This is a genomic window from Xenorhabdus mauleonii, assembly GCF_900113945.1.
GTDB lineage: Bacteria > Pseudomonadota > Gammaproteobacteria > Enterobacterales > Enterobacteriaceae > Xenorhabdus > Xenorhabdus mauleonii.
This window is the reverse complement of record NZ_FORG01000023.1, coordinates 1-57,671: the sequence shown is the minus strand read 5'-3', so window position 1 is coordinate 57,671 and position 57,671 is coordinate 1. Positions and strand designations below refer to the sequence as shown.

Genomic DNA, 57,671 nt, shown 5'->3' with positions numbered 1-57,671 from the left:
TTACTTTGATAAAAACAATCCACCTACGATTGAATAGAATAAGCATGATAAACAGAGAAACAAATTGACATATACCCGTCGTACTTCAAGATGCATTTATGTTCTCCCCGCGACGCGAGGGAGAACATAGGCTGCTTCCTGCAATTTGAAGTTGATTGCGTATATAATAAAAACAAAAGTTCTATTTAAAATGATTGTCAACATTTTTCTATACCTTGAAATATAGTATAAAATGTGAATTTTTCAATAATAAATAATTCAAAATATAACATAAGATTAATTTATATCTAGCCAGATATTTATTTATTAAATATCCTTATCGATAAGCTTATTTAATAAATGGATGTCTTATTTGATAAAATAAATACTTAATTAAATGGCTAAGTAATACTGAATTATATTTATGTATAGTTATTCATTAGATTTTAAGGCACAGAGCAGCACCAAAGGAACAGCAAACTCGTCAGGAATGACTTGTCCACCCCAAGGTAGGTTTCCAGTGAAAGGCAAAAGCCTTTCAATTATCCCAGGGAATATAAATAACCGTATATTTATAAATACGGTTATTTAATGGCCGAGCAAAATCAGCAAAACTGTAGCTCGGCAGGCGGCAGGTATGATTTTATCCCTCAGTACGTAGGTGCATCCCTGTCCATTGTATGGACATATTGTATTGAAATGCCTTTTTCATCAGCCAAACATTGCCCTTCTTTTGTCACGAAAACCCCCAGTGCCGCAATCAGTTGGTCGTTATAGTAAAGTAATGGCGTTCTTTCCCTTAACCAGGGAGCCACGCCCAATTCCTGCCATAACTTTTTACTGTGGCGCGAATGTTGCCGCCCGACAATGCTGATATGACCTTGTATACCAAAGCGAATGGTCACACGTTCATGTTTAACTGGCGCCCTGATTTTAAACGTATTTCCTTCCGCCAGTATTAATTCGCCCAAACTATCCGGCAAGGTCAATTTCTGTTCTGCACCCCAATCCCATTCAATCGTTCTCCCTGCTACACGTTGATATAGAGGGGTCAACCAGAGTTGCTGCCGGTAACGGCGAATATCATGTTGGCCTAATCTGAAACAAGGCTCTGCGTCCTGACGGGCAAGTGCCACTTCTGACCAGATACGCTGTAATTGCTCCCGTGATGGCATTTTCATACCCAGCCAAGCCAACCAACGGCGCAGCAATGCATTACGTTTAGCTTCAGAATAGGTTATCAAAGGTGGGATAAATATTGCCCCTTCTGATGAGGTTACCTCATTCAACGCTTCGCTTAACAATTCATCCAACAGTTGTTCTTGTTCCCCACACAGGTTGGCGCTACGGGAAACCGCTTGCGGAAAGTGCGGCCAGCGTTGATTCAGTAATGGAGTAATATGCAGGCGCAGGAAATTGCGATCATAGCGATCATCTTGATTGCTATCATCTTCAATCCATTTCAGCTCTTGTACCTGTGCATACTTTTCCAGCTCTGCCCGGCTTGCGTTCAACAATGGACGAAGCAATGTTGTTCCAGCAAAACGCATATTGGCAGGCATGGAAGATAGACCAGCGGGGCCACTGCCCCGCTTTAAAGCCAAGAGGAATGTTTCCGCCTGATCATCAAGGTGTTGCGCCGTTATTAAAATTTCATCTTGCTGTAATTCGCGCCTAAAAGATTGGTAACGAGCATCACGGGCTGCGGCCTCAATGCCATCCTGACGTGTATCCAGACTGACTTTTTCAGTCAGGAAATCGACCTGCCAATCAGCACAAACCTGACTGCAATGTTCAACCCATGAATCCGCTTTTGAGTTCAAGCCATGATGGATATGGATAGCCCTTAACGCCAGCGGTTCACGCTGTGATTGCCGGCATTGATTACGCAAGCGAACCAACAAATGCAGCAATACGGTGGAATCCAATCCACCGCTGAACCCAACCAATATTTTTCTATATGATCCAACTTGTTCTGCCAACATTGTCAGCAGAGGCTCATGAGTATTTGTCATTGCAGTGCTAAACCTTTCTTCATTTTAGCCAGATCAATCTTCAACAAAATCATCCCTCAGCTCTTTTTGTCCAGAAGCCTTATTCTTGGCTTTAATACAAAGCAGACCTGAGATAATAACAAGCACCAATCCAACAACATAAGCCGGGACAAAGGCGTCACCAAAAAACAGCACTATCCACATCATTGACAGAATGGGCGATAAAAATAATATCGGCGCAATCTTATGGGAATCTGGGCCATTCATGGCCTTGAACCAAATGATGTAGGAGACACCATTTAATATGATACCGTTGAGCAATGTTGGTACCAGTGAATCACCAACAGGCAAATTAATGCTGCTGAATGCAAACACAAATACAGCGGAAACTAATGTCGAGCACAGGAATACCCAAAATGTGCAGATATAAGAATCAATGGCGAAGTGCCTTGAGAGTACAGACATCAACGCAAAACAAAACGCCCCGCTGAATACCAGCAGCAATGCCAGAGGGTGCTCTACTGCAATTTCCGTAATATTGCCTTTTGTAAAGGTAATCACAACAGCAATAAAACCTATCGCAATCCCAATCATCTGCCTGATTGACAGTCTTTCTTTAAACAGGAAAAACGACAACCCGATAATCATCAGTGGCCAGCTATATTGAATCACCAAAACAGCCACACCATTCTCAATGGAATAGCCATAGTAGAGCAGTAGATAGAAGAAACAATCCAAAGCGCCCAAGATCAATACCTTAAGCATCACAGGAAAAGGGATGAGTAAAAGTTGCTTCCAGCTCCTTCCCATCATCAGTGCGACGACGAAGACAGCTAAAACAGACAGCACATTTGACCAGAACAGATATTGGAAATGATCCATATCTTTCTGCCCAAAACGGGCTATTGAAGGAACAAAACTCCAGATAAATACACAAGAAAACGCATAAATAATATATTTATATTTGGCCATAGAAAACTCAACTTATTTTTTTAATCCTAACCAATGAGATACCCTACCCCACCCTAATGTCATCAGGAATAATAATACCAGATGGTATAGAAAGTGATGTTTTCATCCCCTCTAAACAATAAAACAGGCGGAAATACTAAGGAGTTATCCTCCATTAGCTCATTCCACCTGTTATCAAGATATAAGAAAGATTGTTGCTTTATAAAAAGCTGCCATTAATTAAAGCAGCTTTTAAAATTTATTTCAGAACTGAATATTATCTAAAATCAGCAGTAACCGTATTGCATTAAACGTTCATAACGACGGTTAACTAATTCTTCATCACCCAATTCACTCAATTCACCTAATTCAGCAAGATCGGACAACAATTGATTTTTCAATGCCTCAGCCATTTTGTCGTAGTGACGATGTGCGCCACCCAATGGTTCAGGAATAACGGTATCAATCAATTTCAACTCTTTCAGGCGTGGAGCTGTAGTCCCCATCGCTTCCGCTGCCAGTGGCGCTTTTTCAGCACTCTTCCACAAGATGGAAGCACAGCCTTCCGGCGAAATCGTGGAAAACGTACTGTATTCCAGCATATTGATCTTATCACCAACGGCTAATGCCAATGCACCGCCTGATCCGCCTTCACCGATAACCGTACAGATGATTGGAACAGAAAGACGGGACATCTCACGTAAATTACGGGCAATCGCTTCTGACTGGCCACGCTCTTCAGCACCCACGCCAGGGTATGCACCGGGAGTATCAATGAAGGTAATGATTGGCAATTTGAAACGTTGGGCCATTTCCATCAGTCGCAACGCCTTGCGATAGCCTTCTGGCGATGGCATGCCAAAATTACGACGGATTTTCTCTTTCGTTTCGCGCCCTTTCTGATGACCAATAATCATCACCGGACGGCCTTCGATACGTGCCAGGCCACCAACGATCGCTTTATCATCAGCATAAGCACGGTCGCCTGCCAACTCTTCAAAATCTGTAAAAATACGCTTGATGTAATCCAATGTGTAAGGACGCAGAGGATGGCGTGCTAACTGGGATATTTGCCATGCTCCTAAATCAGAAAAAATCTTGCGAGTCAGCTCCAGGCTTTTTTCCCGCAAACGCTGGATTTCTTCATCCAGATTTATATCTAGCTTTTCATCTTGACGGCTAACTGCGGTGAGCGAATCGATTTTCGCTTCCAGCTCGGCAATCGGCTGTTCAAAATCCAGAAAGTTCAGACTCATAACGTTCCTATTTTAGTCAAATTCTAATTCTACCTGCTCGTTACCCAGCAGAGTTCGCAGATCTGTCAAAAGGGTATCCGTTGGTGTTACCCGCCATGTTGCACCGAATCTTAAACGGGCACGGGCATCTACCCGCTGGTAATAAAGATGAACCGGTATCGTCCCTGAACGATGTGGCTCCAAAGCGCCACGAAGACGGTTCAATAATTGTTCATCAATTTGCCTGTCTGACAACGAGATAGCAAGACCACGCGCAAACTTTTCACGGGCCTCACTGATATCCATTAATTCACGGACCGTCATTTTAAGCCCACCATTGAAGTCATCAAAGCTGACTTGTCCGGTAGCTATCAAAATTTTGTCTTGCTCCAATAAATGTTGATACCTTTCCAGCGCATCGGAAAACAGCATGATTTCCAGCCGCCCAGAACGATCATCCAGCGTGCTGATTCCAATCCGGTTTCCGCGCTTGGTTGTCAATACCTTGGAAGCCAGCACCAAACCTACCACAGTCGTCACTTGACCACGAGGTGTCGGGTTCACATCTTTTAGACGTAATCCATTCGTATAACGTTCAATTTCTTTTAGATAACCCGTGATAGGGTGGCCCGTTAGATACAGCCCCAGAGTTTCACGCTCTCCGTCCAGAACCACCTGATCCGGCCATTTGGGCGTGCTGGCATATGAACGCTCAACCTCTTCTGGTTCTTCAGCCAATACGCCAAACATATCCGTTTGACCAATAGCTTCTGCCTTGGCATGCTGCTCTGCTGCTTTTAAAGCATCTTCCAGAGATGACATCAATGCCGCACGATGTGGCCCCAATCTGTCGAAGGCACCGGACATGATCAGTTTTTCCATCACGCGGCGGTTTAGTTTTTTGGTATCAACTCGCGCGCACAGGTCGAACAGTTCCTTGAAGTGCCCGCCTGCCTGACGGGCTTCAATGATGGCCTCAATCGGGCCTTCACCCACACCCTTGATTGCACCAATGCCGTAAACAATTTCGCCTTCATCATTGACATGGAAATGGTACAGGCCACTGTTGATATCTGGCGGCAAGACCTTTAGCCCCATCCGCCAGCATTCATCGACCAATCCAACGACCTTTTCGGTGTTATCCATATCTGCGGTCATCACGGCCGCCATAAATTCGGCCGGATAGTGTGCTTTCAGCCATAAAGTCTGATAGGAAACTAATGCATAAGCAGCAGAGTGTGATTTGTTGAAGCCATAACCCGCGAATTTCTCCACCAAATCGAAGATTTTCATCGAGAGTTCGCCATTCACACCCTGATTTATCGCGCCTTCTTCAAACACAGAACGCTGCTTGGCCATCTCCTCAGGCTTTTTCTTACCCATTGCCCGGCGGAGCATATCCGCGCCGCCCAAGGTATAACCCGCCAATACCTGAGCAATCTGCATCACCTGTTCCTGATACAAAATGATGCCGTAAGTTGGCTCCAATACGGGTTTCAAGGATTCGTGCTGCCACTCAACATCCGGGTAAGAGATCTCTTCCCGGCCATGCTTACGGTCGATAAAGTTATCCACCATGCCGGATTGCAGCGGCCCCGGACGGAACAACGCCACCAATGCTATCATGTCTTCGAAGCAGTCAGGGCGCAGGCGCTTGATGAGATCTTTCATGCCGCGGGATTCAAGCTGGAACACGGCCGTTGTTTCCGACCGTTGCAACATATCGAAACTTTTCTTATCGTCCAGCGGGATAGCAGCAATATCGATAGGTTCCAAGCCCTTTTTGGCTCGGCGTACATTCACCATCTCAAGCGCCCAGTTGATGATGGTGAGTGTTCTCAATCCAAGGAAGTCAAACTTAACCAGCCCCGCATATTCCACATCGTTCTTGTCAAACTGGGTAACCGGGTTTAGTCCTTCCGGATCACAATAAATGGGGGCAAAATCAGTAATTTTGGTTGGCGCAATAACAACACCACCGGCATGTTTACCGGCGTTACGGGTGACACCTTCCAGCTTGCGCGCCATGTCGATAAGCGCTTTGACCTCTTCATCTGCTTCATAAATTTCAGGCAGTTGAGGCTCTGCTGCGAAGGCTTTTTCCAGCGTCATGCCCGGATCGGGCGGGACTAATTTTGATATACGATCAACAAACCCGTACGGATGACCCAGTACACGGCCAACGTCCCGGATAACCGCTTTTGCGGCCATTGTACCGAACGTGATTATCTGGGATACCGCATCTCTCCCGTACATATCGGCAACGTGATCAATCACCTGATCGCGTTTTTCCATGCAGAAATCGACGTCAAAGTCAGGCATCGAGACACGTTCAGGGTTAAGGAAACGTTCGAACAGCAGATCGAATTCCAATGGGTCAAGGTCGGTAATTTTTAAAGCATAAGCCACAAGTGAGCCTGCACCGGAACCACGGCCCGGCCCTACAGGAACACCATTATCCTTTGACCACTGGATAAACTCCATGACTATCAGGAAGTAGCCGGGAAAGCCCATCTGGTTGATAACTTTTAGTTCAATATCCAGACGTTCATCATATTCTGTTCGTTTTTGCGCTCTGATTTCCGGCTCGGGATAAAGAAACTCCAGACGCTCTTCCAGACCTTGTTTGGATTTTTCCACCAAGAAATCTTCGGTACTCATGTCTCCCGTCGGAAATTGCGGAAGAAAGTATTCACCGAGACGAATAGTGACATTACAGCGTTTCGCTATTTCTACGCTGTTTTGCAGCGCTTCAGGAATGTCGGAGAAAAGCTCACACATTTCCTGTTCGCTGCGCAAATATTGCTGAGGACTATAATTTTTTGGACGCTTCGGATCTACCAACGTATAGCCATCATGAATGGCAACCCGGATTTCGTGTGCGTCAAAATCTTCGCTTTCTAAGAAACAGACATCATTGGTTGCCACGACAGGCAGATTTTTTTCTGCCGCCAATTCAACAGCCGCATGAAGATACCTTTCTTCATCCTGACGCCCTGTACGGATCAATTCGAGGTAATAACTATCTGGGAAATGCTCACGATAAAAATCGAGGCACTGGTCTGCCATCGCACGGTTGCCGCGCAGCAGGAATTTCCCGACATCCCCCATGCGTCCGCCCGACAACAGGATCAAACCCGCGCTGTATTTTACCAACCATTCCCGTTTGATAGTTGGGCCAATCGCACCATAACCTTTTTGGTAAGCTTCAGAGATCAATAACGTCAGGTTTTGATAACCTTCGTTATTGCGGGCAAGGACTGTCAGGTGAGCGTATTCATCCCCCAGCAAATCACTTTCCATATAGAAGTCAGCGCCAATAATCGGCTTGATGCCTGCACCATGTGCACTGCCATAAAATTTCACCAACCCGCACAGGTTGGTAAAATCTGTAATCGCAAAAGCCGGCATCCCCAACTTGGCAACTGTTTTCACCAATGGGTTAGTCTTAGCCAGACCATCAATCATTGAATAGTCGCTGTGAACACGCAAGTGCACAAAACGTGGTTCTGTCATAGTTTGCCCAGATTTTTATCCAAGACCTAGCGCCCGTTTTACCGGCGCAAAACTTTTACGATGATGTTCCGTCGCACCAAGCAACGCTAATTTTTCCAGGTGCAAGGCGGTAGGATAACCTTTATGTTTCGCGAAACCGTACTCCGGGAACTGTTTATCCAGTTCTGCCATTTCTCTGTCACGCGTTACTTTAGCAAGGATAGACGCAGCACTTATTTCAGCCACCAAACTATCCCCTTTCACTACAGCTTGTGCCGGCATCGCCAATGCAGGGCAACGATTACCATCAATCAGGGCGAAATCAGGCACGATTGCCAAGCCTGCCACGGCACGCTGCATGGCAAGCATCGTTGCATGGAGGATATTGAGCTTATCTATCTCTTCTGGTTCGGCACGCCCAAGGCTCCAGCCCAAGGCTTTTTCTTTAATTTCCAGATACAGCGCTTCACGACGTTTTTCCGTGAGCTTTTTCGAATCCGTCAAGCCAATAATGGGGTTAGCAGGATCCAAAATTACTGCCGCAGTAACAACAGCCCCAACCAAGGGGCCGCGTCCGACTTCATCAACACCAGCAATTAAATTTGCCTGAGGATAAACAAAATCCATTATCTTCTCGCTAATTCCAGAACGGCCTGTGCAGCCTGTTCATCAGCATCACAGCGAATGCTTTCATGCAATTGCAGGAATGTTTTTTTCAACATTTCCACCTCTTCGCCACCTTGTAAAAGAGGCAACAAAGCCTCTGATAACGCTTGTGGAGTGCATTCATTCTGCAATAACTCTTTGACTAACTCTTTGCCTGCCAGCAAGTTAGGCAAGGAAACATACGGTGTCTTCACCAGGCGTTTTGCCAGCCAGAATGTAAAAGGCTTCATTCTATAGCCCACCACCATTGGGCATTTGGCTAGCATACACTCTAATGCAGCCGTACCGGATGCCAATAAAGCCGCATCACTGGCAATCATTGCATCACGAGCGTTTCCATCCAATAGATGAATGGGCAAGTCCGGGGCAATTTCATTTTTGATGCGCTGAAATTGCTCACGGCGCTTGGCATTCACCAAGGGAACCAATACCTGCAAATCAGGCAATTTCGTACGTAGTTGCTGTACTGTTTTTAAAAAGTCAGCACTCAACATCTCTACTTCAGCATGACGGCTACCAGGCAGCATCGCCAGACAGTGGGCATTAAATGGAACGCCCAATCTCTCTCTGGCGGCTGTTTTGTCTGCTTGCAGAGACATTGCATCAGCCATTGTGTGACCAATGAAGCGGCATGGAACATTAAACCGCTCGTAGAATGCTTTTTCAAACGGCAAAAAAGCCAGTACCAAATCCGTCGAGCGGCCAATTTTAAACACACGCTTCTGACGCCACGCCCATACTGATGGACTAACGTAATGGATAGTTTTGATCCCGCGCTGTTTAAGCTGACCTTCTAAAGTAATATTGAAATCAGGGGCATCAATGCCGATAAACACATCCGGTTTCAATTCAGCAAAACGGGCCGTTAAATCTTTGCGTATTTTCAGCAAACGAGGCAATCGTCCGAGAACTTCAACGATCCCCATTACCGCCAGTTCTTCCATCTCATACCAGACTTCACAACCTTCCGCCTGCATAAGAGGACCAGCAACACCCACGAAGCGGGCATCCGGAATTTTTGCTTTCAGTGCGCGAATCAGCCCTGCACCAAGAATGTCGCCAGATGTTTCTCCGGCAACCAAACCAATTGTCAGCGGCCGCTGATTGCTAACAGAAGAAATGGTAGTCAAAGGAGTATCCTTCATCTATACCCGCTGTATTTCATCTTGAAACCCATAGGGTATATCTAGCGAATAATGCCACGGTTGGATTTTGCTGAATTTGTCAGAAAATCACTGAATACTTTCACATGTGGGTTGTTTTCCGCCTGAGCTTCTATCTCTTGTCTGGCGTCTTCCAATGTCTTTCCACTGCGATAAAGCATTTTATAAGCATTGCGGATTGCGTGCAGGGATTCTTTATCAAATCCACGGCGCTTTAAGCCTTCAATGTTCAAGCCAAAAGGCGTGGCATGATTGCCCTGCGCAATAACATAAGGAGGTATGTCTTGAGCGACACCCGAACAACCGCCAACCATAACATGAGAGCCGATTTGGCAGAATTGATGAACCGCTGTCATGCCGCCGATAATCACGTAATCGCCCAAAATGACATGCCCACCCAATGTACCATTGTTTGCAATGATGCAACGATCACCAATAATGCAGTCATGGGCAATATGGGCGTTGATCATCAGCAGATTGTCACTGCCAACTTTGGTTACACCACCACCCTGCACAGTGCCACGATGAATGGAAACACTTTCGCGGATACGGTTACGGTCGCCAATTTCAACGCGGGTTGGTTCGCCTTGATATTTGAGATCTTGGTTCACTTCACCGATAGAAGCAAATTGGTAAATCTGGTTATCACGGCCAATCTTAGTGACCCCATTAACCACGATATGGGATTTCAGTTCAGTCCCTTCACCAATTTCAACCTGAGAACCAATAAAACAAAATGGGCCAATGCGGACATTGGCTCCAATAATAGCGCCTTCTTCCACAATGGAAGAAGGATGAATAATTGCACTCTGATCAATCATGGATTAAGCCCCGCGACGGCGTGCACACATCATTTCAGCTTCGCAAGCCACTTTTCCATCAACTTTAGCTACGCCTCTGAAACACGCAACACCGCGACGTTCTTTAAGGAATTCGACTTCCATTACCATCTGGTCACCAGGCAGAACAGGACGCTTAAAGCGAGCGCCATCAATACCTGCGAAGTAATATAATTCACCTGGTTCCAGTGTGCCGACGCTTTTGAATGCCAGTATTCCGGTAGCTTGAGCCATTGCTTCAAGGATTAACACACCTGGGAAAATCGGTTTCCCAGGGAAATGCCCCTGAAAGAATGGTTCATTGAAAGTTACATTCTTGACTGCGCGTAAAAATTTACCCTCTTCAAAATCCAAAACACGATCTACCAACAAAAATGGGTAGCGGTGAGGCAGTAAATTTAAAATCTCTTCAATATGCAGAGTATGATTATCACTCATCTAAATACTCTTCCTGTCTATATAAGAATCATAATATTAACGACACGGCCTGCGCTAAACCCCAAATACAGAGTTATCAAGCAGGCCGCAAAAATTAAAAACACAACCAAAAATGCTAACTAAAAACGTTTAACCAAAATTGTTCGCTGATTACTCGCTTTTATTTTCTAGTTGACGTTCCAGTGATTTCAAGCGCTTACTCATTTCATTAATGTTCATGACTAAGGCTGCTGTTTTACGCCAGGTTTTGTTTGGTTGTAATGGGATACCTGACGAATACACACCAGGCTCTGTGATTGGACGCATAACCATGCCCATACCCGTTACTGTTACTTTATCACAGATCTCCATATGCCCATTAATGACGCTCGCGCCACCAATCATACAATAACGACCAATCTTCAGGCTACCTGCCATAATGACACCACCCGCTACTGCGGTGTTGTCTCCGATCGTGACATTGTGGGCAATTTGGCATTGATTGTCTATGATAACACCGTTACCGATAACAGTGTTATCCAGCGCACCGCGATCAATCGTTGTGCAAGCGCCAATTTCAACGCGGTCACCAATGATTACCGTACCCAACTGAGGTATTTTAATCCAATTACCACGATTATTAGCATAACCAAAACCATCAGATCCTATAACAGTTCCTGATTGGATCAGGCACGATTCACCAATTTCAACATTATGGTATATCGATACATTGGCCCACAGGCGGGTTCCATTGCCAATCCGTGCATTCTTTCCAATAAAGCAACCCGCGCCAATGACGGTATTATCGCCCAGTTCAACACCTGATTCGATAACCGCATTTGCACCAATGGCCACATTTTTACCCAAAACGGCGTCGGGGGAAATGACTGCTGATGGATGGATGTCCTGCGCAGGCTGTGGAGTTGTATCCATGATTTGTGCCATGCGTGCGTAGGCGAGATAAGGATCATTAACAACTAATGCAGCAACCTTGCAATGAGGCAGGTCTGCTTCTCGCAATACAACAGCCGCCGCCTGACATTCAGCGAGCTTGTCAGTATAACGGCTGTCAGATAAAAATGTAATTTGCTCGCTATTTGCTGAATACATTGGAGCAATGCCAGTGATGACGATATCGCCATCACCCTGCAATTGCGCATTCAACTGCTGAGCGAGGTCAGCCAATCGAATTGAAACCATCTACTATTTAACCTGTTTCAGTACTTCTGCTGTGATGTCTTTACTGGATGCAGAGTACACCGCTGCATTTGCATCAAGTACAAGATCGTAACCTTCTTTACCAGCAACTACTTTAACAGCATCCTGAATGCGATTCAGAATTTTGTTACGCTCTTCCATCTGGCGGCGGCGATTATCATTTTCGAAAGTCTGTGCTTTCTTAGCAAATTCATCACGTTTCGCTACAACGTCTTTTTCTAACTTTTCGCGCTCGCTGGCTTTCATAGTTGCGCCATCACGCTGCAATTTCTGAATTTTGGTCTGCAAATCAGATTCCATACGCTGTAATTCGGATGCACGACCTTTAAATTCGTTATCCAACTGTTTTGCTACAGCTTCACGAGCAGGTAATTGTTGGAAAACATCAGCAACGTTCACTAAAGCAATTTTATCTGCTGCCTGAGCACCGGCAGAGAACGCTAACGCCATACCAAGACCCGCAGCACACAATACTTTTTTCACTATAAACTCCTTTGACCTACGCTATTTTACAGATTAGAAGACTCAAGGTAGCCCCATCTAATAATAGACAATGGGGCGTTTTTTTTACCAAAATGATTTTAAATCACCAAGTTCCGCCAGAGATATTGAACTGGAACTGTTCTGCTCTATCACCGGCGTATTCTTTAATTGGCTTCGCATAAGAGAAGGTCAATGGCCCCAATGGTGACAACCATTGCAGCGCAATACCTGCCGAAACACGGATATTATTTGGCTTGCTGTAATCAGGCATCCCAGCGTAGTCAGTCTTATTCCAATTAGTATCCCACACCGTACCAGCATCTATGAAGAAAGAAGTCCGAACGGTATTGGCATATTTCGCATCAAGGAACGGAGTTGGTGTGATCAATTCAAAGCTGGCAACCGCTACCGCATTCCCCCCCACAGCATCACGGGATGGGCTATTTGGCTCTGGATTACCAGTCTTGTCTAAATAAATGGCTTTCGGACCGATGTTATTCGATCTAAAGCCGCGAATGCTGCTGGAACCACCGGCATAGAAGTTTTCATAGAACGGCATTTCTTTACCGCCAAAACCACCGCCATAACCCATACGTGCGCGTCCCATCAACACCCATGAATTGTTATCATCCAGTGGATAGTAGCCTGAAGTATTCCAGGTCGTTTTATAGAACTGATTGTTTGAGCCAGGTAATGTGAATTTCGCATCCAATGATGTTTTTACGCCTGAAGTCGGGAAGAAGCCTCTATCGAGTTTGTTATAAACCCATCCCAGCGTCACAGAGAAATCGTTGCTATCAAATTTCGCCTTATCATCATGATTCTGTTTTTTATCCATTTTATTCAAATAACGCCACATCGCAGCCTGTGGCCGCATGTTTGATAAGGAGTTATGTACATAACTCAGTCTCAAGTTTAGGCGATTATTTTCATTCAATGGGAAACCCATCATTCCTTCGGTACCATAGGCTTTGTTGGTATAGTTCGAAAGATCAGCATTATCGGCACGGAAATCATTATAAAATATCCGTCCCCCCAAACTGACACCATCAACGGTAAAGTAAGGGTTCTCTACATAGATATCCGTCGATTTTGAATAGTCGTTCTTACTGGCATTTATCGATACACTATTACCCGTTCCCAGCCAGTTATCCTGCTGAACACCGACTTGGAAGCCCATGCCACTTTCTGTACCAAAGCTCACACCAAAGTTCATGGAACCAGTATTGCGCTCTTTAACTTTGTAGACCACATCAACCTGATCCGGGCTGCCCGGTACACGTTCCGTAGCAACATCAACCGTTTCAAAATAGCCCAGTCGGTTTAAACGCTCTTTACCTTGTTCAACTAAATCACTGCCCAGCCATGCGCCTTCCATTTGACGCATTTCACGACGCAAAACGATATCCTTACTGATGTCGTTGCCCGAGAAACGGATTTTACGCACATAGAAACGGTTGCCAGCATCAACATTGACATGCAGCTTAACCGTCTTGTCAGCATCATTGATTTCAGGCTGTGTCATTACACGCGGGTAAGCGTAACCATGACGGCCAAGCAGGTTTTTGATGCCGTTTTCCATTTTGGTTACTTCATTACCGTTATACAGTGAACCCGGCTCAATTTTGGTCAGCTCTTCTATTTTCTGTTGATAGCCAGCCAAATTACCGTTCAACTCAACACCTGCAACTTTGTATTGATCGCCTTCGGTAATATTAACGGTAATATAGATACCTTTTTTATCCGGCGTCAGATTGATTTGAGTTGAATCGATATTGAAACGCGCATAGCCTCGCTCGAGGTAAAAACTACGCAAGGATTCAAGATCGCCTGACAGTTTTTGTTTCTGGTATTTTTGGTCAGCTATCCAGTTCCACCAAGGCACATCGTCCCTGAGCTGGAGTACATTAAGTAGTTCCTTAGTAGAAAAGGCTTTATTGCCGACAATATTGATTTGTTGGATCTTGGCAAAAGCCCCTTCTGAGAAAACAAGTTTTAAATCAACACGGTTGCGGGGCAGTGGCGTGACAACAGCTTTCACTGTCGCGTTGTATTTACCAACACTGTAATAGAACTCTTCCAACCCTTTCTCAATATTGGACAGCATGGTGCGGTCAAGAGCTTCACCAACACGAACACGAGAGGCTTCTAAGTTCTGCTTGAGCATGTCATCTTTCACCGCCTTATTACCGGAGAAAGTAATGCTGGCGATGGTTGGCCGTTCTTTTACTTGAACAACAAGTGAATTGCCATCACGTAAGACACGAACATCTTCAAAGTTCCCAGTCGCGAACAGTGCGTGAATCGTGCGACTGATGTCTTCATCGCTGACTGAATCACCTACGCGAACTGGCATGTTCAGTAATGCTGCACCAACGGTGACACGTTGAAGACCCTCAAAATGAATGTCCTGAACTACGAATCCGTCTGAACCGTATGCAGTGGCGCTGCCGAACAGCAGCGACGCTATGAGCAACTTTTTCATCGCCATCGTTGTTATGCGTTTTCCTAACCGGTCTCCCACCTTAGAAGCGGGAGAAATCATTGAAAAGTGCAAGCCCCATTAACAACATCAGCAACATAGCACCAATGCGATAACTGAAGTCTTGTACACGCTCGGAGACCGGCCTTCCCTTGATCTTTTCAATAGCAAGGAAAAGCAGGTGTCCACCATCTAGTACAGGTAATGGGAACAAATTAATGATCCCAAGATTGACACTGATTAGTGCCAAAAACATTAAATAATACACCAAGCCAAAATCAGCCGATACTCCGGCTCCTTTGGCAATGGAAATCGGGCCACTCAAATTATTGAGTTTCACATCACCCACAATTAATTTGCCGAGCATATTGACTGTCAGCTTCATTAATTGCCACGTTTTATCTCCTGCCTCATAGATGGCAGAAAAAGGCCCGTACTGTTGGAGAATTTTATATTCCTCCTCCAGTGGAATGATTTTAAGTTCGACGCCAGCAAAACCTTCCTCACGATCGCCGGACAACTTTCTCGCTTCAGGGGTCAGAGACAAGGAGATCATTCCTCCCGCTCTTGCAACGTCCAATTTTAGAGGAACATTTGGATTATTTCTGATAAAAGATGAAAAAGTGTGCCAGACATCTATATCCTGACCGTTGACTTTAACGATCCTGTCCCCGCTTTGTAAACCCGCTTTTTCAGCAGCTGAAGCTGGATAAACTTTCTCCACTTGCGAACTGCTACGGGGCATAACGGGCATAATCCCCAGAGATAACACGGCATCCTGCCTGGATGGATCAAATTTCCACTCACGTAAATCCAACGTTCTTTGTACTTGGTTCACAGAATCCAAAGGCGTGAGATCTATGGTCATAGATGCTTCACCCACTTTGCTTACCATAGCAAGACGTACCGCATTCCAATCAGGTGTTTCGATACCATTAATGGCTTTTAGTTCCATTCCAGGCAAAATATTTGCCTGAGCAGCAATTGAGTTGGGTTTAACATCCAGCACGACAGGGCGTACTGATGGCACTCCAATGATAAACACCAACCAATAAGCAATAACTGCCAGAATGAAGTTTGCTATTGGGCCAGCGCTGATCACTGCCGCACGCTGACCAATAGTTTTGTTGTTGAATGCCATGTGACGACGCTCAGGAGAAACTTCTTCCACGCGCTCGTCGAGCATTTTGACATACCCGCCAAGAGGGATAAGAGCGATAACGTATTCTGTTCCCTGTTTATCTGTGCGGCGCCAAAGAGCTTTACCAAACCCAATGGAAAAGCGTTCAACATAGATACCACATCGTCTGGCTACCCAAAAATGGCCAAACTCATGCACCGTAATAAGAACGCCTAATGCAACAATAAATGCAGCCAGATTCCAGAGAATATCCATTACGTACCTTCAGAGAGAAAATCCAGAAGAAATTAACATTGCCAACCCTGCAAATACAGGAATTGCCGCTGTTAAACTATCAACCCTATCCATGACACCGCCATGCCCGGGAATCAATTGACTACTGTCTTTGACCCCAGCTTCCCGCTTGAACATACTCTCTGTCAAATCACCAAACACCGATGCTATAACCACAACCGTGGAAATCAGTAACAAATGTTCCGGCTTTGCTGGAACAGGAGCATATCGGCTAAACAGCCATGAAACCAATGCTGCCGTTAGCAATCCCCCGAAAAGCCCTTCCAGCGTTTTGCCGGGTGATACTTTCGGTGCCATTTTGTGTTTACCTATCGTCCTACCGAAAACATAGGCGCCAGAATCAGCCGCCCATACCAGCAGCATCACATACAATAGCCACCATGCGCCATCATAAGTGTTGTTTTCATAACCTAAGGTACGCAACACCATCATTCCACAATAAAATGGCACAATGGTCAGAACCCCGAACAACAGGCGCAATACAAGGGATGATTTCCAGACAGAAGCGGAAGCAGGGTAAGTAACCACCAATAAAATCGCAGCTACCCACCAAAGCATCCCGGCCCACAATAGATATACAATTTGTGGCTTTTCAATGAGATGAGAAAAATCCGACAAAGAGTACTGTAAGATCAATAACCCTACAGCGAATAACACTGCCAGCGTAATACGTTTAGCCTGAGTGAACAGACCGGCAAATTGCCCCCATTCCCATGCAGCAAGTGCAGAAACAGCAATGACAACTAGCCCAAACCCTGATGGAGGAAGGAAAAACAGTGCAGCAAGGACTAGAGGAATTAATATCAACGTAGTTAAAAGACGGTACTTCAGCAAGTTCTCCTCCTATGATCCCACTTCGGCATCGTCTGGTGTTGTTCCGCCAAAGCGGCGTTCTCGTTTGGCAAAGGCATTAATAGCACCTTCAAAAGCAGTTTCATCAAAATCAGGCCAAAGTATATCGGTAAAATACAATTCTGCATAAGCGATCTGCCATATCAAGAAATTGCTGATACGGTGCTCGCCCCCGGTTCTAATGACCAAATCGACTTCAGGCTGCTGACTTAAATTGATAAAACTGCCAATGGTAGACTCAGTAATTTCTTCGGGAGTCAGTTCATTTGCCTTAATTTTTTCAGCAACTTGTTTCATGCTCTGAACTAAATCCCAACGACCACCATAGTTAGCGGCAATATTAAGCTGCAATCCGGTATTGCCGGCCGTTAATTCAACTGAACGGCGAATGCGCTCCTGTAACCGCGTACTAAAACGACTAATATCACCAATAACGGACAATTTCACATTGTGCTTGTGCAGGCTCTTCACTTCATTATCAAGCGCAAAAACAAACAGCTCCATCAACGAACTGACTTCCTGCTGTGGGCGATTCCAATTTTCACTGCTGAATGCGTATAGAGTCAGTGACTTAATGTTGTGTTTAACTGAAAAACTGACAGAACTCCGCACAGCTCTAATTCCTGCACGGTGGCCAAATACTCTTAATTTTCCACGTTTTTTAGCCCAACGACCGTTACCATCCATAATAATGGCAACGTGTTGGGGGACTGTCGACAATGAGTCACTATCACTGGGAGATATCACTCAAAATAATCCTTAAATAACTAAATATGCTGGGCTTGCAGTAAATTCAATCGCTTTCAAACACGAAAAAGCCGTGTCACGTGTCAGTCATTACCACGGTTACCACGGCTATTTCTGGTTCGACCTGAATGAAAGCCTTTATATCTGGTACACGCGAGAAAAATGCGAATTCCAACTAATTGAATTGGCTATTATAACAACTATAATTTACCGCCGAACTATATCATTTGCCAAAACGCAAACAAACATATACTTATTAATAAAATTCGCTATTTAGCAAAACTTCTGATGGTTTCTCTCGCGAAAATTCTGGCTATGTTGTCGATTTCTAAGACCTCTTCTATGCTTTGAGGTTCAGATAAATTTAATTTTTCGACCACCAATCGATTGATTATCGCGATATCTGTGAAACGAATTCCACCTTTCAAGAAAGCATCAACAGTTTCTTCATTAGCGGCATTCAAAGCCGTTGTCGCTGACTGGCCTTCATGACAAGCCTCAATGGCTAATTTCAGGCAAGGGTAGCGCTGGTAATCCAGCTTTTCAAAGGTGAGCATACTCAATTCAGCAAAATCCAGCGGCTTTGCACCAGACTGAATACGATTAGGATAAGCCATCGCATAAGCTATCGGAGTGCACATGTCCTGTGTCCCCAGTTGCGCGATAATGCTGCCGTCATGATAACGAACCATTGAGTGAATAACTGACTGCGGGTGCAGCAACACTTCCATTTCTTCAGCAGAGGCATTGAATAAATAGCGGGCTTCAATGTACTCCAACCCTTTATTCATCATGGTTGCTGAATCTACTGAGATTTTACGCCCCATTGACCAAATAGGATGGGCGCAGGCTTCATCTGGTGTCACCAAAGGTAGTTTATCCAGAGGAGTAGTACGGAACGGGCCGCCTGAACCTGTCAGGATTACGCTGGTAATACCCTGTTCCTGTAAATTCGCTTTGCCAAGATTGTGCTGAACTTTTTCCGGCAGACTTTGGAAAATGGCATTATGTTCACTATCGATTGGCAACAATTGAGCACCATACTGAGCAACGGCATTCATAAACAGGCGGCCACTGGTAATCAAAGACTCTTTATTCGCCAACAATACCTGCTTGCCTTTGCGAATTGCTGCCAATGTTGGTAATAATCCCGCCACACCAACAATCGCAGACATAACCTGATCGACGTCTTCCAGTGCAGCCAAATCACAAATTGCATCTTTACCGAACAGAACTTCCGTTTTACTTCCCTGCTCTAGCAACAATTGACGCAATACATTTGCTGAATGCTCATCGGCCATCGCGGCATATTGTGGGCAAAATTCCAGACACTGCTGTGCCATAACTTCTGCATTTTTCCCAGCGACAAGTGCCACTACACTGAATTTATCTGGATTATTTCGGACAACAGAAAGCGTACTTTTCCCTATCGACCCTGTTGAGCCAAGAATAGTTAACCGTTTCATTTTTATACTCTGAATGTGCTACTGATATAAAATCACAATAGTTTGAGCGGTATAGATCGCTATGTCCATCGCTTGAGAAAGAAATGTGATACAAAATGTAATATAAAAAATAAGAACAACGCCGCAAGAACTGCGGCGTTGCTATTTATGAAATAGAAGTTATGAGATGAAAATCAGAAGTCCATCAATTCAGCTTCTTTATTCGCCAGTACTTCATCAATCTTCTTGATGAAGGTGTCAGTCAATTTCTGAATGTCATCTTGTGAACGACGCTCTTCATCTTCACTGATCTCTTTGTCTTTCAGCAGGGCTTTGATTTTATCGTTAGAATCACGGCGAATGTTACGAACGGCTACGCGTCCCTGTTCCGCTTCGTTGCGAACAATTTTGATCAGGTCTTTACGGCGCTCTTCTGTCAGCGGTGGCAATGGAACACGGATGATGGTTCCGGCAGAAGATGGGTTCAGACCCAGATCAGATGCCATAATGGCTTTTTCAACTGCCGCAGTCATAGAGCGGTCAAATACAGTGATAGCTAACGTACGAGCATCTTCTGCAACTACGTTTGCAATCTGGCGCAATGGAGTCGCAGAGCCATAATATTCAACGCTGATGCCATCCAACAGGCTAGGAGAAGCACGGCCAGTACGAACCTTGCTGATTTGGTTTTTCAGTGCTTCGACGCTTTTTTCCATGCGGTCTTGTGCGTCTTTTTTGATTTCATTAATCACGTTACAAACCCTTGGGATATGGTTATTTTTTAGGCCACTCATGCGTCAATAACAGATATGCGCATCAAAATCATTAAGTGGCCAGTGTCATTAAATTTGGCGCATCAGGCCGCTGATCATACCGTCAAACTTCACCGATGTCTCTGAGCTTAAGTTCTAAAAATCAGTCTTTAGAAATCAGCGTACCTTCATTTTCACCCATCACAACGCGACGAAGTGCACCAGGCTTATTCATATTAAAGACACGAATTGGCAGGTTATGGTCGCGAGCCAGCGTAAAGGCAGCAAGATCCATCACTTTCAATTCACGTTCCAATACGTCCTGATAAGTGAGTTTATCATGAAGAACAGCGTCAGGATTTTTCACGGGATCAGCAGAATAAACGCCATCAACTTTAGTGGCTTTTAATACAACATCCGCTTCAATTTCAATGCCACGCAGACATGCAGCGGAATCTGTTGTAAAGAACGGGTTACCAGTACCCGCAGAGAAAATAACAACGCGACCGTGACGCAGTAAGCTGATTGCCTCAGCCCAGCTATAATTGTCACATACGCCATTTAGTGGGATGGCAGACATTAAACGAGCGTTCACATAGGCGCGGTGTAAAGCATCACGCATAGCCAGACCGTTCATCACAGTCGCCAACATGCCCATGTGATCGCCTACTACACGGTTCATTCCTGCTTCGGCCAAGCCGGCACCTCGAAACAGGTTGCCTCCTCCAATAACGACACCGACCTGAATGCCCAACTCAACCAGTTCTTTGATTTCCTGAGCCATGCGGTCTAAGACGCTGGCGTCGATACCAAAACCTTCTGCGCCTTGCAGGGCTTCTCCACTGAGCTTAAGCAGGATTCTCTGATATACGGGTTTTGCATTGGTTGCCATGGTGTTCAGTCCTAAGCAAATAAGGATATTGGGGATTTATCTAATTACTATACCTTTCGTCTTTCAAGTTGCGTCTTTGCTGGCTGCGCTTATTCAGCGCTGTCTCCCTGCCACATAGTTATCTATGTTTCCGGGAATTAATGAAAAGCGGGAGCTTTTCACCGGAGGCCAGACTTGGGCTGGGTAAATTCGTTCCCTTGCCGCCGCGATGCCACTTGAAATCCATTGGGTATAAATATCCACGCTACGCAACATCCACGATACGCAGCCCAGATGTAAAAATTCATCATGAAATAAAACAGAACCGCCAATCGGCGGCTCCGTTTAAGAAAATTAAGACTGCTTGCTCATTGCAGCAACTTCTGCCGCGAAATCAGCTTCAACTTTCTCGATACCTTCACCTACTTCGAAGCGGATGAAGTTGATCACTTTAGCATTTTTCTCTTTCAGCAGATCGCCAACAGATTTGCTTGGATCCATAACGAAATTCTGACCAGTCAGAGAGATTTCGCCAGTGAATTTGTTCATGCGGCCAGAAACCATTTTCTCTGCGATTTCGCGAGGTTTGCCGGACTGCATTGCGATGTCCATCTGGATCTGATGCTCACGCTCAACAACTTCAGCAGGAACGTCAGTTGGGTTCACATATTCTGGCTTGCTTGCAGCAACGTGCATTGCAACGTGTTTGATCAGCTCTTCGCTTGCGCCTTCAGCTGCAACCAGAACACCGATGCGTGCGCCGTGCAGGTAAGAACCTACAGCTTCGCCTTCCAGGATTTCAACGCGACGGATGTTGATGTTTTCACCGATTTTTGCAACCAGTGCAGTACGCTGTTCTTCGAACTTAGCTTTCAGAGCATCGATGTCAGCGTTTTTGTCAGCCATAACGGAAGTAATAACTTCTTTACCGAACGCCAGGAAGCCGGAGTCTTTAGCAACGAAGTCAGTTTCACAGTTCAGTTCAACGATACCTGCGAATTTAGCATCAGCCGCAACTTCAACCAGAATCACACCTTCAGCAGCAACGCGACCTGCTTTCTTAGCCGCTTTTGCCTGACCTGATTTACGCATGTTATCGATAGCCAGCTCGATATCACCATTTGCTTCAACCAGTGCTTTTTTACATTCCATCATGCCTGCGCCAGTACGCTCACGCAGTTCTTTTACCAGAGCAGCGGTAATGTCAGCCATTTGTTTTATTCCTCGATGTGTCTCGCGGGAAGATAATATTCCGCGTGGAAAGTTCTATATCAGATAATAGTTCTATATCAGATAGCTAAAGGGGGCCGTAACAGGCCCCCTAACCAATATATTTCAATACCTGGTCAATAAGGGCTCAAAAATGAGCATGCCTTATTATTCAGCGTCTACAAGACCTTCTTCAGCCTGAACAGCCAGATCTTGAGAACGACCTTCACGAACAGCAGTAGCTGCAGCGCTCAGATACAGTTTTACTGCACGGATTGCGTCGTCGTTACCAGGGATGATGAAGTCAACGCCGTCTGGATCAGAGTTGGTATCAACGATAGCGAATACTGGAATACCCAGGTTGTTTGCTTCTTTGATAGCGATGTGCTCGTGCTCAGCATCGATAACAAACAGAGCATCAGGCAGGCCGCCCATGTCTTTGATACCGCCCAGGCTGTTTTCCAGTTTGCCAAGCTCACGAGTACGCATCAGCGCTTCTTTTTTGGTCAGCTTGTCAAAAGTACCGTCCTGAGATTGAACTTCCAGTTCTTTCAGACGCTTGATTGACTGACGAACTGTTTTCCAGTTAGTCAGCATACCACCTAACCAACGGTGGTTAACGAAATACTGGTCACAGCTCAGTGCTGCTTCTTTTACTGCTTCGCTTGCAGCACGCTTGGTGCCAACAAACAGGATTTTGCCTTTACGGGAAGCAATTTTGTTCAGTTCTGCCAATGCATCGTTGAACATTGGAACAGTTTTTTCCAAGTTGATGATATGAACTTTGTTACGAGCACCAAAGATGAAAGGTTTCATTTTTGGGTTCCAGTAACGAGTCTGGTGACCGAAGTGAACGCCCGCTTGCAGCATATCGCGCATAGAAACAGTTGCCATTTTAGACCTCTATAAAGTTAATTGGGGTTGTGCCTCCACAGATCCCATAACACCGACTCTTTGGCTGCTGACTATTCATTTAAACGAAAGCATGAACTAGCCGCATGAGAGCACCCCGGTGTATGTGCCGATCTGTGTGTGTTATTTACACATAATGAGTTTTATTTGGCATCCCGAAAATTGCATCACGTCAGAAACAATTACACAGAATACCGGCGCGCTTTATACCATAAACTGCCACTATACTCCAACATTTGTTACAGCTTTTACGCGTCTGTCAGCCGACGGTTATTGGCAGACATCCGGCGGGCTGATACCATTACCGACAACATTTTTCCTTCATTAATATCAAGGAGTCGGTAATTTTCCGACTTAAGTGGAACCATTTCATGGCAATTTCTATCAAAACAGAAGAAGACATCCAGAAAATGCGTGTTGCCGGACGCTTGGCAGCCGAAGTTCTGGAAATGATTGAGCCTTACGTTAAGGCGGGTGTGACCACCGGTGAACTCGATCGTATTTGTCACAAGCATATCACTGAAAAACAGCAGGCCATTTCTGCTTGTCTGGGCTACCACGGTTTCCCTAAATCTGTGTGCATCTCCGTCAATGACGTGATTTGCCACGGCATTCCAAGTGATGACAAGGTGTTGAAAGAAGGTGATATCGTCAATATCGACGTTACTGTCATCAAAGATGAATTCCACGGCGATACATCGAAAATGTTCATTGTCGGCAACCCAACCATTCAAGGTGAGCGTCTGTGCCGCGTGACACAAGAAAGTCTGTATCTGGCGCTGAAAATGGTTAAACCGGGCATCCGCCTGCGTACTATCGGTAAAGCTATCCAGCAATTTGTAGAAGGCAATGATTATTCCGTTGTCCGTGAATATTGCGGTCATGGCATTGGTCGAGTCTTCCACGAAGAGCCACATGTCCTGCATTATGATGCAGATGACGGCGGCGTAGTGCTGCAAAAAGGCATGGCATTCACTATTGAGCCAATGGTCAATGCGGGTGATTTCCGCATCCGTACCATGAAAGATGGCTGGACAGTCAAAACTAAAGATCGTGGTTGGTCTGCACAGTATGAGCACACGATTGTCGTTACCGACAATGGCTGTGAAATCATGACATTGCGCAAAGAAGAAGAGCCACATATTTCTGCGGTATTGGTGAACGCATAATTACCGCTCAAGATACCCTTTTTGCTCTATACATATCTCTTTTCTAATCAATGAAGCGCCTGCAAACAGGCGCTTCATTCTCTCCCTGTTGCCAATAATCCCTGTTCATCTCACCATTTTCTCAGTAATCTGGTCATCATGCATCGTTTCCTCATGAGCTTTCTCATTATGGGTATCTGTATATGCCAGCCAATATATCCTTAACACAAGCGCCTGTACCTCCTCTTTCCCCGATGGAATTTTCCCACGATGACCTGCAATTTTCGGCCCTGAAACAGCACGTTGATGAATTTCAATTATGGCTGGAGCAGTCATTCAAGGCAGGAATTTCACCGGATGCCCTAATTCATGCCCGCAGTGATTATATTGACAAGCTGCTAAATCGATTATGGCAGGCGCGAGGGTTTGAACAGATAACCTCTCTCACCCTGATAGCTGTCGGAGGTTACGGACGCCGTGAGCTGCACCCTCTTTCGGACATTGATTTGCTTATTCTGAGCGAACATTCATTGACCGAAGAACAATCAGCGTGCATTGGAAAATTGATTGCCCTGCTCTGGGATATCCGTCTGGAAGTGGGCCATAGCGTAAGAACGTTCGAAGAGTGTCTGGACAAAGGGCTGTCTGATCTGACCATCGCTACCAACCTGATTGAGTCCCGCTTGATTTGTGGTGATTTACCTTTGTTTCTCCGGTTGCAGAAGCATATTTTCAGCGATGATTTCTGGCCTTCTGCGCAGTTTTTCAATGCAAAGCTGGCCGAACAGCGGGAGCGCCATCAACGTTATCACAGCACCAGTTACAACCTTGAGCCAGATATTAAAAGCAGCCCGGGCGGATTGCGTGATATCCACACTTTACTTTGGGTTGCCCACCGCCATTTTGGCGCAACTTCACTGAATGAGATGGTTGCTTTCGGCTTCCTAAAGGATGAAGAACGTAACGAGCTGAACGAATGCCAGAGTTTTCTCTGGCGCATCCGTTTTGCTCTTCACCTGACTGTTAACCGCTACGACAACCGCCTGTTGTTTGAAAACCAGTTCAATGTCGCTCGACTGCTTGGTTATGAGGGAGAACGCAACCAGCCTGTCGAACGGATGATGAAAGATTTCTACCGCATGACACGCCGTGTCAGTGAGCTGAATAACATGCTGCTGCAACTGTTTGATGAAGCGATCCTGACACTGCAACCCAATGAAAAGCCGCGCCCCTTGAGTGCAGAATTCCAATTGCGGGGAGATCTCATCGATTTAATTGATGAAACGCTATTCAGCCGTGAACCCACTTCCATATTGAAAATGTTTTATCACATGGCCGAACATCGCGAAATTAGAGGGATTTATTCCACAACATTGCGTCAACTTCGCTACGCCCGCAGAAACCTGACCGCCCCTTTATGTGAGCTACCGGAAGCCCGACAGATTTTCATGGATATTCTTCGCCATCCCCATGCTGTCAGTGGCGCGCTGCTTCCCATGCACCGCCATAGCGTGCTGGGGGCTTATATGCCGCAATGGAGTAATATCGTAGGCCAGATGCAATTTGACCTTTTTCATGTTTACACCGTTGATGAGCATACGATACGAGTACTGCTCAAGCTGGAAAGTTTCGCCGATGAAAACAACCGTGTGATCCACCCCTTGTGTGTTGAGCTTTATCCCCGGATCCCCCAACTGGAGCTGTTGCGTCTGGCTGCTTTTTTCCATGACATTGCCAAAGGACGCAATGGCGATCATTCCGAACTGGGTGCCAAAGATGCCTTTACGTTCGCACTACAGCATGGGTTGACGACCAGAGAGGCGGAATTAGTCGAATGGCTGGTTCGTGATCACCTGTTGATGTCAGTCACTGCACAGCGGCGGGATATTCAAGATCCTGACGTTATCCAGCAATTTGCGGGAATTGTTAAAAATCAAACACGGCTGAATTATTTAATTTGCCTGACGGTTGCAGATATTTGTGCCACCAATGCCAAACTTTGGAATAGCTGGAAGCAAAGTCTGATACGGGAACTTTTCTTTGCCACTGAAGCGCAATTGCGCCAAGGCATTCAGAATCCGCCGGATTTGCGGGAACGTATCCGCAATAATCGCTTACAGGCGCTGGCTCTGCTGCGACAAGAAAATATCGACGAACAGCAACTGCACAATATCTGGAGCCGTTGCCATGCGGACTATTTTCTGCGCCATTCCCCCGATCAATTGGCGTGGCATGCCTGTCATTTAGTCCACCATGTCTCTTCAGAGCCGATGGTCTTGATCAGCACTGCATTTTCCCACGGTGGCACAGAAATTTTCATTTGGTGCCAAGATCGCCCTTCGCTTTTTGCTGCCGTGGCAGGCGAGCTGGACAGGCGCAATCTCAGTGTCCATGATGCCCAGATCTTTACAAGCCGTGATGGAATGGCGATGGATACTTTTGTGGTATTGGAACCAAACGGCCACCCATTGTCACTTGATCGCCACGAACCTATCCGCCGGGCTTTACTGGAAGTCGTCAACGATCCCCATCCTAAAGCACCACGAGCGCGCAATCTGCCCACCAAATTGCGCCATTTTAACGTGCCAACCAACGTTAAATTTTTACCGACACATAACACCCGGCGAACCTACATGGAGTTGATTGCGTTGGATCAGCCCGGATTGCTGGCTAGAGTGGGCAATATTTTTGCTGAACTGGGCGTTTACTTGCACGGTGCCCGAATTACCACCATTGGGGAACGCGTCGAAGATTTTTTTGTTCTGGCAGATAAAGATCAAAACGCGTTACATAAAAAAATCAGGGATGAATTATCAGAAAGGTTGACAGAAGCCCTCAACACACGGGATAAACTATAGTAAGACTCTCGACTTAACAGACATTAGGAACAGCATACCTATGCAGCAATTACAAGCTACTATCGAAAATGCATTTGAAAACCGCACAAACATAACTCCAACTACGGTGGATGGCGTGACCCGTGATGCCATTAATCAGGTAATCCAACTGCTGGACAGCGGAAAATTGCGTGTCGCAGAAAAGATCGATGGGCAATGGGTGACGCATCAGTGGTTGAAGAAAGCGGTATTGCTCTCTTTCCGCATCAATGACAATCAAGTAATGGAAGGGGCTGAAAGCCGCTATTTCGACAAAGTTCCCATGAAATTTGCTGATTATGATCAGGCTCGTTTCGAAAAAGAAGGGTTCCGCGTTGTACCTCCTGCGGCTGTTCGCCAAGGTGCTTACATCGCCCGTAATACAGTACTGATGCCATCTTACGTGAACCTTGGCGCCTATGTGGATGAAGGTTCAATGGTCGATACTTGGGCTACAGTAGGTTCTTGTGCACAAATCGGCAAAAACGTTCACCTGTCCGGTGGCGTTGGCATTGGGGGCGTTCTGGAGCCATTGCAGGCCAACCCAACTATCATTGAAGACAACTGCTTTATCGGCGCACGCTCTGAGATCGTAGAAGGCGTTATCGTGGAAGAAGGCTCAGTCATCTCTATGGGCGTTTATATCGGCCAAAGCACCAAAATTTACGATCGCGAAACAGGTGAGATCCATTACGGCCGTGTTCCTGCTGGCTCCGTTGTGGTATCCGGTAACCTTCCTTCGAAAGATGGCAGCTACAGCTTGTACTGCGCAGTTATCGTGAAAAAAGTTGATGCCAAAACCCGTGGCAAGGTGGGTATCAATGAACTGCTGAGAAATATTGACTAATTTCAGTACATACAAGCCACCTTGCGCTCACCTTACCATAGGTGGCTTGTTGTCATGCCTGGATTTGTTGTCATACCCGCACTTATTATCATACCCGCATAAGTTATTCATTCATCACGCCGAACCATTAACCAATTGACTTTTAACAATGACGAAATGGATAATAAATCCACTATTTTTTTGTCTTTTTCCATTTAATTTAAGTGACTAGGTGACGCACTATGTACGATAACTTGAAAAGTTTGGGAATCACACATCCAGAAGATATTGATCGCTATAGCCTCCGTCAGGAAGCAAATAACGATATTCTTAAGATTTATTTCCGCAAGGATAAAGGCGAGTTTTTCGCAAAAAGCGTTAAGTTTAAGTATCCACGTCAATTGAAAACCATTTCTGACGATAATTCAGGACAAGGTTACAAAGAAGTCAAAGAGATCAATACCAACCTGCGTTACGTGATTGAAGAGCTGGATCAGATTTGTAAACGTGATCAGATTGAAGTGGATCTGAAACATAAGATCCTTGATGATTTACGCCACCTTGAGCATGTTGTTGCCAATAAGATTGCAGAAATCGAGGCAGATCTGGAAAAACTGACGCGTAAGTAATCATGCCTGCTGTGCCATTACACCGCTTATCCTCAGGACGTTTTGCATGAAGTTAAGGCATAAGCGGTGCGATGGAGAAACATCTACAGCAAACTTCCCCACTCCTCAATCCAATTCTGAGCAAAGACTTCAGGCTCAACCACATCAATGGCATCAATCAACAGCACATCACCGATTCGTTTGGCTCCCTGCTCTTGCAGCAGCTTGTCAAATGCACGTCCACCACCGCAGAATGTGTCATAGCTGCTGTCACCCAACGCAATCAGGCCGTAACGTAAACCAGGCTGATAACCCAGATTATCACTAATCTCTGTATAAAGCGGCTGGATATTGTCCGGCAAATCGCCTTGCCCGGTCGTTGAAGTCACGACTAAAACAATCTGTTGTTGGTACATCTGCCATTGCTCTAAGGTCGCATCTTCATAGATTTCAACCTCATGCCCCTGCTGCCCGAGGATTTGTTGCGCTTCTTCTGCTACTGCCAGCGCGTTGCCATAAATTGTACCAACGAAAATACCAATTTTTGCCATAAATATTGATCTCTTTAATCGGTTTGATACTGCTTTCATTTATGAGTCGTTAAACACTCCAGCTCAGGCACTATGCCCTGCCAACCAAATTGCTCAAGCAAATGCTGCCACGATGATTCCCAGCGGGCAGTCAAAAGAAGCTCTTCGCCTGTGACGGGATGCTTGAATTGAAGATGGCTGGCATGCAGCATTAACCTTCCTGTCTGATAATATTTAGCAACTCCTCGATTTTGTCGCAAGTCACCATGTGTGGTATCCCCAATGATGGGATGCCGAATATGAGCCATATGCCGCCGCAATTGATGTTTACGACCGGTTTTAGGTTTTAGCTCCAACAAACTGAAACGTGATGTCGGGTAACGCCCTATTTCAACCGGGCACTCGACTTTAGCCAATGAACGGTAGTGCGTTGTCGCAGGTTGTGCTTCTCGGTCAGTATCCGCAAACTTATCTGCTATCTTGTCCAGCTCTTCCATCAAGGCGTAGTCGATAATATCACCACCTTCAACGTAACCCCGCACAATCGCATGATATGTTTTTTGTACATCATGGAATTCAAATTGTTGTGAAAGCGTTCTGGCAACTTCACTTGAAAGCGCCATCAATAAGACGCCGGAGGTCGGTCTATCCAAGCGATGAACAGGAAAAACATGTTGCCCGATTTGATCGCGCAATGTCTGCATGACAAAAACGGTTTCATGGCGTGCAAGCCAACTGCGGTGAACCAGCCATCCTGCCGGTTTATTAACCGCAACAATATGCTCATCCTGATAAATAATTTCCAGCATATCAAGCGTCCTGCGTAAACAGGATATCTAAAGCCCTCAGCAATTCCAGTAAAGGCAAATAACGCACGACTTCCTCTTTATAAACCTCTTCGAAGTATGGAGCGATAGAAAATGCTGTCGGCAATTTGGCTTTCTGTTCTATCAGTGCACGCATTCTTGGGATTAACACCCATTGGAGCCACTCACCAGCCGACATCGTATCAATGGAAAAAGGCTCTGTGCTTTCAAAGGCTTCTGGTTTAGGCGGGTAATTTTGCCATATACCTATCGTTTTCATGGCAGATTCAATCAACTGTAATTTATGTAGAACTTGTTTTTCGATACTCATGATGCTTCGTCTGATGCTTATCTGTTGTTCAAATGGCGGCAATCGCCACTGAAGTGGTCAATGAAAATGGGTCATTAGAAGGTAAGAGTATCATTGATGTGATTCCAGCGGAAAATTTGCTGTAAGAGAGAACGGAATAAAAAAAGAGGAGAGATAAAAATCTCTCCTCTTATATTGGTGTCATAGCAATCCGGCTAAATTGGGTGCATCCTGCTCATTCCCTGACAAAAGTACATCCCTGCCTGTTATCCGTTACTTGATTATTATCTTGATCGTTTTTTGGCATCCTGCCTGTACCTAACCATCCCTGAACCATCTTCCCGATGGAATTATTCCCTGGTTATTGCTTTGCTGTGATTCCTTACGGAACAGTAAAATTTTCTAATATTCGGATTGTTAATACAAGAAACTGAATTTAAACAGTTAGCCATACGATAAAAAGGGATATTATGTAAAATAGCCTCATCCTATTGATATACAATGCAAATAATATCAATGATAAATATTCACCTGGTGATTAAGAGAGATATCTCACGCCACGTGTAAGATATCTCTTACAAAAAGACAGACCAATATCTGCAACTGGCTGCTGACTGTTAAGAATGCGGGTGCGAAAACAAAGGCGTGAGAGCTGAAAGGAAACTAGCTAGATCTTCAGATAGCACTGTCCGTTCTTGGCTGCCGAACTGTTCAAGGATCACTCGCCCTGTTAGATTACAAACAGAAATCAACCCCATTTCAGAATCGGTCGTGCCAATAAACACAGTTGGTGAGAGCTTTAAGCGTTTTTGCGTCACCAGATGGCCAATCAGGTTTTCCTGCAATCGAATAAAGTCATCCTCGCTCCATACTTGAATCAAACTCAGTTCCTGTCCCTCGAAACTGGCAGCCATATCCCCGGCAAACTGTGTTACATAGAAATCATGGACAGAATCCTGTAACTGGATTTCCAGTGCTGTTTCAACCTTGCCTAACCGTTCTTGAGTAGAAAATTTCTTCGGAAGCCAATGCACCACCCCATCGCCTGTGCGTTCAATGCAAGGGGAAGGTACACCATACAAATCGCCACTGGCCGGAGGAAAACCCGTTTTCTGCTGCCACAATTCAATATAGCGCTGAGTAAAATCAGAGAGAGCCTCTGTCACATTAAAAGTCATCTGGTTATATCATCCATCGTTATCTTACAGTATATATATCTGCTATCTCCCTTATTCTTATCTGTTTTTTGGCAAAATAACAACTAGACATCATATTGCCACGCGATAAAAAATCACCCGATATAGTTTTTATCACCTGTATATCTGTAATTTATTCCAATAAACTCTAAAGAATTATTTTCTTCATGCCCCAACAAAATGCTATTAATCGCCAACATAATTATTTATTTATTATTCAAACAAATAAAAAAGAGAAATAGACAATTACCAATATTGTATAACATCGAAAAAAACGATTGTTCACGCACTACCAAGTAAACATTTCATACTTTAGCCTTCGCATTAAAAATTCCCGACTATAATTATTGTACCTATTGGATTTCAAGGCGTGTCAACAAATCAGAAATTTAAAAACGGCAGATATATATTTTTATTTTACAATTCATCGCTCCCAAAAATAGCTCCCGGCATATAAGCCGGCATGAGTTAATGATAGTCATATTTAAAAAACTTGAAGCATGATAATTAGATATAAAAAACAAACCAGCAATATCATTTTATTAATATTAAATATTTCAATCAAAAAACAATAAACATTAAAAACCTTGATAAAACCAAGGGAGTTTTAATATAAAGGATACAAAATAATGCACACAGAAAAACAAGATAACATTCCCACAAATCAATCACGCGACTTACCAGGCTTCCCTGAGCATGTGAAATGGGACTTTAGAAAATTTGAAACATGGTCACGTGAGATCAAAGTAGAGCATGTTCCATGCTGCACTCCAGACACAATTGAACACGTTCTTGAGGTAGTTAATTGGGCCAAAAAGCATGATTACAAAGTCAGGCCTATTGGACAATCACATAATTGGTCGCCTTTAATATTTAAACCGAAAGCAAGTGCCAACCGCATAATGCTCATGGATCTACAACCGCATTTTAATCAAGTAAGCATTGAGCAATCCTCTCCGGTTTCCATCGTTAAAGCACAAACGGGCGTGTTGATGGAAACATTGATGACCAAAATGGAAGAACATGGCCTTGGCTTCACTGCAACTCCCGCGCCGGGAGATTTAACGCTTGGGGGCGTTCTCGCAATCGGGGGACATGGAACCGCCATAAACGCGCTCGGTGAAAAAAATGAGGATGGGCACACTTATGGTTCCTTATGCAATTCGATATTATCCTTCTCTGCTGTAGTATGGGATGAATCAGGTCAGAAATATATTCTTAAGGAGTTTCAACGGACTGACCCAGATTGTGCACCACTGTTAACATCTTTAGGCAGTGTTTTGATATTAGAAGCCCAATTACAGGCAGGTAAAAACCAGCGACTTAGGTGTGAAAGTTTTACGGATATTCCCGCAACTGAACTATTTTTATCGCCACAAAATACCGATGCGGATAAACAAACTATTAGCCACTTTCTAGATAAATCGGGTCGGATTGAAGTCATTTTATTTCCCTTTACAGAAAAACCGTGGTTAAAAATTTGGAGCCTCTCCCCCGAAAAACCCAATTCCAGCGTAGAAGTATCCACACCTTATAATTATCCTTTCACTGAACCTACTGAGGCTACAGTAAAACAACTCACTGATGGCCTTAAGGGTTATCCGAGTTTCACTCCAACTGCATGTACAATACAATACAATTATATTGTCGATCACTTATCAAAACAGGGAAAAGACATCTGGGGTTGGAGTAAAAACCTACTGCTATACGTCAAACCAACCACTCTGCAGGTTACCGCCAATGGATATGTCGTGTTAACACGCCGTGCAGATGTACAACGAGTATTGAGCGTATTTTATACTTATTGGAAAACACTCATAGAGGAGTTCGAAGATAATGAAAAATATCCTATCAATGGCCCGCTTGAAGTGCGAGTAACCGGATTAGATACACCTTCTGAAGTCGTACATCAAGGTGCCGCTATTCCCAGTTTATCTGCTCTTCGCCCACGCCCGGATAAACCTGAATGGGATACGGCTGTTTGGCTGGATATTTTGACTATTCCAGGCACTCGCTACGCACCTGAATTTATGCGCAGATTTGAGCAATGGTTGTTTCAGGAATTTAATGGCACTTATGCAGCAGCTCGGGTTGAATGGAGCAAAGGCTGGGCATACACTAAAAATGCGGCATGGGAAGATGAAGATGTACTCACACAAAAAATCCCGGCATCATTTACTGATGGTCAACCTGCTGACAGCAACTGGGCAGCAACAATTTCTTTATTGAACAAACACGATCCTCATCACATATTTAGATCAACTTTCTTAGATAAGTTATTTTCTATTTAATCCCCCCTTTTGATAATCGGCAATGATATATCCACATATTTGCCGATTATCAACCCCGGATTTGTTCTATCAAAGAGACTATGGCTTTCCTTTTTTATTTACATGGCAATGATTTTTAATGGATGCGTTTTTTTAAATTCACATTAAAAACTTCAATGCAAGTCAATAGAAAAAGGAAATAAAAAATGTCCTCATCTGATTTGATCAAACAATCTTATAATCAACCACCCTATCATCAATCACAAGAAAATATTGTTGTTGATTTAGACTGTCACTTATCCAATTTCCCTAAAGAAATAGAATGTAAAAAGATAATATTCAAAAATTGGTCAGGAGAAATTAACGTCCCCAATATGCCATGTTGTATGCCACGTTCTTCAGCGGAGGTCATTTCCGTTGTCAACTGGGCATGGAAGGAGAATTATAAGGTAAGGCCTATTGGGCAGGCTCATAACTGGTCACCTTTAGTATTGGCATCCAATCAAAATACCAGTAATCGCATTATATTGATGGATCTCTCCAAGCATTTCACCAACGTTAATATTGAGCACCAGTCTGAATTTTCCATCGTCACAGCACAAACCGCCATCCTGATGGAAACATTGATGACCCGGATGGAAGAGCAAGGTCTGGGTTTCGCCGCAACTCCTGCACCCGGAGATTTAACATTAGGGGGCGTTCTCGCAATCGGGGGGCACGGAACCGCCATCAAAGCGCTCGATGAAGTTCCACAGTCTGGGCATACTTACGGCTCTATCAGCAACACAATATTATCTCTGTCTGCCGTCGTTTGGGATGACAAAAGTCAGCAATACATTATTAAACGTTTTGAACGAAGCAACCCGGACTGTGCGCCTTTATTAACGCATATCGGCAGCTCTCTCATTCTGGAAGTGCAATTTCAAGCAGGAAAAAACCAGCGCTTACGTTGTCAAAGTTTTACCCACATTTCGATGGATGAGCTGTTTTCTGCTCCGGAAGACACACAATATCAACAAACCATTAAACAACTTTTGGATAAAAGTGGTCGGGTTGAAGTTATTTTATTTCCCTTTACAAATAAACCATGGCTGAAAGTCTGGAGTGTCGCCCCAACCCGCCCGCCATCCAGTGTTGAAGTTAAGACTCCCTATAATTATCCGTTTTCCGATAATGTCCCATTAGTCGTATCAGATCTTTCGTCGATGATTTTTTCCACGGCACCGAAAGTCACTCCCTTGATGGGAGAAATGAAATATCAACTTGTCAACGCAGCCTTGCAAGGGAATGCCAAAGATATCTGGGGTTGGAGCAAAAATGTCCTGTTATATGTGAAACCCACGACTCTGCGCGTAACGGCAAATGGCTATGCCGTATTAACACGGCGTGCAGATATTCAGCGTGTACTCCACGTTTTTTATGATCAGTGGAAAAATATGCTCGTGAAGTTTGCTAAGGCAGGGAAATACCCCATCAACGGCCCAATTGAAGTACGAGTCACAGGATTGGATTCCCCTTCTGAGGTGATGGTTGAAAATGCCGCAGCTTCCAGTTTATCGGCTATTCGGCCACGCCCGGATAAACCGGAATGGGATGTTGCCATTTGGCTGGATATTTTGACGTTTCCGAACACCCCGCATGCCATTGAGTTTCTCCGTCAATTTGAAAAATGGTTGTTTCAAGAATTTAATGGTACATACGCTTCAGCCCGTGTTGAGTGGAGTAAAGGTTGGGCATATGGCAAAACGTCAGCGTGGGAAGATAAAGAGATTTTAACAAAGACAATTCCGGCCTCATTTACTGAAGGCTTACCTGCTGATAATAATTGGGTTTCAGCCGTATCAGCATTACAAAAACATGATCCACATCATATATTTAGATCACCCTTACTGGATAAATTATTTTCTGCTGATAATTAACTTACCTTTTCAGAAATAAAATCAACGCATTAGTCTATTTTAAATATTAAAGGAAATAACTAAAAACATGGGGCATTACGCCCCATGAATAATATCAGTTACTTATCTAAGTTCAAATAAACATCAGGTGTTAATAAAGGAAAAACTGAAAACATCTATATGTATTATCAAATAAAAAAACAATCCCTCAGACTGTCTTATTTTCTCTCTGCATTTTTAAAAAAGTATATACCCTATTAACTCCAAGTTTCAGGAAGCAACGTATTATCATCCCGCGTCGCGGGATGATAATACATGCGCCTTGAAATACGATGCGTATATAAGACAAGCTTCAAATAGTTTTCAATGACAGTTTTTTTATTAATGCAGCCATTAAAGTGTATTACCTTGTTGATCTAACCGATGAAATCAGAATGAAAGGTAATCATTTTTAACCTGTTATATTCCACCTGTTCATGAGCCGCCATCACCTCCATTGCCTCCCACTGCGCCATTTCCCCCATCGCCACCATTACCACCAGGTGCGCCATTACCGCCGTTGCCACCAGATTGCCCCGGTAATTTTCCATCTCCCCCTTTTCCGCCATCTTTGCAATGACTATTAGGTATACCATCTTTACCATTTTGCCCCGGCTGTCCATTTAAATTGCGGCAATCCAGCTTTTTTGAAATATTCACTTCATTGTTGGTTTTAGCCTGTAATAAGAAAGGGATACTTATTATAGATATAAATAAAATTGCTACGATTTTTTTCATGTTCATTCTCCTATGATGCCCTTGGGAAGAATTAAATAACATAGCGCATTTAGCTTAACAATCCCCCACGCCATTCTTCAATTATGTTATATTACTTTTATTTTCACCACCTATTTCATGCACTTCCCCTCTCCCATAAACTACCTTTATATTTAAGATATTAAAAAGGGAGTTTAAAATAATGAATATCGAATTAAGCCAATTAATTTTCTAAGTAAAACAGAATTAGTGACATCAGTATAAGAAAAAAACAATATGAAAATGAATTGGTTCTTATTTATAGCATAGAGTCAATTCATTGATTGACGCTAAATTGATTGAGACAAAATATAATATTCTCTTGAGGTAAAATTACCGATAATCTTTTCTCATGCATTTTGCAAAGACAGCACTGTGCAGGCTTAAGGAAACTTGCTGATCTCACTGGCCAATGCTACTCGTTAAGCTTACTAAGTAAGCACAATAAAAATACGAAGCATCAAAATTCCTTGGTACACTAAAGACTATCACATAACTAAAAACTATCTCACAGTCGAAAGATTCTTCAGACCTAAGGAATTCTAATGTCTTTATATCAGGATAATCAATCTCTTGCCCAGCTCACGTTAGGTAAACCAACTTCCTACTGCGATAACTACAATCCTACATTATTACAAGCCGTTCCCCGCAGCATGAACCGTGAACCGCTTGAACTATTCCCCGAAAATCTTCCTTTTCATGGTGCCGATATCTGGACAATGTACGAACTGTCCTGGCTCAATGCACGTGGCGTTCCTCAGGTCGCTATCGGTCATGTCAGCCTGAGCGCAGACAGTGAAAATCTTATCGAATCAAAAAGCTTTAAACTTTACCTGAACAGTTTTAACCAAACTCGCTTTGCAGATTGGGAGACTGTACAAAAAACATTGCAGCAAGATTTATCTGCTTGTGCCAACGGTGATATTGAAGTGGTTTTGCATCCCCTGCACAGCTTTAATCAACAACCCATTGCCGAATTTGCAGGAGAATGCATCGATAATCAGGACATTGAAATTAATGAATATCAGTTCAATCGTGATTATCTTAATAACGCAGCAATCGGCCCTGTCGTTGAAGAAACATTAGTCAGTCATTTATTAAAATCAAATTGCCTGATAACCCATCAACCCGATTGGGGCTCCGTTATGATTCGCTATAAAGGCGCAAAAATTGATCAAGAAAAATTATTGCGCTATTTAGTCTCTTTCCGCCATCACAATGAATTTCATGAACAATGTGTCGAGCGTATTTTCAACGACTTAATGATGCTGTGCGCCCCTGAAAAACTCACTGTTTATGCACGCTATACCCGCCGCGGAGGGTTAGATATCAATCCATGGCGCAGCAATGAAGAGTTTACGCCAGCAACCGGAAGACTGGCCCGCCAATAACCGACAGGGCAAAGGAGTTTTAATTGATTACACATGTCAACCCATTAGGGTCAATGGATCTACTCTCACAACTTGAAGTAGATATGCTTAAGCGTACAGCAAGCAGTGATCTATACCGCCTGTTCCGTAATTGTTCACTGGCTGTACTCAACTCTGGTAGCCAAACAGATAACAGTAAAGAATTACTCTTAAAATACGAAGATTTTGATATCAACGTGTTGCGCCGGGAGCGCGGCGTCAAACTGGAGCTGGTCAACCCTCCGGAAGAAGCTTTCGTTGATGGCACAATCATCCGTTCCCTGCAAGCAAACTTATTTGCCGTCCTGCGGGATATCCTGTTCGTTCATGCACAAATTGTGAAGGACGAACAAAACCATACCCTGAATTTAGAAAATGGTACGCATATCACCAGCACCATTTTCTCTATCCTGCGTAATGCCAAGGCGCTGCATATCGCAGAAGATCCCAATATGATCGTCTGTTGGGGAGGGCATTCCATCAATGAACGCGAATACTTGTACGGACGCAAAGTTGGGAATGAGCTGGGGTTACGGGAACTGAACATTTGTACCGGTTGCGGGCCGGGCGCAATGGAAGCGCCCATGAAGGGCGCAGCAGTGGGACATGCCCAGCAGAATTACAGGAAAAGCCGTTTTGTCGGCATTACCGAACCTTCAATCATCGCGGCAGAGCCTCCCAATCCATTGGTGAATGAACTGATCATCATGCCGGACATCGAGAAACGCCTGGAGGCATTTGTCCGTATTGCCCACGGCATTATTATCTTTCCTGGCGGGGTGGGAACGGCTGAAGAGTTACTGTATTTGCTGTCGATCATGATGAACCCTGAAAATAAAGAGCAAGTTCTTCCGCTGGTTTTAACCGGGCCGAAAGAAAGTGCCGATTATTTCCATGTTCTGGATGAATTTATTGTTAATACTCTGGGTGAGCAGGCACGCCAATGCTATCGCATTATTGTGGATGATCCATCAGAAGTCGCCCGCATCATGAAAAGAGCCATGCCGAGCGTCAAAGAAAGCCGCCGGGCTACAGGCGATGCTTACAGCTTCAACTGGTCATTGAAAATCAGCTCTGATTTACAATCTCCATTTGAGCCAACCCATGACAATATGGCTGATCTGAACTTATATCCAAATCAGACCCCCGAAAAACTCGCGTCAGCCCTGAGACGGGCATTCTCAGGCATCGTCGCCGGCAATGTCAAAGAAGTCGGTATTCATGCCATCGAAGAGCATGGCGCATTCAAAATCCACGGCGATGCCAGTCTCATGCGACGAATGGATAATTTATTGAAAAATTTTGTCGAGCAAGATCGCATGAAACTTCCGGGTGGCACGGCTTATGAGCCATGTTATGAGATAATCAAATAAAGCTCAGATATTTTATATACGCAATGGGTTTCAAATTGCATCGCAGCGGCACGGGAGTGACAACATTCGCCGGGAACGAATTTTCCCAGCCAACGGCTGGCCTCCGGAGAGAGGCAGGAGCCTCTCAGTAATCCCCGGAAGCATAGATAACCGTGTGTTTATAAAAACGGTGACCGGGGTGAGCGAGCGCAGCCAATAAAGAGGCAGTTTGAAAGACGAAATGTATATTCATCAATACCTAATGAGGCTGAAGCCAAGGAATAAATCCACGGATGGAGCAAACGACCATGATACACCTTTTGATTGTAGACGCCCTGAATCTAATCCGACGCATCCATGCAGTGCAGGGCAGCCCTTGTATCCCTGCCTGTGAGCATGCGTTAAAACAATTAATCACCCACGCTTCGCCAACTCATGCCGTTGCAGTGTTTGATGAAGATGATCGCAGCCATAGCTGGCGCCATAACCTTCTTCCTGACTATAAAGCCGGCCGTTCCGCCATGCCGGACAACTTGCAACAAGAAATGCCGCTGATTAAGCAAGCCTTTGCTGAATTGGGCGTCGCGTGCTGGCATGCTGAAGGCCATGAAGCCGATGATTTGGCAGCAACCTTGGCAATAAAAGTCGCCAATACTGGGCACCGTGTCACAATCGTTTCCACAGATAAAGGCTACTGTCAGCTTCTCTCTCCCAATATCCAAATCCGCGATTATTTCCAAAAGCGCTGGCTGGATTTACCGTTTGTTCAGCAAGAGTTCGGCGTTATCCCAAATCAACTGCCCGATTATTGGGGGCTTGCGGGTATCAGCAGCAGTAAAATACCCGGCGTGCAAGGCATTGGCCCCAAAACTGCCTCAGCCCTGCTACAACAGGCGGGTTCGCTGGATAATTTGTACCAACACTTGGATAGTCAACCGGATAAATGGCGCAATAAATTGGTTTCCCACAAAGAAATTGCCTATATCAGCCGTGAAGTTGCTTCATTGAAAACCGATTTGTCACTACAAGGAAACTTGCAGCAACTTAGATTGCTTCATGTATAACGAGAATTTACTGGCTCCTCAGCAACGTGAGGAGTCAGATACTGATGAATTTCAAGAGGCAACGTGACAACAAGTGAATGAATTTACCCAGCCAAAAGCTGGCCTTCGGTGAGAAGCAGGCGCTTCTCAGTAATCTCCGGGAGCATAGATAACCGTATTTTATAAAAACGGTGACCAAGATGAATAAGTACCGTTAATCTAGTCGGTATGTATTCATCGTACTTCAATAGCATTTGTTATCACCTTTAAGCACAGGGAGATAATAAGTGATTTTTGTCTTACGAACTGCAAATTAAAAAATAAACCTCGAATTGAATCAGAGAATAAAATCTGCTTCAGTCACTTCTTTTGAGTACAAAAATACGAGATTAAATTCATCACTTCTCATTCCCTCCCCTAACTTAATAATTAATGTTATTGAATTAGAAATGCTTTCAAATTTTAAATATGCGTCTCCTGGCTGCTCAAAAACATCACGACTAACAAATCTAACTTTTCTTTTTTTATCACCAAAATAAAAACCTGACAAATCGACTTTATCTTTTCCTGTTTTAAAATGAAAAATAATATCATAGGCATCTTTCACTGACTGATTGCCAGACAAATAAACGAAAGTGTTTTTCCCTGTTCCTGGATATAAGGCATTATACCCACCGAAACCACTATAAAAGATATTATCACCCGCTATACCATCCAGCCGATTTCCAGTGTTATTACCGATAATGATGTCATTGCCTTCACCACCAATCGCAGCACTAATAATACATCCACGGGAAATGGAAACGTTACCTTGCAAGCCTCCGATATCAGAAAAAGCAGCTTCATTTAAATTAATAACTTGATCCTGCTTAAAACCAGAAAAATCAAAAATATTAATTACATTCTCCCCTATTGGAGAACAAGCGCAAAATAGCAATTTACTATCTTCATTTATTGCAGTCGTATAATCCAGATTCGTATTGGAGTTAAAACCATATATGATCTTAATATCGTCAGGCTTTTTTTTAACTCCATATAACGCTTGAACGGCAGCAATATCATCCATCATGGGACATGATGGCAAAAATCCCTTAAAATCCTGCCCAGTATACGACTCATTAAAATAACTCATGACACTATAGGCGAAAGAATCCTCGAAGTGTGATGCTTTTTTCTCATAAGTTGGTTTCTCTTTATCGCTAGCATCATACTTAGAAGGATGAGATAAGCATAACTGATGCCCAATTTCATGGATAAATGCCTTTCGTATATTTCTATTGACTTCAAGGCATTTTGGATCTAAAAACTTACGATTATTAACATTAAACCATGAATGGAATTTATAATTTTTTTCGTTAGGAGAACGAGTAAATGGATTAAGGTCTGTTTTACCTATGTTTTTACTATAAAATCCAACAACAAGATCGGCTTTATTATAGTCAAAAACCTCAGTGAAGTAAATATTAGTAACTTTAGACCACGCTTCATAAGATTTATCTAAGGCGTTTTTTATATTCATATCAATAGTCGCGAGCTCTGCAACTCTTGCTTTTTTCATAGCCTCCTTCACTAAAGGACCATTAATGAACTTAGAATTTGATGTTAATAAAAAATATCTAAACTCAATATCAATTTTAAACGGATCTTCATACTGCTTATCTTTCCAATAAAACTTTCTTCTTAACAGTTCCTTAAAAGCTTTATCACCGAATATTGGTTTTTCAAATTTATTTATTTCGGGATGTTCATTTAAATCATAATAATACAAATATTTTTTTAATCTCTTAACCGCATCAGAATCTGAACTTTCATTGCTGAAATAGTGATTTTTTAACAAGGACATTTTATCCCCCTAAAAATATCATCCTTTAAATATAAGACATTATTATTATTCACTAATGATTTCCACATCAGATAAGTAATTATTTTTTAACAAGGAATTCCAACTACAAATAGTTGATAAACACCAACGCTTAAAATTTATAAAATATCTTATGGATATAATAAAAGTTTAGTTCTCATCAACATAAAAGACACATTATTTAATACCTTGTTTAATCTCTATTGATGATTTATTTAACTATAGCTCCCAAAAAAATAGCGCAGCTTAAAACTTTTCCCCATATCATCCAGATTCGCATGCGGTTCATCTAAACCCCAGTTCACCCAGCAAACGCTGAAACAGATCTTAGAGGCTGGGGTGCCCTGCCGCAGGTCACTACCAATGAAGTGTATGGCCGTGACTGTCGTTTAAGCTGCTGGCAGGAGTCCCATAAAATGGTTCGCCATTTACGCGACAATAGAGAAAAACTGTTCGGTAACCGCTTCTGATTCACGCTTAAGCAGTTCTGGTATAACCGCTCAATTCTGAAAAAATATCCCCCAATCATCTCAATCAAAATAATCAGAAACTAGCTTAATATGTTCGCTGCTGAGTTGGCCGGATTCATTTAATAAACCAATCCATGCTTTCATATAATTATATTTTGCCTGGGACAGCTCACGGCGGGCGGTATACAGTTGTTGTTCAGCATTGAGTATATCGACATTGACCCGCTGACCGAGCGCAACGCTTTTTTGTGTTGCTGTAACCTGCAAAGCGGCCGCTTCCACCGCTGTTTCATAGGCACGTATCCGTTTCTCGCCATTCACGCAAGCATTGTAATTGCGCCGCAGTGAATTCAAGGTTTCTCCCGTCTGAGCATCCAGTTCATATTTAATCTTGCCGTAATTTGCTGCTGACTGACGCAATGCCGCCGCCGTTCCACCCCCATTATAAATATTCATGGAAACGCGCAAGCCAATTGAATCTGTCCGGTATTTTTGGTCAATACTGTAATCGCTGCTGGATTTATTCTCGCTATGGGAAGCATACACTTCCAGTTTCGGCAAATATCCCGCCCGATTGCGTTCAATATCCTGATACGCCACATCCACTTTCTGTTTGGCGACTGCCAACAGGGGGTTATTCTGCAATGCCACCTGTTCCCAATCCTGATAACTGTCCAGAGAGAGTTTGATGGTTTTAAATTGCGGGGTATTGGGGAGACGATTGACGGGTAAATCTGGCGGCAATGGCATGCCGACCAATAACTGCAAGTCACGGATTGCAGCATCCAATTCATCTTGGGTGGTCAATTCATCAGCCAAAACCTGACTGTAGCGCGCCTGAGTTTCTGCCACATCGGTGCGAGTCCCTTCACCAGAAGAAAATAGCTTTTGATTGCGCTCCAGTTGCTCTTCATAGGCAATCCGTTGTTGGATAACTTGGGCTAATTTATCCTGCGCATAAGCCACAGCCACATAGCTGTTCACAACCCTGACCGCCAATTGTTGGCTATCCGACCGGAAACGGGCGTCACTCATCAAAGTATACGCTTGCCGAATTCGATAGCGCGTCCATGCTTCGAAATCAATCAGGGGCTGAGTCAGGATAATCGAGCTGCTATAGCTGTCATACTGACGATCACGCTTATTTTGAACAGTCCTCCCCCGCCAATCTTCAGACTTTGACTCCATTGTCTGCCAATTTTTGGGCGAATTTTGGTAGCTGAATGACACTTTCGGCAGCAATTCCGCCAGCCCCAGATTTTTCTCCTCTTGTCCCGCTTCCTGTTCTTTGATGGCAGCCTGAAAGGTAGGATCGTTGTGCAAAGCCAGCGCATAAACCTCCGTTAAAGAAAGCGCACTGGCAGAGCCGGAAAACACCCAACAAAATAGTAAAAACAGTACCAGAGCCCATTTCAGCAGAAATGAGGGCAATAACAGAACATGCCTATAAGTTATACCGTGATATATCAACATCCCTATTACTCCTCAATCAGCGAAGTCGATGCCCTATCCACCAATGGCTTGAACAAGTAACTTAATAAAGAGCGGGAACCTGTTTTAACGAACACTTCAACGGGCATTCCCGGTTTAATATTTAAACCTGACAGCTTTTCCATGCCTTCAGGACTCACCCGCAACCGCATCTGATAATAAGGCTCCCTTGTAATGGCATCGACCAAACGGTCGGCAGAAACTACTGCCACTTTTCCCGTCACTTTCGGCGTCCGGCTCTGATTGAACGCAGTGAACATCAAATCAACATCCTGCCCCACAGTAACCTTATCAATCAGATTTACCATCAAACGCGCTTCCACCTCTAATGCACTCTGGCTTGGCAGAATTTCCATCAGCTTATCTCCGGAGGCAACGACGCCCCCTTGGGTAAATACCGTCAACCCAACCACTGAGCCGTCTGCCGGGGCAAGAATAGACGTGTGTGACAGTTCGAACTGAGCTGTATCCAGCTTATTTTGTAGTTCATTCGCCAACACCTGTGCATCAGACAGTTGGCTGCGCACTTCCCGCTGATAATCAGCCTGACGTTGAATCACTCGTTGTTTCGTCTCTTGCCGTTGCTTTTCAAGCTGCCCCATTCGCCCGCTCATCTCAGACATACTGCCGCTTAATTCACTTTGGTTACGCAGTAATTCCAAATAACGGTTGCGGGGAAAATACCCTTCCTCGGTCAAAGGCTGTAAATTTGTCACCTGCTCTTTGAGCGATGCCTGCTGTTGCTGCTTGCTTATTAACGCCTCCCGCAATCCTTTGATCTGGAAATTCATCCCTTCTTCAGCCTGCTGCATTCCGGCCAAGTCACTGCGCAGCATTTCGCGGCGAGCCAAAAAAAGCTGTTTCTGCAATGCCAAAATATCTTGAATGCGGGCTTCTGATTGTTGAGCCAGCAACGTGGCAGGAAAGGCTATCGTCTCCCCCCCTTGCTGCTCTGCCAACAATCGGGCTTCCGTTGCCAGTGTGGTATAAAGTTGTTGCTTGAGGGAATCAATCTGCGCGTTAACCTGTACCTGACTGAGCTGCACCAAAACCTGCCCAGCCTTGACTTGCTCCCCTTCTTGCACCTGAATTTGCCTGATAATGCCATTTACCGGTGACTGAACCGTTTTGCGGTTACCATCCACCACCACGGTGCCGGAAGAAGCCACACCTTTATCGAGCGGTGCAAACGCCGCCCACAGGAAAAAACCCAAAATGCCAATGCCAATAATCAGCCAACCTATTCGCAGGTAACGATTCGCATCCAGCGGCAATAATCCCGATGCCTCGCTTTGGGCATCTTTTGCGTTAGTCTGATAGGACATCTTTACTCCCAGATAGAAACATCCCAAGAAATCCATTGGGGATAGAATATGGCTGAACCCTGTTACGATGCATGTTCGGCCGGTTTTGGCTGTTTTGACAAAGACGGCTGAGGCTGAGATAAGGCTGCCATCACTTGTTGAGAAGGGCCAAACATTTTCATTTTTCCCTGTACCAACAACAGCACCTTGTTTGTTTGCGAGAGTAATGAAGGACGATGCGTGATAACCACCACCGTTTTATTCTGTTCCCGCAATTGGGCTATTGCATGACTCAACGCTTTCTCGCCGATATCATCCAGATTCGAGTTAGGCTCATCCAAAACCACCAGCGACGGATTGCCATATAACGCGCGAGCCAGCCCAATCCGCTGTTTTTGCCCGCCAGACAATCCCATGCCGCCAGCACCAATTACCGTGTCATATCCCTGCTCAAGATTGAGCACCAATTCATGGACTCCCGCCTTTTTCGCCGCGTCGATAACTTTCTCAGGAACAACATGATTAAACCGTGCGATATTCTCAGCAATCGTGCCACCAAACAATTCGACATCCTGCGGCAGATAACCAATAAATGCCCCCAATTCATCTTTGTTCCATTGGTAAATATCGGCATCGTCGAGCCGCACCACACCATCCTGTGCAGGCCAAACACCGACCAGCAAACGGGCCAGTGTAGACTTCCCGGATGCGCTTGGGCCTATCACGCCCAGAACATCACCTGAATCCAGGGCAAAACTGATATCCTGCAAGACATATTGGTTATTTTTTGATGATTGAGCAGCCTCTGAGCCACTGGCCGGTGCCTTGCCGGGCGGCACTGCAGACACTTTCTCCAAGCGCAACGTTCCCTTGGGAGGCGGCAATGACATACCGCTTTGGCGTTCTGGCTGGGACTGCAATAGCTTATCCAACCGTTGCCAAGACAGACGGGCGGCACTCCAGCTCTTCCATGCCTGTATCAATTGCTCGATCGGGGACAACGCCCGCCCCATCAAAATTGAACCGGCGATCATCATTCCCGGCGTAATATTTCCCTCAATGGCCAGCCAACCCCCCAACCCCAAAATTAATGATTGCAGAGCCAAGCGCACGGTTTTGGTCAATGCTGCAATTGATGCCGACCGTTCGCTGGCAATACGCTGGAAATTGAGAAAACGCTCATGCAGGCTGAACCAACGCTGACGCAATGTCGGTAACATGCCCAGCGCCTCAATGACTTCCGCATTGCGTAAATTAGTGCTGGCTAAATTTGCTGAACGTAAAGAGAGATTGCTCGCTTCCGCCAAAGGAGCCTGAGATAGCCATTGGTTCAACACCGCCAGCGTGATCAGAATGATGGCGCCAACCAAGGCCAGTAACCCCAAATACGGGCTGAACAGAAAAATGACAAACAGGTAAACGGGGAACCAAGGTGCATCAAAGAAAGCAAACAATGCATTGCCTGTCAGGAACTGGCGGATGGTTGCCAAATCATTGAGCATCTGCCCGGCATCTGTCGAACCACTTTTTAGATTGGATTCATAAGATGCGGTATAAACCCGCTGATTCAGGCACATATCAAACTGATTGCCAATGCGGATAACCACCTGACTTCGGATAAACTCCAGCCCGCCCATAACGGCAAACATGCCAAGCGTAATAAGTGTCAGCATCAACAAAGTCATTTCATTACCGGATGGCAATACTCGATCATATACTTGCAGCATATAGATAGAGGGCACCAGCATTAGCATATTGATAAATGCGGTAAATAAGCCAACAGTCCAGAACACTTTGCTGCGTGCACGGATAACATCCGTAATTTCATCCTTCGGAAAGCGTAAATTCACAGCAATCCCTTTATCATTATTTTTTATTTTGTCACTGCATTCGCAGCACCGCTGAATGTCATCACCAATTCCTTGCCATCAATGAGATAGGCGACCCATTGTTCAGACTCATGAGCAAAAAAAGCCACGCTATTGCCGTCATCATCGGTCAATGTCAGACCATCAGGAGTCGGACGCCATCCTTCAACAGATTGCCCAATCAAAGCGGTAGCACAAGCATCACTTTTCAGTGCCCAAATTGAACCTTCCGGCAAACGTGCATCCGTCAATTCAATATTGCATACCTGATGACCATCCGTAAGTTGCCACAACCCTTTCAACTCATCCGCAGGTGGGAGTCTCAAACTACTAGCCATACATCCTCCAGCAAAAAGTAAAGATAAAATTATCCATCGAAATCGATATAACACGGTTATCTCCTTGACGATGTGACTTAAAATCCATCAGGAATAATACTGCCGTACATGAAAGGCAATACGCACAAACAAAAATGCATACGCCAGTACGTAAAACAGTACGACAGTATTCAGTTACCGTGATGGATTTATCAAACGATAAAATCGGCTTCAGTCAATGGCTGCCCAATAACTTTCACCAGAAAATCATTGTTGCCCATATCACCGCCGAGGCTGATGGACAAATCTGTCGCATGATTCGCTTTATCATAAGCCAGCAATACTTCACCAGCCCGACCTGAGAACGAATCGACAAATTTGAGATCGCCACGACCACCGAAATTAAATTGAGACAGATCTATTTTGTCTTCACCGGAAGTGAAATCGTGGATCCAGTCTGGATTGCTTTTCAGTGATTCTTTACCGCTCAGATAGACAAACGTATCTCTGCCTTCACCGCCCCAAAGATGATCAGCGCCTAAGCCGCCGTAAATAACGTCATCCCCTGCGCCGCCTTTCAGGATGTTATCTGCGCTGTTGCCGACCAGAATATCGTCACCGCTGCCACCGAATGCGTTCTCAATCACGACACCGCGGGCAATCGATACATTGCCTTTCAGGCCGCCGACATCAGAAAACGAACCAGCATTCAGATTGATACGTTGGTTTTGGGTAAAACCGGAGAAATCGAATGTATCTTCACCGCCGGCATCCCAGACACTGAAGATGAGTTTGCTATTCGCGCTGGTTGCGGTCATGAAATCGCGGTCGGTATTGGAATTGAAACCATAGACGGTATCACCTTTGCGGGTTTCCATATTTGCGCCGTACAACTCCTGAATGGCAGAAATATCATTCAATAATGGGGCAGATGAGAAATTCCCTTTGTAATCCTGTCCGGTATAGCGTTCCTGGAAATAGCTCATGACAGTATAAGCACGGCTATCTTCAAAATACTCAGCGACATTCATGTAGGTCGGCCTGACTTTATCGGAAGCATCGTAATCAGCGGGATGTTCCAATCCTAACGTGTGGCCAATTTCATGCACGAAAGTTTGGCGTCCATAACCATTTACGCCAATATCATTTTGCTTGAAAGTACCGCTGTCAGAGTTATACCAAGAATACGTTTTATTCTGCCCTCTAGGTAAAGTCGCGAATGCATAATCCCCGGTCTTGCTATAGTCAAAGAAACCAAAAGTAATATCGGCATCCGATAATCTATTGGCTTCAGTAAATTTCACATTGGCAACATCAGACCAAGATTGTAAAGAAAGTCGCGCTGCTTCTTTTTGATCCTCATTAAATGAACTGAATCCACTAATATTAAAACGAGGCATGATAGCAGGGGCTGATTTTAAAAAATGGTATGACAATTCAAGCGCGCCGGAAGAGCCTATTTTGCCCTCCCAATGGAAATTAGTTCTCACAAGTTCATTAGGGGCATTATCTCCTAATGGCTTGTGAGCAACACGAATAGTAGGATCATAATTCGGAACGTAGGCTGTGAGTAATGCGTTTACATCCTGGGTGAAATGCGAATCAGATAACCCCACATAGGTATATTTTTTCTTTGAGGTCATATAAATCTCCTGTAAAAACAAGACGAACGTGTGTAACCCCGAAATATTTGTAATAACGGGAACAAGAGTTTTTAATTCTTTCCAAGGGACTCTCGGGAATTAAACTCCAGAACAAAATAGCGCTAGTTCCAGCCCGTGTAAAAATAATTAATATATCTTTTTAGAATACAGATTGAACAAATTTGATTTAATCAACTAATTATTATTTATTAAATGATTTTTTTTGATAACAAAAAAACAGTATTATTTAATATTAAATAATACTGTTCTTATCTACCGTAAATTGATCTTAGAGCAGCATTATTTATTACTCTTTTTCTTTGATCAATTTGTGCTTTTTTTATTCAGATTGCAAAGCGGCAGCCATATATACCCTATTAACTCCAAGTTTCAGGAAGCAACGTATTATCATCCCGCGTCGCGGGATGATAATACATGCACCTTGAAGTACGACGCGTATATCCTATGAATTTCGAGTTGCACCAAGGCAACAAGGAATGATCCCTGGGAGCATAAATAACTATGAGACCGGAGTGAGCAAGTGCAACCCACAAAGAGGCAGCTTGAAAGGCAACAATCATATACCCGATGGATTTCGAGTTGCATTGAGACGATAAGGGAATGCCCCGAGAACATAACTAACGATGCAACCGGGGTGAACAAGTGCAACCCACAAAGGGGCAGCTTGAAAGGCGACGAATATGCCCTATGGGCTTCGAGTTGCATCAAGGCAACAAGAGAATGCTCCCCGGCAGCATAGATAACTATGTGACCGGGGTAAACGAGTGCAACCAATAAAGAGGCAGCTCGAAAGACGACGGGGATAAATCAAAAATCCCGCTCATGTGCATATACAGACCAAATACGGCGAACATGTACTGTGATCTCTTCACGATCGTGATACAAATGTTTCGCCTGAATCTGAGCATTCACGCCATTTTCTTTCAGTTGCTGTTCTATTTTCTGCAAAATATGGGCAACTTCCTCGTAGCGCTTCTTCATTGGCAATTTCAGATTGAAAATCGCCTCGCGGCACCAGCTTCTTACCAACCAATCTGTCATGAGTTGGGCAACTTTGGCTGGCTTCTCAACCATATCGCACACTAACCAGTAAACATTTTTGACTGCTGGCTCAAATTTAAAACCATCTACACGGTGATGCTTCACTTGCCCGGTATCCATCAAACTATCCGCCATCGGGCCATTATCTATCGCTTGAACCAACATACCGCGTTTGACCAGCTGATAAGTCCACCCGCCCGGACAAGCGCCGAGATCGACAGCCCGCAAGCCACTGTCCAAACGCTCTTCCCATTCGTCATAAGGAATAAAAACATGAAATGCTTCTTCAAGCTTTAGCGTTGAGCGACTTGGCGCATCGGATGGAAATTTCAGACGAGGAATACCCATATAAAATCTGGAGTTATTATTGCTGTAAGAATACCCCACATAGCAGCACCCCGGAGCAATAAAGAAAACATGAATAACTGGACGGTTAGGGCTTTCCTTGGAAAGCAAAAGTTTTTCCTGACGCATCGCATTACGCAACGGAACCGTAAATTTACGGCAGAATGTCGTCAACTCTTTGCTTTCATTTGTATCCGGCACTTCTACACGCAGATCACCCGCGCGTTCAATCACGCCAGTCAACATACCGATAATCGGAGTAATGCGATCTTCCTGCGGCAAATCTTTTAGCAGCTCACCCACAACCAGCATCTGGCGGGCAAAAATCAATTCGCTGAACGGAATTTCACGGATCAAGCGATCTGCATCTTCAAGCTGATAACATTCAAACAGCACATATCCGCTATTTTCTTTCACGCGGGCAAAGCCATAGATCTCTTTCCTACCCGCCTTATCGGTAATTTCTGCCGCACACTCTTTTTCAAAACCCGGACGGCAATATAAAGCAACTTTATTCATGGCTAAGCGCCGATTTCCTTAGACGCAGAGCGCCAATTAATACACATAACCAACCGATGAGAAAACTCAGCCCACCCATTGGTGTTAAATACACTAAAAATTTTAGCGGTAAAAAAGCCAGACAATAAAGACTGCCGCTGAACAACACAATTCCCGCTGCGAAAAAAATGCCACTCCAACCAAACGGAGCCACGGGCTTATGCATCAACAACACAGCCAATACCATCATGGCAAGCGTATGCAGCCCTTGATATTGCAAACCGGTGTGGATCCATTCCATTTGGCGGGGTGTCAGGATAGGTGCCAGCATATGTGTCCCCATCGCCCCCAAAGCTACATAGAAAAAACCGCTGATACCAACAAAAATAAGCATGGCTCGACTGTTCACACACAGCTCCTGTTTTTGGTTGCCAGTTATTGGATATATTGAGTGATAAATCCTAACCTTTCTTGTTCACTCGCGGCTTGCGTCAAGATCCATTTTCGAAATGCCGCAATCTTGCCCAATTCTGCCTGATTATCATGGCAAACCAAATAAAAGGCATTTTTGCTGACCAAAACATCATTAAATGGGCAAACAAGACGCCCAGCATCAATTTCATTTTGTGCCATAACATTATTGGCCAGCGCAACCCCCTGCCCATGTACGGCAGCCTGAATCACCATTGAGCTATGGCTGAATATCGGCCCTTGCTGCACATTGATTTGCTGTTGCATATCAAGCTGGCGAACATAAGCCTGCCAGTCACGCCGGGAAGAATCGTGCAATAACGTATGATTGGCAAGATCGGCAGGTGTTTTCAGCGGGCGCTCTCCCATCAGCAACGTCGGAGAGCAAACAGGCAACAAATATTCGGGATAAAGGCGATCCGTCCGCATCCCCGGCCAGTTTCCCCTGCCATAAAAAATAGCCACATCGACATCATCTGCTATTTTATCTTCTTCCCGATCCACCGCTTGAATTCTGACATCAATCCCCGGAAAGCTCTGATTAAACCCAGAAAGCCGGGGAACCAACCACTGAATGGCAAAACTGGGGGATAAACTGACCGTCAAGGCTCCTTTGGCGCTGCGTGCTTGCAGTTTGCGGGTGGCATCATTGATGGCGGTAAAAATTTCTTTGATATCGAGATAATAACTCTGCCCATCTTCCGTTAACAATAATGAGCGATTACGGCGACGAAAAAGCTTCAACCCCAGAAAATCTTCCAGACTTTTCATTTGATGGCTAACAGCGGCCTGAGTCACAAATAATTCCTCTGCCGCCTTAGTAAAACTTAAATGGCGGGCAGCAGCATCAAAAACTCGTAACGCATTGAGTGGAGGTAAACGTTTGGACATGTGCTTTTCTTATATGGTGGTGACGATACCGGTAACTCTTTTCATCCAGGTATTAGTTTTTATAATCCGAATCATTATAATTTGTCCATTGATGATATACCAGCAAATCCCTATAGTGTGCGCACTTCCTAAGCCGGAACGAAAAGTCTCACTGTAGCAATACATTGAAACTTTTGGCTTTGTGGTTGTGATGTTGTGTTTGCAAGTTGTCTGGGAATACCAGACTTTGTAGCTTAGGCTACTGTTTTTTTTCACTTCCTGTACATTTACCCTGTCTGTCCATAGTGATTTTTTTAATGCACCGCAATTGCGGTGCTTTTTTTCTCAACTTTCCTGTAGAATCCCTTCTCACTTGGTTAAAGAAAAACTTATTCTTTATCACACAACGATTAAATTAACATCATTTATGAAAGCCTTTGACTCAGAAAAATTCCGCGAACAATTTCCGGCCCTGCAACATTCGACGACATTTCTGGACAGTGCAGCCACAGCATTAAAGCCATTATGTATGATTGAAGCAACCCGGCACTACTACCAAAATCACAGTGCAACCGTTCATCGCAGCCAACATGCGACTGCACAGGCCATGACAGCCCGTTATGAACAAGCGCGTGCACTGGTCGCGGAATTAATCAATGCGTCATTGCCTGAAGATATTGTCTGGACGAAAGGAACAACGGAGTCCATTAACCTGATTGCGCAAAGTTATTTTCGTCCCCGCCTGAATGCAGGGGATGAGATTATTGTCAGCGAACAGGAGCACCACTCCAACTTATTGCCGTGGCTGATTCTGGCGGAACAGACCGGGGCAAAAATTGTAAAATGGCCGATTGGAAACCAATATCAGCCAGAAATCGATACACTCGCAACATTACTGAACGAAAAAAGCCGGTTGGTTGCCATCAGCCAGATGTCGAATGTCACAGGCGCGGCGGTAAATCTGGCACAGGTTACCGCTCTCGCCCATCAATATGATTGCCGAGTAGTCGTTGATGGTGCTCAGGGGATTGTGCACACTCCCATTGACATGCAGAAACTGGATATCGACTTTTACGCCTTCTCTGCCCACAAATTGTATGGGCCAAATGGAGTGGGTGTGCTGTACGGCAAAAGTGAATTGCTGAATGCAACGTCTCCGTGGCACGGAGGCGGAAAAATGCTGACGCAAGTTTCATTCGAAGGATTCACACCGGAAGCGGTGCCTTACCGCTTTGAAGCCGGCACCCCGAATGTTGCTGGCGTCATCAGCTTTGCGGCAACACTTGAATGGTTGAAAACCATTGATATTCAGCTTGCTGAATCCCACGCCATTGATCTGACGGATTATACCGAACAACAACTCAGCAAGCTGGCAGGTTTTACCAGTTACCGTGCGGCGGATTCCAGTTTATTGTCTTTCAATATCGCCGGAATACACCACAATGACTTGGCGACACTGATTGCAGAACAAAACATTTCCCTGCGTTCAGGCCAGCATTGTGCCCAGCCATTGCTGGATGCACTCGGCATCAACGGCTGCCTGCGTGCTTCCTTTATGCCTTACAACAATCGGCAGGATGCAGATAAATTGATTAGCGCTGTAAAATTCGCGTTATCGCTGCTAGAAGAGTGAGGTTTTTTGCCTGTTGTTGTTAATTATCAGGAGCAGGCAATTTCATCATTTAAATTACAGTTCCACTCAGGCATTATTAATTACATAATGTAATTTACCCAGTTTTATGCAGCTACTTCATAACAACAAGGCTTTTTCCATTAAACATTAACCAGCACTATTTAAAACAGCTCTAATTTGTGATGTTAAATTGATAAGATCATCGTAAGCTAAAGGAGAAAAATCTGGTTTATGTTTGGCAACATATTCATCAATCTTATGCGATTCATCTGTATTATCTAAAAATTCCTTGCCATATTTTGGCAAAATGTATCTATTAATTCCGATACCATATTCTTTTTTCTGGCTAATCATAACTCACTGAATTTTACCTCTGTATGACTCTAAGGCACTTTCCAATATTTCAATGATTTTAGAATCTTCATCTTTAAATTAAAAACTAGTGAATCGTGGATAAGACGAATGATCTGTGGATTCAAAATGGTTATCAATCCACGCATCTGGGTAACGCTGTTGGTAACGTTTCCATTCAAGAAAACCTAATTTTCATATTAAATTAAGCAACTCTCATTCAATTTTATCGGAATCATTCTTCATTTTTATCTTTTTAAATTCATCAAAAAACAATTACACTATTCAGATTAAAATCCTTGGCCAAGGCCTTATATTTTAAAAAATATTAATTTTTAAATTTACAAGACACTCAAATTTATTTGTTTTTTATAAATAAAGGATAAAAATTTGCTTCTCCTTATCAGTTTTCACCAATTAAAGAACTCATTTTAACCTCATCTATTTATAAGATCCCCCCTAAAATATTATTCATCTATAGCGTCATATTTACCAGTTTTCACAAAATCAGGAGCGACCCAATTAGAGCCTTTGATTGTTTTCCCATTCTCATTTTGAACTAATTTATCACCTTGCAATAATTTCATATATGTACTCAATAAAATTCCTTCTGCAATAACCTCAAAACGATATTGAACATACAGGAGATCTATAGTTTGATACGATTTCTTCAGTGAAAGATACATGAGTGCATCCTCAACTGATTCGGTTTCTATTATTTTCTTTATATAGTTCATAGGAACATTTCCTTTAGTAGACGAAAAATATCCACTATAATTTATTTTTCATCTCTACTATATGGGTAGCACGTAAAAAATTACCCCCAGAGTATCTATATCGAGGCTACTTTATCAAAAATAAAAAAACAATCCTGTATTATATTTTATTGCAGTATTTATTTGAGATAATAATTTCATTAAAATACCATCACGTTCTAAATGCGCTATAGCGTCAACACTCACTGGAACAGATATGCATTTCATATCACTTACCCCTCTTAATGTTAAAATAAGTAACTTCATTATACTCACCCTTAGTTCTTCCTACCGGTTTACCATTCTCTAATGGTTTTATTATTAGGAATATTGTCTTCTAAATCTAAATAAGCTCGTTTTCCTGATAAATTAGGTTCATAAATACGGAATTAGTTTAAAATTAAAAGAAACCGGAAAAACATGAAGATATTACCGGTTTCTTTTAATTAAAAATGGGTTGCCTGTTACGATGCCCATTCTGTTTTTTCTGGAAGAATTCCATTTCTCCAATGTTTTAGAATCTTATATGATGCCCTCATAAAGAAACCTTTGTGCTCATCATAATCAGTAGACCTAACTAATTTAATTTCTCCATTTTTTTATTTATCTCAAAAATTCCATGTTCCATTTAATGCATAGGCGGTAAATGCGATTCTATTAACATCCATGCCTCATCGGGAATATCGTAACGAGCCATCATCTTCTTCCAGTCATGAACTTAATGAGATAATAATACTATCAATTTATATTAAGGGACACAGCCTAAAAAAATTAATCAAAAATATCAAATCTTGATATTTTTTCATAATCATCGATATTAGCTGCTTCATAGCTTTCCTCACCAAACATAAATTTCCAGACATATATATAAAAATCTCTGACAGATATTAGATCTGGTAGTAGTATTTGAGGAGCAGCAGAATCATAATAACGTGTTAGCTTTTCATCACTAGAATAACATATAGCATACTTAAAGCTTTCCTTACATCTATATTTCCATAACATGGAAAAATCATTATATTCTAAAAGCAACAACTCTTTTACTAGCCTCTCTATGCTATTGACATTATTAAGATTTAAATTAAATATATCATCATCAATATGTGGAGCACCGGCTAATGGTGCCCAAAACATATATAAATACCCTTCACTTATCTTTATTTTTTTCATTTTATCACCTAATTTATTCAACGCCGAATATACTATATATCTTGCCTGTTTTTTTATCAAATCCAGCCCTAATTACCGACGTTTCAAAATATTCTTTGCCGCCTTTTTTATAACCTTCTGAAACAGTTTTACCCATATCAAAATCAACTCTGCCTGTTTTATGAATTTCTGGGTTATATAAAGGTAAAGCTTTTTGTATTGCTTCATATTGATCTTTATAAGATAGAAATCTAGTAGAGTCTGTGGGTATTCCATTTCTACCATCAGGTGTATAACCTGTTTTTGCTCGATAATTTTGTTGTTCCAAAGTTGTGCCAGGACCATGTCTGCGGAGACCATGAACATCTTCAGTTGCAAGTGTAGACTCAAATTCTTGGATTTTTCTTTTATAATATTCTTCGTCCTTTCTTGAGTTATCCGATTTTAGACTCAAATAAACATAAATCGCCGGAATATTAGAAACAGGAAATATCAGAATATAATCGCGAAAGTCCTTTTCCTCCGGCGCAGGTGTGGTCAGCTTGGTTGGTCCATTATCCCTCGCATCCGGTATCGGCGTTGACGTGCTATTTCCACCAATTTCACTCGGATCCTGTTGTGGGTTGATGTAAGCACCATCCCGCCAGTCCTTTTCCTCGGGGATCGGCAATCCCGGTGTCTGACCGGTGGCTTGGGGATCCAGCACAGCAACTTTGACATTGACCGTCGCATCTTGTGAAACCGATTTATCGATATCTTGCTGGGATAATCCACCGGATGCCGCGTTCTGATACCAGACCAATGTCGGCGATGAAGCGCCATCTTCCCAGAATTCATAGCGATTTAAGGATTTATTATACTGCACATGGCGGACTTTGACCGGCTCCAGCATATTCTCTTTGCTGGTATGGTATCCCACTGCGGTCAGCTGCCCTGTTTCTGCATTTTCCGCAAAACGGTAGCGTACCCGTGTTTCCGCCGTGCCTTTGTTGTCGGCAATTTTCTTTAAATGTTCATGACTGAATAAATCATCATCACCGCCATTCCACCAACTCCGCAGCATCATCCCCAACACATTGACAGACGCACTGGCAAGTTGATAATCACGGGTTAGACTGGACTGAATGCCCTCCAGTGTTTGCCGCTCATTTTTGGATAACAGCGGTTGTGATCCCTTATTCTGTTCGTCATTACCCTGATTGGCTGCTTTCGCCGCAGCGCTTCCCACGATAACCGCATTTGTCTGTTGCCCCGCGACCGTAGCAACGCCTACGAGCGGATTCGCTTCTGCGCGAGGAAACACCTGATTTCCCACCCAGGCAAGCGCCTGTAAAATTAACGGCTCAGAATCATTTTTCGTGCTGTGGTTTG

At 44.0% G+C, this 57,671-nt stretch carries 48 protein-coding genes; 10 read left to right on the top strand and 38 right to left on the bottom strand.

Annotated features, from left to right (window positions below; translation table 11 throughout):
- Positions 1-629 precede the first annotated feature (629 nt).
- The 19 genes from tilS to rpsB all read right to left on the bottom strand — a co-directional run bounded on the left by tilS (position 630) and on the right by rpsB (position 23,127).
- Complete coding sequence (gene tilS / locus BM100_RS17595) at positions 630-1,994, bottom strand: tRNA lysidine(34) synthetase TilS (protein WP_092513328.1); 1,365 nt, start codon at positions 1,992-1,994, stop codon at positions 630-632.
- A gap of 33 nt (positions 1,995-2,027) precedes the next feature.
- Complete coding sequence (locus tag BM100_RS17590; RefSeq protein WP_092513326.1) at positions 2,028-2,945, bottom strand: DMT family transporter; 918 nt, start codon at positions 2,943-2,945, stop codon at positions 2,028-2,030.
- A 266-nt stretch (positions 2,946-3,211) separates the two neighbouring features.
- Positions 3,212-4,180 carry an acetyl-CoA carboxylase carboxyl transferase subunit alpha gene (accA, locus tag BM100_RS17585; protein WP_092513324.1) on the bottom strand — a complete coding sequence of 323 codons (969 nt, stop codon included), beginning with the start codon at positions 4,178-4,180 and terminating at the stop codon, positions 3,212-3,214.
- A 12-nt stretch (positions 4,181-4,192) separates the two neighbouring features.
- Positions 4,193-7,675 (bottom strand): DNA polymerase III subunit alpha, encoded by a 3,483-nt coding sequence (gene dnaE / locus BM100_RS17580; protein WP_092513322.1) that lies wholly within the window; start codon positions 7,673-7,675, stop codon positions 4,193-4,195.
- Between the two features lie 15 nt (positions 7,676-7,690).
- Positions 7,691-8,281, bottom strand: coding sequence for a ribonuclease HII (rnhB, locus tag BM100_RS17575; protein ID WP_092513320.1), 591 nt, complete (start codon positions 8,279-8,281; stop codon positions 7,691-7,693).
- On the bottom strand, positions 8,281-9,465 hold the full coding sequence (lpxB, locus tag BM100_RS17570; protein WP_092513318.1) for a lipid-A-disaccharide synthase: 1,185 nt from the start codon (positions 9,463-9,465) through the stop codon (positions 8,281-8,283). The genes rnhB and lpxB overlap by 1 nt, the downstream gene beginning before the upstream one ends.
- Before the next feature lie 41 nt (positions 9,466-9,506).
- A complete protein-coding gene (lpxA, locus tag BM100_RS17565; protein WP_092513316.1) occupies positions 9,507-10,304 on the bottom strand; it encodes an acyl-ACP--UDP-N-acetylglucosamine O-acyltransferase in 798 nt (265 codons plus the stop codon).
- 3 nt (positions 10,305-10,307) lie between these two features.
- The gene (gene fabZ, locus BM100_RS17560; RefSeq protein WP_092513314.1) at positions 10,308-10,760 is read right to left on the bottom strand and encodes a 3-hydroxyacyl-ACP dehydratase FabZ; all 453 of its coding nucleotides are present in this window, start codon (positions 10,758-10,760) and stop codon (positions 10,308-10,310) included.
- A 150-nt stretch (positions 10,761-10,910) separates the two neighbouring features.
- Positions 10,911-11,939 carry a UDP-3-O-(3-hydroxymyristoyl)glucosamine N-acyltransferase gene (lpxD, locus tag BM100_RS17555; protein WP_092513312.1) on the bottom strand — a complete coding sequence of 343 codons (1,029 nt, stop codon included), beginning with the start codon at positions 11,937-11,939 and terminating at the stop codon, positions 10,911-10,913.
- A gap of 3 nt (positions 11,940-11,942) precedes the next feature.
- Positions 11,943-12,440, bottom strand: a complete 498-nt coding sequence (skp, locus tag BM100_RS17550) for a molecular chaperone Skp (RefSeq protein WP_092513311.1) — start codon at positions 12,438-12,440, stop codon at positions 11,943-11,945.
- A 103-nt stretch (positions 12,441-12,543) separates the two neighbouring features.
- A complete protein-coding gene (gene bamA / locus BM100_RS17545) occupies positions 12,544-14,931 on the bottom strand; it encodes an outer membrane protein assembly factor BamA (protein ID WP_092513309.1) in 2,388 nt (795 codons plus the stop codon).
- Between the two features lie 34 nt (positions 14,932-14,965).
- Complete coding sequence (gene rseP, locus BM100_RS17540; protein ID WP_092513307.1) at positions 14,966-16,318, bottom strand: sigma E protease regulator RseP; 1,353 nt, start codon at positions 16,316-16,318, stop codon at positions 14,966-14,968.
- 9 nt (positions 16,319-16,327) lie between these two features.
- A complete protein-coding gene (cdsA, locus tag BM100_RS17535; RefSeq protein WP_092513305.1) occupies positions 16,328-17,191 on the bottom strand; it encodes a phosphatidate cytidylyltransferase in 864 nt (287 codons plus the stop codon).
- 9 nt (positions 17,192-17,200) lie between these two features.
- Complete coding sequence (gene uppS / locus BM100_RS17530) at positions 17,201-17,896, bottom strand: polyprenyl diphosphate synthase (protein WP_244590721.1); 696 nt, start codon at positions 17,894-17,896, stop codon at positions 17,201-17,203.
- Positions 17,897-18,225: 329 nt separating this feature from the next.
- Positions 18,226-19,422: a 1-deoxy-D-xylulose-5-phosphate reductoisomerase gene (gene ispC / locus BM100_RS17525; protein ID WP_092513301.1), complete on the bottom strand. Its 1,197-nt coding sequence runs from the start codon at positions 19,420-19,422 to the stop codon at positions 18,226-18,228.
- Between the two features lie 173 nt (positions 19,423-19,595).
- Positions 19,596-20,153 (bottom strand): ribosome recycling factor, encoded by a 558-nt coding sequence (gene frr, locus BM100_RS17520; RefSeq protein ID WP_092513299.1) that lies wholly within the window; start codon positions 20,151-20,153, stop codon positions 19,596-19,598.
- 163 nt (positions 20,154-20,316) lie between these two features.
- Positions 20,317-21,045 carry a UMP kinase gene (gene pyrH, locus BM100_RS17515; RefSeq protein WP_092513297.1) on the bottom strand — a complete coding sequence of 243 codons (729 nt, stop codon included), beginning with the start codon at positions 21,043-21,045 and terminating at the stop codon, positions 20,317-20,319.
- Between the two features lie 333 nt (positions 21,046-21,378).
- Positions 21,379-22,236, bottom strand: a complete 858-nt coding sequence (gene tsf, locus BM100_RS17510; RefSeq protein WP_092513295.1) for a translation elongation factor Ts — start codon at positions 22,234-22,236, stop codon at positions 21,379-21,381.
- A 165-nt stretch (positions 22,237-22,401) separates the two neighbouring features.
- Complete coding sequence (gene rpsB, locus BM100_RS17505) at positions 22,402-23,127, bottom strand: 30S ribosomal protein S2 (protein ID WP_092513293.1); 726 nt, start codon at positions 23,125-23,127, stop codon at positions 22,402-22,404.
- A 389-nt stretch (positions 23,128-23,516) separates the two neighbouring features.
- Between rpsB and map the strand changes: the two genes are divergently transcribed.
- The 4 genes from map (at position 23,517) to BM100_RS17485 (ending at position 28,624) form a co-directional block, all read left to right on the top strand.
- On the top strand, positions 23,517-24,314 hold the full coding sequence (gene map / locus BM100_RS17500; RefSeq protein WP_092513291.1) for a type I methionyl aminopeptidase: 798 nt from the start codon (positions 23,517-23,519) through the stop codon (positions 24,312-24,314).
- 182 nt (positions 24,315-24,496) lie between these two features.
- On the top strand, positions 24,497-27,151 hold the full coding sequence (gene glnD, locus BM100_RS17495; RefSeq protein ID WP_092513289.1) for a bifunctional uridylyltransferase/uridylyl-removing protein GlnD: 2,655 nt from the start codon (positions 24,497-24,499) through the stop codon (positions 27,149-27,151).
- A 40-nt stretch (positions 27,152-27,191) separates the two neighbouring features.
- Positions 27,192-28,016, top strand: coding sequence for a 2,3,4,5-tetrahydropyridine-2,6-dicarboxylate N-succinyltransferase (dapD, locus tag BM100_RS17490; protein WP_092513287.1), 825 nt, complete (start codon positions 27,192-27,194; stop codon positions 28,014-28,016).
- 221 nt (positions 28,017-28,237) lie between these two features.
- Positions 28,238-28,624, top strand: a complete 387-nt coding sequence (locus tag BM100_RS17485; RefSeq protein WP_092513285.1) for a DUF3461 family protein — start codon at positions 28,238-28,240, stop codon at positions 28,622-28,624.
- 83 nt (positions 28,625-28,707) lie between these two features.
- On the opposite strand, the gene BM100_RS17480 is transcribed toward BM100_RS17485, so the two are convergent.
- The 4 genes from BM100_RS17480 to syd all read right to left on the bottom strand — a co-directional run bounded on the left by BM100_RS17480 (position 28,708) and on the right by syd (position 31,427).
- Positions 28,708-29,154, bottom strand: a complete 447-nt coding sequence (locus BM100_RS17480) for a flavodoxin (RefSeq protein ID WP_092513283.1) — start codon at positions 29,152-29,154, stop codon at positions 28,708-28,710.
- Between the two features lie 35 nt (positions 29,155-29,189).
- On the bottom strand, positions 29,190-29,942 hold the full coding sequence (truC, locus tag BM100_RS17475; protein ID WP_092513281.1) for a tRNA pseudouridine(65) synthase TruC: 753 nt from the start codon (positions 29,940-29,942) through the stop codon (positions 29,190-29,192).
- A gap of 1 nt (position 29,943) precedes the next feature.
- Positions 29,944-30,270, bottom strand: a complete 327-nt coding sequence (locus BM100_RS17470) for a YqcC family protein (protein WP_092513279.1) — start codon at positions 30,268-30,270, stop codon at positions 29,944-29,946.
- A 596-nt stretch (positions 30,271-30,866) separates the two neighbouring features.
- Positions 30,867-31,427 carry a SecY-interacting protein gene (gene syd / locus BM100_RS17465; RefSeq protein WP_092513277.1) on the bottom strand — a complete coding sequence of 187 codons (561 nt, stop codon included), beginning with the start codon at positions 31,425-31,427 and terminating at the stop codon, positions 30,867-30,869.
- Between the two features lie 647 nt (positions 31,428-32,074).
- Here syd and BM100_RS17460 point away from each other — a divergent pair.
- Both BM100_RS17460 and BM100_RS17455 read left to right on the top strand, forming a co-directional pair.
- Positions 32,075-33,736 (top strand): cholesterol oxidase substrate-binding domain-containing protein, encoded by a 1,662-nt coding sequence (locus BM100_RS17460; RefSeq protein WP_092513275.1) that lies wholly within the window; start codon positions 32,075-32,077, stop codon positions 33,734-33,736.
- A 185-nt stretch (positions 33,737-33,921) separates the two neighbouring features.
- A complete protein-coding gene (locus BM100_RS17455) occupies positions 33,922-35,634 on the top strand; it encodes a cholesterol oxidase substrate-binding domain-containing protein (protein WP_092513273.1) in 1,713 nt (570 codons plus the stop codon).
- Positions 35,635-36,087: 453 nt separating this feature from the next.
- On the opposite strand, the gene BM100_RS17450 is transcribed toward BM100_RS17455, so the two are convergent.
- The gene (locus tag BM100_RS17450) at positions 36,088-36,390 is read right to left on the bottom strand and encodes a hypothetical protein (RefSeq protein WP_092513271.1); all 303 of its coding nucleotides are present in this window, start codon (positions 36,388-36,390) and stop codon (positions 36,088-36,090) included.
- A 563-nt stretch (positions 36,391-36,953) separates the two neighbouring features.
- Between BM100_RS17450 and queF the strand changes: the two genes are divergently transcribed.
- From queF to xni, 3 genes are all read left to right on the top strand, one after another.
- Complete coding sequence (gene queF, locus BM100_RS17445) at positions 36,954-37,799, top strand: NADPH-dependent 7-cyano-7-deazaguanine reductase QueF (RefSeq protein WP_092513269.1); 846 nt, start codon at positions 36,954-36,956, stop codon at positions 37,797-37,799.
- A gap of 23 nt (positions 37,800-37,822) precedes the next feature.
- A complete protein-coding gene (gene ppnN, locus BM100_RS17440; RefSeq protein WP_092513267.1) occupies positions 37,823-39,190 on the top strand; it encodes a nucleotide 5'-monophosphate nucleosidase PpnN in 1,368 nt (455 codons plus the stop codon).
- 287 nt (positions 39,191-39,477) lie between these two features.
- The gene (xni, locus tag BM100_RS17435; protein ID WP_092513350.1) at positions 39,478-40,233 is read left to right on the top strand and encodes a flap endonuclease Xni; all 756 of its coding nucleotides are present in this window, start codon (positions 39,478-39,480) and stop codon (positions 40,231-40,233) included.
- Between the two features lie 316 nt (positions 40,234-40,549).
- On the opposite strand, the gene BM100_RS17430 is transcribed toward xni, so the two are convergent.
- The 9 genes from BM100_RS17430 to BM100_RS17390 form a co-directional block, all read right to left on the bottom strand.
- Positions 40,550-42,055, bottom strand: coding sequence for a M10 family metallopeptidase (locus BM100_RS17430; protein ID WP_092513265.1), 1,506 nt, complete (start codon positions 42,053-42,055; stop codon positions 40,550-40,552).
- A 548-nt stretch (positions 42,056-42,603) separates the two neighbouring features.
- Positions 42,604-44,016, bottom strand: a complete 1,413-nt coding sequence (locus BM100_RS17425; RefSeq protein ID WP_092513263.1) for a TolC family outer membrane protein — start codon at positions 44,014-44,016, stop codon at positions 42,604-42,606.
- A 5-nt stretch (positions 44,017-44,021) separates the two neighbouring features.
- Positions 44,022-45,359, bottom strand: a complete 1,338-nt coding sequence (locus BM100_RS17420) for an HlyD family type I secretion periplasmic adaptor subunit (protein WP_092513261.1) — start codon at positions 45,357-45,359, stop codon at positions 44,022-44,024.
- A gap of 62 nt (positions 45,360-45,421) precedes the next feature.
- A complete protein-coding gene (locus tag BM100_RS17415; protein WP_092513259.1) occupies positions 45,422-47,188 on the bottom strand; it encodes a type I secretion system permease/ATPase in 1,767 nt (588 codons plus the stop codon).
- A gap of 23 nt (positions 47,189-47,211) precedes the next feature.
- Positions 47,212-47,544 carry an AprI/Inh family metalloprotease inhibitor gene (locus BM100_RS17410; protein WP_092513257.1) on the bottom strand — a complete coding sequence of 111 codons (333 nt, stop codon included), beginning with the start codon at positions 47,542-47,544 and terminating at the stop codon, positions 47,212-47,214.
- A 191-nt stretch (positions 47,545-47,735) separates the two neighbouring features.
- A complete protein-coding gene (locus tag BM100_RS17405; RefSeq protein WP_092513255.1) occupies positions 47,736-49,166 on the bottom strand; it encodes a serralysin family metalloprotease in 1,431 nt (476 codons plus the stop codon).
- Positions 49,167-49,994: 828 nt separating this feature from the next.
- Positions 49,995-51,092 carry a 23S rRNA (cytidine(2498)-2'-O)-methyltransferase RlmM gene (gene rlmM / locus BM100_RS17400; protein ID WP_092513253.1) on the bottom strand — a complete coding sequence of 366 codons (1,098 nt, stop codon included), beginning with the start codon at positions 51,090-51,092 and terminating at the stop codon, positions 49,995-49,997.
- Positions 51,085-51,480: a DUF423 domain-containing protein gene (locus BM100_RS17395; protein ID WP_092513251.1), complete on the bottom strand. Its 396-nt coding sequence runs from the start codon at positions 51,478-51,480 to the stop codon at positions 51,085-51,087. The genes rlmM and BM100_RS17395 overlap by 8 nt, the downstream gene beginning before the upstream one ends.
- Positions 51,481-51,506: 26 nt before the next feature.
- Positions 51,507-52,433 carry a transcriptional regulator GcvA gene (locus BM100_RS17390; RefSeq protein WP_092513249.1) on the bottom strand — a complete coding sequence of 309 codons (927 nt, stop codon included), beginning with the start codon at positions 52,431-52,433 and terminating at the stop codon, positions 51,507-51,509.
- Between the two features lie 406 nt (positions 52,434-52,839).
- Between BM100_RS17390 and csdA the strand changes: the two genes are divergently transcribed.
- Positions 52,840-54,045 (top strand): cysteine desulfurase CsdA, encoded by a 1,206-nt coding sequence (gene csdA, locus BM100_RS17385; RefSeq protein WP_092513348.1) that lies wholly within the window; start codon positions 52,840-52,842, stop codon positions 54,043-54,045.
- A 147-nt stretch (positions 54,046-54,192) separates the two neighbouring features.
- Here the strand turns inward: csdA and BM100_RS17380 are convergent, their stop codons facing one another.
- The 5 genes from BM100_RS17380 to BM100_RS23660 form a co-directional block, all read right to left on the bottom strand.
- A complete protein-coding gene (locus BM100_RS17380; RefSeq protein ID WP_092513247.1) occupies positions 54,193-54,399 on the bottom strand; it encodes a hypothetical protein in 207 nt (68 codons plus the stop codon).
- Between the two features lie 464 nt (positions 54,400-54,863).
- Positions 54,864-55,133, bottom strand: a complete 270-nt coding sequence (locus BM100_RS17375) for a hypothetical protein (protein WP_092513246.1) — start codon at positions 55,131-55,133, stop codon at positions 54,864-54,866.
- A gap of 114 nt (positions 55,134-55,247) precedes the next feature.
- Positions 55,248-55,418: a hypothetical protein gene (locus BM100_RS23185; protein WP_169924788.1), complete on the bottom strand. Its 171-nt coding sequence runs from the start codon at positions 55,416-55,418 to the stop codon at positions 55,248-55,250.
- A 504-nt stretch (positions 55,419-55,922) separates the two neighbouring features.
- Complete coding sequence (locus tag BM100_RS17370; RefSeq protein WP_092513245.1) at positions 55,923-56,321, bottom strand: hypothetical protein; 399 nt, start codon at positions 56,319-56,321, stop codon at positions 55,923-55,925.
- Positions 56,322-56,334: 13 nt separating this feature from the next.
- On the bottom strand, positions 56,335-57,671 hold a 1,337-nt coding region (locus BM100_RS23660), incomplete at its 5' end, for an S-type pyocin domain-containing protein (protein WP_244896541.1).

Coding starts and splice junctions, on each gene's coding strand:
- tilS (WP_092513328.1), bottom strand. CDS start 1,994: ATGACAAATACTCATGAGCCTCTGCTGACAATGTTGGCAGAACAAGTT.
- BM100_RS17590 (WP_092513326.1), bottom strand. CDS start 2,945: ATGGCCAAATATAAATATATTATTTATGCGTTTTCTTGTGTATTTATC.
- accA (WP_092513324.1), bottom strand. CDS start 4,180: ATGAGTCTGAACTTTCTGGATTTTGAACAGCCGATTGCCGAGCTGGAA.
- dnaE (WP_092513322.1), bottom strand. CDS start 7,675: ATGACAGAACCACGTTTTGTGCACTTGCGTGTTCACAGCGACTATTCA.
- rnhB (WP_092513320.1), bottom strand. CDS start 8,281: ATGGATTTTGTTTATCCTCAGGCAAATTTAATTGCTGGTGTTGATGAA.
- lpxB (WP_092513318.1), bottom strand. CDS start 9,465: ATGAAGGATACTCCTTTGACTACCATTTCTTCTGTTAGCAATCAGCGG.
- lpxA (WP_092513316.1), bottom strand. CDS start 10,304: ATGATTGATCAGAGTGCAATTATTCATCCTTCTTCCATTGTGGAAGAA.
- fabZ (WP_092513314.1), bottom strand. CDS start 10,760: ATGAGTGATAATCATACTCTGCATATTGAAGAGATTTTAAATTTACTG.
- lpxD (WP_092513312.1), bottom strand. CDS start 11,939: ATGGTTTCAATTCGATTGGCTGACCTCGCTCAGCAGTTGAATGCGCAA.
- bamA (WP_092513309.1), bottom strand. CDS start 14,931: ATGGCGATGAAAAAGTTGCTCATAGCGTCGCTGCTGTTCGGCAGCGCC.
- rseP (WP_092513307.1), bottom strand. CDS start 16,318: ATGGATATTCTCTGGAATCTGGCTGCATTTATTGTTGCATTAGGCGTT.
- uppS (WP_244590721.1), bottom strand. CDS start 17,896: ATGGATGGTAACGGTCGTTGGGCTAAAAAACGTGGAAAATTAAGAGTA.
- ispC (WP_092513301.1), bottom strand. CDS start 19,422: ATGAAACGGTTAACTATTCTTGGCTCAACAGGGTCGATAGGGAAAAGT.
- pyrH (WP_092513297.1), bottom strand. CDS start 21,045: ATGGCAACCAATGCAAAACCCGTATATCAGAGAATCCTGCTTAAGCTC.
- tsf (WP_092513295.1), bottom strand. CDS start 22,236: ATGGCTGACATTACCGCTGCTCTGGTAAAAGAACTGCGTGAGCGTACT.
- rpsB (WP_092513293.1), bottom strand. CDS start 23,127: ATGGCAACTGTTTCTATGCGCGATATGCTGCAAGCGGGCGTTCACTTC.
- map (WP_092513291.1), top strand. CDS start 23,517: ATGGCAATTTCTATCAAAACAGAAGAAGACATCCAGAAAATGCGTGTT.
- glnD (WP_092513289.1), top strand. CDS start 24,497: ATGCCAGCCAATATATCCTTAACACAAGCGCCTGTACCTCCTCTTTCC.
- dapD (WP_092513287.1), top strand. CDS start 27,192: ATGCAGCAATTACAAGCTACTATCGAAAATGCATTTGAAAACCGCACA.
- BM100_RS17485 (WP_092513285.1), top strand. CDS start 28,238: ATGTACGATAACTTGAAAAGTTTGGGAATCACACATCCAGAAGATATT.
- BM100_RS17480 (WP_092513283.1), bottom strand. CDS start 29,154: ATGGCAAAAATTGGTATTTTCGTTGGTACAATTTATGGCAACGCGCTG.
- truC (WP_092513281.1), bottom strand. CDS start 29,942: ATGCTGGAAATTATTTATCAGGATGAGCATATTGTTGCGGTTAATAAA.
- BM100_RS17470 (WP_092513279.1), bottom strand. CDS start 30,270: ATGAGTATCGAAAAACAAGTTCTACATAAATTACAGTTGATTGAATCT.
- syd (WP_092513277.1), bottom strand. CDS start 31,427: ATGACTTTTAATGTGACAGAGGCTCTCTCTGATTTTACTCAGCGCTAT.
- BM100_RS17460 (WP_092513275.1), top strand. CDS start 32,075: ATGCACACAGAAAAACAAGATAACATTCCCACAAATCAATCACGCGAC.
- BM100_RS17455 (WP_092513273.1), top strand. CDS start 33,922: ATGTCCTCATCTGATTTGATCAAACAATCTTATAATCAACCACCCTAT.
- BM100_RS17450 (WP_092513271.1), bottom strand. CDS start 36,390: ATGAAAAAAATCGTAGCAATTTTATTTATATCTATAATAAGTATCCCT.
- queF (WP_092513269.1), top strand. CDS start 36,954: ATGTCTTTATATCAGGATAATCAATCTCTTGCCCAGCTCACGTTAGGT.
- xni (WP_092513350.1), top strand. CDS start 39,478: ATGATACACCTTTTGATTGTAGACGCCCTGAATCTAATCCGACGCATC.
- BM100_RS17430 (WP_092513265.1), bottom strand. CDS start 42,055: ATGTCCTTGTTAAAAAATCACTATTTCAGCAATGAAAGTTCAGATTCT.
- BM100_RS17425 (WP_092513263.1), bottom strand. CDS start 44,016: ATGTTGATATATCACGGTATAACTTATAGGCATGTTCTGTTATTGCCC.
- BM100_RS17420 (WP_092513261.1), bottom strand. CDS start 45,359: ATGTCCTATCAGACTAACGCAAAAGATGCCCAAAGCGAGGCATCGGGA.
- BM100_RS17410 (WP_092513257.1), bottom strand. CDS start 47,544: ATGGCTAGTAGTTTGAGACTCCCACCTGCGGATGAGTTGAAAGGGTTG.
- BM100_RS17405 (WP_092513255.1), bottom strand. CDS start 49,166: ATGACCTCAAAGAAAAAATATACCTATGTGGGGTTATCTGATTCGCAT.
- rlmM (WP_092513253.1), bottom strand. CDS start 51,092: ATGAATAAAGTTGCTTTATATTGCCGTCCGGGTTTTGAAAAAGAGTGT.
- BM100_RS17390 (WP_092513249.1), bottom strand. CDS start 52,433: ATGTCCAAACGTTTACCTCCACTCAATGCGTTACGAGTTTTTGATGCT.
- csdA (WP_092513348.1), top strand. CDS start 52,840: ATGAAAGCCTTTGACTCAGAAAAATTCCGCGAACAATTTCCGGCCCTG.
- BM100_RS17380 (WP_092513247.1), bottom strand. CDS start 54,399: ATGATTAGCCAGAAAAAAGAATATGGTATCGGAATTAATAGATACATT.
- BM100_RS17375 (WP_092513246.1), bottom strand. CDS start 55,133: ATGAACTATATAAAGAAAATAATAGAAACCGAATCAGTTGAGGATGCA.
- BM100_RS23185 (WP_169924788.1), bottom strand. CDS start 55,418: ATGAAGTTACTTATTTTAACATTAAGAGGGGTAAGTGATATGAAATGC.
- BM100_RS17370 (WP_092513245.1), bottom strand. CDS start 56,321: ATGAAAAAAATAAAGATAAGTGAAGGGTATTTATATATGTTTTGGGCA.